Annotated in this window: 45 protein-coding genes and 1 tRNA gene; 20 read left to right on the top strand and 26 right to left on the bottom strand. The window is 41.2% G+C overall.

The features are described from left to right. Positions 1 to 108 precede the first annotated feature (108 nt). Positions 109 to 201, top strand: a tRNA-Ser gene (locus tag AN214_RS17730). 285 nt (positions 202 to 486) lie between these two features. Here AN214_RS17730 and rraA read toward each other — a convergent pair. From rraA to AN214_RS17710, 4 genes are all read right to left on the bottom strand, one after another. Beyond that, the gene (gene rraA / locus AN214_RS17725; protein WP_054980948.1) at positions 487 to 978 is read right to left on the bottom strand and encodes a ribonuclease E activity regulator RraA; all 492 of its coding nucleotides are present in this window, start codon (positions 976 to 978) and stop codon (positions 487 to 489) included. Positions 979 to 1,079: 101 nt separating this feature from the next. Further along, on the bottom strand, positions 1,080 to 1,397 hold the full coding sequence (locus AN214_RS17720; protein ID WP_010561391.1) for a YbjQ family protein: 318 nt from the start codon (positions 1,395 to 1,397) through the stop codon (positions 1,080 to 1,082). 144 nt (positions 1,398 to 1,541) lie between these two features. After that, positions 1,542 to 2,219, bottom strand: a complete 678-nt coding sequence (locus AN214_RS17715) for a LipL32 family surface lipoprotein (RefSeq protein WP_010561392.1) — start codon at positions 2,217 to 2,219, stop codon at positions 1,542 to 1,544. 98 nt (positions 2,220 to 2,317) lie between these two features. Further along, positions 2,318 to 3,196: a helix-turn-helix domain-containing protein gene (locus tag AN214_RS17710; RefSeq protein ID WP_054980946.1), complete on the bottom strand. Its 879-nt coding sequence runs from the start codon at positions 3,194 to 3,196 to the stop codon at positions 2,318 to 2,320. 167 nt (positions 3,197 to 3,363) lie between these two features. Between AN214_RS17710 and AN214_RS17705 the strand changes: the two genes are divergently transcribed. After that, a complete protein-coding gene (locus tag AN214_RS17705; protein ID WP_054980945.1) occupies positions 3,364 to 4,884 on the top strand; it encodes an aldehyde dehydrogenase family protein in 1,521 nt (506 codons plus the stop codon). A 209-nt stretch (positions 4,885 to 5,093) separates the two neighbouring features. Next, on the top strand, positions 5,094 to 6,023 hold the full coding sequence (locus AN214_RS17700) for a tetratricopeptide repeat protein (protein WP_054980944.1): 930 nt from the start codon (positions 5,094 to 5,096) through the stop codon (positions 6,021 to 6,023). A 12-nt stretch (positions 6,024 to 6,035) separates the two neighbouring features. On the opposite strand, the gene AN214_RS17695 is transcribed toward AN214_RS17700, so the two are convergent. The 5 genes from AN214_RS17695 to AN214_RS17670 form a co-directional block, all read right to left on the bottom strand. Further along, entirely contained in the window at positions 6,036 to 6,521 is a 486-nt protein-coding gene (locus AN214_RS17695; protein ID WP_054980943.1) for a hypothetical protein, read from the bottom strand. Between the two features lie 185 nt (positions 6,522 to 6,706). Further along, positions 6,707 to 8,881: a cation:dicarboxylate symporter family transporter gene (locus tag AN214_RS17685; RefSeq protein WP_054980941.1), complete on the bottom strand. Its 2,175-nt coding sequence runs from the start codon at positions 8,879 to 8,881 to the stop codon at positions 6,707 to 6,709. A 58-nt stretch (positions 8,882 to 8,939) separates the two neighbouring features. Beyond that, complete coding sequence (gene deoD / locus AN214_RS17680; protein ID WP_054980940.1) at positions 8,940 to 9,677, bottom strand: purine-nucleoside phosphorylase; 738 nt, start codon at positions 9,675 to 9,677, stop codon at positions 8,940 to 8,942. Beyond that, positions 9,677 to 10,456 carry a deoxyribose-phosphate aldolase gene (gene deoC, locus AN214_RS17675; protein WP_054980939.1) on the bottom strand — a complete coding sequence of 260 codons (780 nt, stop codon included), beginning with the start codon at positions 10,454 to 10,456 and terminating at the stop codon, positions 9,677 to 9,679. The genes deoD and deoC overlap by 1 nt, the downstream gene beginning before the upstream one ends. A 407-nt stretch (positions 10,457 to 10,863) precedes the next feature. Next, positions 10,864 to 11,772 (bottom strand): DUF808 domain-containing protein, encoded by a 909-nt coding sequence (locus tag AN214_RS17670; protein WP_054980938.1) that lies wholly within the window; start codon positions 11,770 to 11,772, stop codon positions 10,864 to 10,866. Between the two features lie 225 nt (positions 11,773 to 11,997). Between AN214_RS17670 and AN214_RS17665 the strand changes: the two genes are divergently transcribed. Then, on the top strand, positions 11,998 to 12,543 hold the full coding sequence (locus AN214_RS17665) for an MliC family protein (RefSeq protein ID WP_054980937.1): 546 nt from the start codon (positions 11,998 to 12,000) through the stop codon (positions 12,541 to 12,543). Here AN214_RS17665 and AN214_RS17660 read toward each other — a convergent pair. Beyond that, positions 12,540 to 12,887, bottom strand: coding sequence for a thiol-disulfide oxidoreductase DCC family protein (locus AN214_RS17660; RefSeq protein WP_054980936.1), 348 nt, complete (start codon positions 12,885 to 12,887; stop codon positions 12,540 to 12,542). The two genes, AN214_RS17665 and AN214_RS17660, sit on opposite strands and share 4 nt — an antisense overlap. 105 nt (positions 12,888 to 12,992) lie before the next feature. Here AN214_RS17660 and AN214_RS17655 point away from each other — a divergent pair, with 105 nt between their 5' ends. Then, complete coding sequence (locus AN214_RS17655) at positions 12,993 to 13,292, top strand: DUF6482 family protein (protein ID WP_054980935.1); 300 nt, start codon at positions 12,993 to 12,995, stop codon at positions 13,290 to 13,292. Here the strand turns inward: AN214_RS17655 and AN214_RS17650 are convergent. After that, positions 13,273 to 13,869 (bottom strand): ACP phosphodiesterase, encoded by a 597-nt coding sequence (locus AN214_RS17650; RefSeq protein WP_054980934.1) that lies wholly within the window; start codon positions 13,867 to 13,869, stop codon positions 13,273 to 13,275. The genes AN214_RS17655 and AN214_RS17650 overlap by 20 nt on opposite strands. Before the next feature lie 66 nt (positions 13,870 to 13,935). On the opposite strand from AN214_RS17650, the gene AN214_RS17645 reads away from it, so the two are divergent. Then, on the top strand, positions 13,936 to 14,481 hold the full coding sequence (locus AN214_RS17645; protein WP_054980933.1) for a glutathione peroxidase: 546 nt from the start codon (positions 13,936 to 13,938) through the stop codon (positions 14,479 to 14,481). 179 nt (positions 14,482 to 14,660) lie between these two features. Beyond that, positions 14,661 to 17,420, top strand: coding sequence for a PKD domain-containing protein (locus AN214_RS17640; protein ID WP_054980932.1), 2,760 nt, complete (start codon positions 14,661 to 14,663; stop codon positions 17,418 to 17,420). Positions 17,421 to 17,472: 52 nt separating this feature from the next. On the opposite strand, the gene AN214_RS17635 is transcribed toward AN214_RS17640, so the two are convergent. From AN214_RS17635 to AN214_RS17620, 4 genes are all read right to left on the bottom strand, one after another. Then, positions 17,473 to 20,289, bottom strand: coding sequence for a hypothetical protein (locus AN214_RS17635; RefSeq protein WP_054980931.1), 2,817 nt, complete (start codon positions 20,287 to 20,289; stop codon positions 17,473 to 17,475). Positions 20,290 to 20,385: 96 nt separating this feature from the next. Further along, positions 20,386 to 21,900 (bottom strand): PH domain-containing protein, encoded by a 1,515-nt coding sequence (locus AN214_RS17630; RefSeq protein ID WP_235576774.1) that lies wholly within the window; start codon positions 21,898 to 21,900, stop codon positions 20,386 to 20,388. Next, positions 21,887 to 22,411, bottom strand: a complete 525-nt coding sequence (locus tag AN214_RS17625) for a PH domain-containing protein (RefSeq protein ID WP_054980930.1) — start codon at positions 22,409 to 22,411, stop codon at positions 21,887 to 21,889. Before AN214_RS17625 ends, AN214_RS17630 begins: the two co-directional genes overlap by 14 nt. A gap of 91 nt (positions 22,412 to 22,502) precedes the next feature. After that, on the bottom strand, positions 22,503 to 23,354 hold the full coding sequence (locus AN214_RS17620; protein WP_054980929.1) for a D-hexose-6-phosphate mutarotase: 852 nt from the start codon (positions 23,352 to 23,354) through the stop codon (positions 22,503 to 22,505). Positions 23,355 to 23,540: 186 nt separating this feature from the next. Between AN214_RS17620 and AN214_RS17615 the strand changes: the two genes are divergently transcribed. The 4 genes from AN214_RS17615 to AN214_RS17600 all read left to right on the top strand — a co-directional run bounded on the left by AN214_RS17615 (position 23,541) and on the right by AN214_RS17600 (position 28,416). After that, positions 23,541 to 24,467 carry an endonuclease/exonuclease/phosphatase family protein gene (locus tag AN214_RS17615; RefSeq protein ID WP_054980928.1) on the top strand — a complete coding sequence of 309 codons (927 nt, stop codon included), beginning with the start codon at positions 23,541 to 23,543 and terminating at the stop codon, positions 24,465 to 24,467. Positions 24,468 to 24,638: 171 nt separating this feature from the next. Then, a complete protein-coding gene (locus AN214_RS17610; RefSeq protein WP_054980927.1) occupies positions 24,639 to 25,718 on the top strand; it encodes a DUF2157 domain-containing protein in 1,080 nt (359 codons plus the stop codon). Next, positions 25,715 to 26,509, top strand: coding sequence for a DUF4824 family protein (locus AN214_RS17605; RefSeq protein WP_054980926.1), 795 nt, complete (start codon positions 25,715 to 25,717; stop codon positions 26,507 to 26,509). The genes AN214_RS17610 and AN214_RS17605 overlap by 4 nt, the downstream gene beginning before the upstream one ends. 209 nt (positions 26,510 to 26,718) lie before the next feature. Further along, the gene (locus AN214_RS17600) at positions 26,719 to 28,416 is read left to right on the top strand and encodes an alkaline phosphatase D family protein (RefSeq protein ID WP_054980925.1); all 1,698 of its coding nucleotides are present in this window, start codon (positions 26,719 to 26,721) and stop codon (positions 28,414 to 28,416) included. Positions 28,417 to 28,475: 59 nt separating this feature from the next. Here AN214_RS17600 and glmS read toward each other — a convergent pair whose 3' ends face one another. Beyond that, positions 28,476 to 30,299: a glutamine--fructose-6-phosphate transaminase (isomerizing) gene (gene glmS / locus AN214_RS17595; RefSeq protein WP_054980924.1), complete on the bottom strand. Its 1,824-nt coding sequence runs from the start codon at positions 30,297 to 30,299 to the stop codon at positions 28,476 to 28,478. A 74-nt stretch (positions 30,300 to 30,373) separates the two neighbouring features. After that, positions 30,374 to 31,138 carry a DeoR/GlpR family DNA-binding transcription regulator gene (locus AN214_RS17590; RefSeq protein WP_054980923.1) on the bottom strand — a complete coding sequence of 255 codons (765 nt, stop codon included), beginning with the start codon at positions 31,136 to 31,138 and terminating at the stop codon, positions 30,374 to 30,376. Between the two features lie 201 nt (positions 31,139 to 31,339). Between AN214_RS17590 and AN214_RS17585 the strand changes: the two genes are divergently transcribed. Continuing rightward, positions 31,340 to 32,023 (top strand): hypothetical protein, encoded by a 684-nt coding sequence (locus AN214_RS17585; protein ID WP_054980922.1) that lies wholly within the window; start codon positions 31,340 to 31,342, stop codon positions 32,021 to 32,023. A 23-nt stretch (positions 32,024 to 32,046) separates the two neighbouring features. Here the strand turns inward: AN214_RS17585 and glmU are convergent, their stop codons facing one another. Beyond that, positions 32,047 to 33,408: a bifunctional UDP-N-acetylglucosamine diphosphorylase/glucosamine-1-phosphate N-acetyltransferase GlmU gene (gene glmU / locus AN214_RS17580; RefSeq protein ID WP_054980921.1), complete on the bottom strand. Its 1,362-nt coding sequence runs from the start codon at positions 33,406 to 33,408 to the stop codon at positions 32,047 to 32,049. Positions 33,409 to 33,772: 364 nt separating this feature from the next. Between glmU and AN214_RS17575 the strand changes: the two genes are divergently transcribed. After that, positions 33,773 to 36,019 carry a TonB-dependent receptor domain-containing protein gene (locus AN214_RS17575; RefSeq protein ID WP_054980920.1) on the top strand — a complete coding sequence of 749 codons (2,247 nt, stop codon included), beginning with the start codon at positions 33,773 to 33,775 and terminating at the stop codon, positions 36,017 to 36,019. Positions 36,020 to 36,066: 47 nt separating this feature from the next. Here AN214_RS17575 and AN214_RS17570 read toward each other — a convergent pair whose 3' ends face one another. Continuing rightward, positions 36,067 to 36,879, bottom strand: coding sequence for a class I SAM-dependent methyltransferase (locus AN214_RS17570; RefSeq protein ID WP_054980919.1), 813 nt, complete (start codon positions 36,877 to 36,879; stop codon positions 36,067 to 36,069). Positions 36,880 to 37,099: 220 nt separating this feature from the next. Here AN214_RS17570 and AN214_RS17565 point away from each other — a divergent pair, with 220 nt between their 5' ends. Together AN214_RS17565 and AN214_RS17560 are read left to right on the top strand one after the other, a co-directional pair. Next, positions 37,100 to 40,288, top strand: coding sequence for an amidohydrolase family protein (locus tag AN214_RS17565; RefSeq protein ID WP_054980918.1), 3,189 nt, complete (start codon positions 37,100 to 37,102; stop codon positions 40,286 to 40,288). A 247-nt stretch (positions 40,289 to 40,535) separates the two neighbouring features. Beyond that, positions 40,536 to 41,609 (top strand): ABC transporter substrate-binding protein, encoded by a 1,074-nt coding sequence (locus AN214_RS17560; RefSeq protein WP_054980917.1) that lies wholly within the window; start codon positions 40,536 to 40,538, stop codon positions 41,607 to 41,609. Between the two features lie 74 nt (positions 41,610 to 41,683). Here AN214_RS17560 and sodX read toward each other — a convergent pair whose 3' ends face one another. From sodX to AN214_RS17540, 4 genes are all read right to left on the bottom strand, one after another. After that, complete coding sequence (gene sodX / locus AN214_RS17555; protein ID WP_010561425.1) at positions 41,684 to 41,974, bottom strand: nickel-type superoxide dismutase maturation protease; 291 nt, start codon at positions 41,972 to 41,974, stop codon at positions 41,684 to 41,686. A gap of 317 nt (positions 41,975 to 42,291) precedes the next feature. Continuing rightward, positions 42,292 to 42,735, bottom strand: a complete 444-nt coding sequence (locus AN214_RS17550) for a hypothetical protein (RefSeq protein WP_152960801.1) — start codon at positions 42,733 to 42,735, stop codon at positions 42,292 to 42,294. A 130-nt stretch (positions 42,736 to 42,865) separates the two neighbouring features. Continuing rightward, positions 42,866 to 44,248, bottom strand: a complete 1,383-nt coding sequence (gene ccoG, locus AN214_RS17545) for a cytochrome c oxidase accessory protein CcoG (protein WP_054980915.1) — start codon at positions 44,246 to 44,248, stop codon at positions 42,866 to 42,868. A 203-nt stretch (positions 44,249 to 44,451) separates the two neighbouring features. Then, a complete protein-coding gene (locus AN214_RS17540) occupies positions 44,452 to 45,873 on the bottom strand; it encodes a sigma-54-dependent Fis family transcriptional regulator (RefSeq protein WP_054980914.1) in 1,422 nt (473 codons plus the stop codon). A gap of 174 nt (positions 45,874 to 46,047) precedes the next feature. Here AN214_RS17540 and AN214_RS17535 point away from each other — a divergent pair, with 174 nt between their 5' ends. The 3 genes from AN214_RS17535 (at position 46,048) to AN214_RS17525 (ending at position 48,610) form a co-directional block, all read left to right on the top strand. Further along, the gene (locus tag AN214_RS17535; RefSeq protein WP_054980913.1) at positions 46,048 to 47,004 is read left to right on the top strand and encodes an ABC transporter ATP-binding protein; all 957 of its coding nucleotides are present in this window, start codon (positions 46,048 to 46,050) and stop codon (positions 47,002 to 47,004) included. Continuing rightward, the gene (locus AN214_RS17530) at positions 46,997 to 48,181 is read left to right on the top strand and encodes an ABC transporter permease (RefSeq protein WP_054980912.1); all 1,185 of its coding nucleotides are present in this window, start codon (positions 46,997 to 46,999) and stop codon (positions 48,179 to 48,181) included. The genes AN214_RS17535 and AN214_RS17530 overlap by 8 nt, the downstream gene beginning before the upstream one ends. A 219-nt stretch (positions 48,182 to 48,400) precedes the next feature. Beyond that, positions 48,401 to 48,610: a hypothetical protein gene (locus AN214_RS17525; protein ID WP_054980911.1), complete on the top strand. Its 210-nt coding sequence runs from the start codon at positions 48,401 to 48,403 to the stop codon at positions 48,608 to 48,610. Between the two features lie 83 nt (positions 48,611 to 48,693). On the opposite strand, the gene AN214_RS17520 is transcribed toward AN214_RS17525, so the two are convergent. From AN214_RS17520 to AN214_RS17510, 3 genes are all read right to left on the bottom strand, one after another. Continuing rightward, positions 48,694 to 49,167, bottom strand: coding sequence for a Dps family protein (locus tag AN214_RS17520; protein WP_010561434.1), 474 nt, complete (start codon positions 49,165 to 49,167; stop codon positions 48,694 to 48,696). An 82-nt stretch (positions 49,168 to 49,249) separates the two neighbouring features. After that, positions 49,250 to 49,879 carry an alpha/beta hydrolase gene (locus AN214_RS17515; protein ID WP_054980910.1) on the bottom strand — a complete coding sequence of 210 codons (630 nt, stop codon included), beginning with the start codon at positions 49,877 to 49,879 and terminating at the stop codon, positions 49,250 to 49,252. Between the two features lie 11 nt (positions 49,880 to 49,890). Next, the gene (locus AN214_RS17510) at positions 49,891 to 50,427 is read right to left on the bottom strand and encodes a YaeQ family protein (RefSeq protein WP_054980909.1); all 537 of its coding nucleotides are present in this window, start codon (positions 50,425 to 50,427) and stop codon (positions 49,891 to 49,893) included. 85 nt (positions 50,428 to 50,512) lie between these two features. Here AN214_RS17510 and ylqF point away from each other — a divergent pair, with 85 nt between their 5' ends. Then, a complete protein-coding gene (ylqF, locus tag AN214_RS17505) occupies positions 50,513 to 51,457 on the top strand; it encodes a ribosome biogenesis GTPase YlqF (protein WP_010561437.1) in 945 nt (314 codons plus the stop codon). Between the two features lie 62 nt (positions 51,458 to 51,519). Then, entirely contained in the window at positions 51,520 to 52,323 is an 804-nt protein-coding gene (locus AN214_RS17500) for an ABC transporter substrate-binding protein (protein ID WP_152960800.1), read from the top strand. Positions 52,324 to 52,418 lie beyond the last annotated feature (95 nt).

The raw sequence follows: 52,418 nt of genomic DNA, 5'->3' as shown, positions 1-52,418 counted from the left end.
AGAGATGGCTGAGTGGTTGAAAGCACCGGTCTTGAAAACCGGCATAGGTTAATAGCCTATCTAGGGTTCAAATCCCTATCTCTCCGCCATTTTAAATGTATTTGCGCTGGAGAGGTGGCCGAGTGGCCGAAGGCGCTCCCCTGCTAAGGGAGTATAGGGTTTGTAGCCCTATCGAGGGTTCGAATCCCTCCTTCTCCGCCATGTATAAAGCAAAAAACCCTGCAACTTGTTGCGGGGTTTTTTGCTTTATGGCTTGTGAAGCGAGGCTGTGGTTCGGACCCTTAGTTCGACACTCTTTCTCTACGAGAAAGGTCAGGAACACTTTTGAACACACGTAGTGTGCCCGCAGGGCAAGATATAGGGATACAATTTGTAATCCCGACTAACTCCGTTATACAAATTAAAACCTCACATAATTTGTTGCGGTTTTTTTTGCTTTATGGCTTGTGAAGCGAGGCTTTGATTCGGACTCTTAGTTCGAAGTGCTTACCCCAATTCAATCAGTTGTGATTTACTTACTAATAATCCATTGCGATCGCCATAAATCCAATCGCCATTATGGATAGTGATGTCTAAAAAGCTGACGGCTCTTACTTGCTCGCCTAAACCTTGTTTTTGCGTCTTTCGAGGTACACAGCCTCTAGCCATAATTGCTAAAGACATCTGTTCTAAAATTTCAACATCACGCACACAGCCGTTTACAATAATGCCTTGCCAATTATTTTCGATGGCGAACTTGGCAAGATTATCGCCTAAAAAAGCGAACTTCTGAGCGTTATTGGCGTCGACGACTAATACCTTACCGTCACCGTTACTTTTGAGTAACTCACCAACCTTGGAGTTATCATTTGGACATTGGATGGTGATTGCTTGGCCTGCAAACTTAGTAACTTTGCCAAAGTGAAGTAACCCTGCGCTAGCCACTTGAAGTTGGTCAGAATATTCGTCGTATAGGTCGGGAGTGGTGAAGTGTGTCATAAGCAGTGCCATTTATTTTGTAGTAAATAAATTAAAGCACTGCTTGGCATGTGTAAAAATTTATCTCGCCAATAACTGACATTTCTAGCTGAAATAATTCATTATCTAGAGATTTTTACAGCTGTGCCATAAGCGAGGATCTCCGACATGCCTGCGGCAACGGCGCTTGTGGTAAAGCGTACATTAATCACGGCGTCTGCACCTAAGCGCTGCGCTTCTTCTGTCATTCGTGCTTGAGCGACTGAGCGCGCGTCTGTCATCATTTCCGTGTAGCCTCTAATCTCGCCACCAACAATAGTTTTAAGACTTGCCATAATGTCACGGCCTACGTGTTTAGAGCGTACAACATTACCTGTTACTAAGCCTAGAGATTGCGTAATTTGATAGTTAGCGACTTGTTCGGTATTGGTAATAATCATTTTCTTACTCCTGTTTTGCTTGTAGCTAGAGTAAGGGTAATACGGAATTAAGAAAGCGGAAGAATGATAAAAGGGTGACAAACAGGATAAAAGGAAAGTGAGCTCGACTTATACCGATTGGTATAGGGTCGAGCTCGAAACTAATTAACCTTCGTTTACTAGGTTATGTAGTTCATCTAAAGAAGCTGCAATTTTAACGCCTGGTACGTTTGTACCAACAGTAGCTTCAAAAGAACCTTCAATCGCTGAGCGGAATGAAGTGAAAGAGATGCGATATACACCACGAACAAGTGCTTTTGTTGGGTTATTGATATCTGAAGTTTGACGAAGTAGCGAGTTGTAGCTCTGACCACCTGGATTCTGAGGTAGTTCGCTGCTGTCGTCATTGTAAGTCAGAGTTTGTAGTGACTTACCACCGTTTTTGATTTTCGCTGGGTCAATAATGTCCATGCGATCTAACACAATGTAAGTATCAAAATATGTTTTAGAATCATTTTCGAAGTTATTTGTGTAGTTTACGTTTACGAAGTCGCTATCAGAAGGCGTTGATGTTGCTGGTGAAACCATAGATACACCAATTTCATCTACTGCTGCTGGTACCCAAGCGTATAGGTAGTAAGCGTCTTTGTTTTTGTATTTACCTTCTGGTTTTACAGATGCGTCAACATAACCAAAGTAGTTAGTGTAGTTAGCATATGGTAGACGTGCTTCAACACCCGCAACACCCTGTGTTACAGAACTTTTAAGAGCAGGACCAGTACCAGACATACATGCAGTTAGAGCTAGAGCTGAAGAAGCAGCAAGAAGTGCTTTTTTTAACATTGAAATTTCCTTTTCATTCCGTGTTATAAAATCGCGGGCTATAATACAGAGCTGCGGTGTTTTTTCAATCTATTTAAGTAATTAATAGATGAAAAAATTTAAACTGTTTGGTTTTGGTAGGTTCTTGGGCTGCATCCAAATGTTTTTTTAAATCGGCGGCTAAAGTAGCTTAATTCACTAAATCCGTAGTCATAGCATACCTGAGTAACAGTAGTTCCTTGTTTAAGTTTTGCTGCAGCCGCTGTTAGCTTTTGTTCAACAATAAAGGCTTGTGGTGTGCAGCCTAATTGGCGCTTAAATTCTAAAAATAATTTACTGCGCCCCATACCTGCGCTTTTACATAGCATTTCAATTGAGATTGGCTTAGTTAAATTTTGTTTTATAAAGCTAATGGCTGATTGCAATCCGTTATGGCCAATTTTGAGATTGCAATGCTGCAACACCAATTCGCGCGAGCGATCTTGCAGCATGCGTACGAGCAACTCACTAATACCAAGGTCGATCAGCACTTCTCGGTCTTGCTTGTTTTCGCTAAAGGTGTCAACTAATCGTTGATAAAGCTGTTGAGTAAACGGGTTATTGCTCAACTGCAGAGTGGCGCTTTGCTCATTGTAATAGGCTTGCTCTAGGCGCATTCTCTCCGCTACTTCCTGCACTTTTTTACTGTCAACTTCAATGGTTAGGCATGAAGTTGGGGCGTTTAAATGTGCCTCAGGAAAATCAATTTCAACGTGTTCACCTCCAGCAATAATAAAGCTTTGTCCCGGTAAAAACTCTTGTCCTCGTTGCAGGCTGTGATGATGCATTACTTTTTTACCGGTATGCATAGCGCAAAACATTAACTGTTCAGCATGAAATGGAATGCGCTCACAAGCTTGATAGGTATCGTAAACACACAGTTGTACATGGTCGCTATTAAATGCAGCTCGATTATCAATTAAGGTGCTAACTTTACTGCGTTTTTCCTGTAATAACATACCTGTTCCTCCAAACTTGTAGAGATTCATAATGGCTAAATTGTGCACTCTCAGTCAAGTTATTTGGATGCAGAGTCAAGCAACAATTATTTTGAAGTACTAGTCTGAGGGAGCACATATTTAAGTTGAAGAAAGCTTCTAATAACAACACACATAAAGGAAACAAAATGATTTACGCAAATCCAGGGCATGCAGATGCCAAAGTACAGTTTAATGAGCAGTATGAAAACTATATTGGTGGTGAGTGGGTTGCCCCTGTTGACGGTAAGTATTTTGATAATACAACACCGGTAACAGGAGAAGTCATTTGTCGTATACCTCGCTCTAACGGTAAAGATATTGAATTAGCCCTAGACGCAGCGAATAAGGCAAAAGATGCATGGGCACAAACATCGGTAACAGAACGTAGTAACTTACTACTAAAAATAGCCGACCGTATTGAGCAGAATCTTGAAATGTTGGCGGTTGCAGAAACATGGGATAATGGTAAAGCAGTGCGCGAAACACTTGCTGCTGACCTACCACTGTGTGTTGATCACTTCCGCTACTATGCTGGCTGTATTCGCGCACAAGAAGGTTCAATTGGTGAAATAGATAATGGTACGGTGGCGTATCACTTTCATGAGCCTTTAGGCGTTATTGGTCAAATTATCCCATGGAACTTTCCATTATTAATGGCTGCTTGGAAATTAGCGCCTGCACTTGTGGCAGGTAACTGCGTTATCTTAAAACCAGCGGAGCAAACTCCTGTATCAATTCTTAAACTGATGGAAGTCATCGGTGATCTACTGCCTGCAGGTGTATTGAATGTGGTTAATGGTTTTGGCGCGGAAGCAGGCCAAGCACTTGCAACCAGTACACGTATTGCAAAAATTGCGTTCACGGGATCGACGCCAGTTGGTGCGCATATTTTAAAATGCGCCGCAGAAAACATCATTCCATCCACTGTTGAACTTGGCGGTAAGTCACCGAATATATACTTTTCGGACATAATGCAGCAAGATGAAGAATATATTAGCAAGTGTGTTGAAGGGGCTGTATTGGCGTTTTTCAACCAAGGTGAAGTGTGTACATGCCCATCTCGCCTCTTGGTGCAGGAAGACATTTATGATGAGTTTATTGCGCGTGTAATTGATCGCACTAAACAAATTAAGCGCGGTAATCCGCTTGATACAGATACGATGGTTGGTGCGCAAGCATCGCAAGAGCAGTTTGATAAAATACTTAGTTACCTAGCGATTGGAAAAAACGAAGGCGCAGAGCTCTTAACCGGTGGTGGTGTTGAGCAAGTATCTGAAGAGCTAGGCGGCGGTTATTATATTCAACCCACCTTGTTTAAAGGTAACAACCAAATGCGCATTTTCCGTGATGAGATTTTTGGTCCTGTTGTCAGTGTTGCAACCTTTAAAGATGAAGCTGAGGCGCTAGCAATTGCTAACGATACTGAGTTTGGTTTAGGCGCAGGGCTTTGGACTAAAAATATGAACCTTGCGTATCGCATGGGGCGTGGAATTGAAGCAGGGCGTGTTTGGACTAACTGCTATCATCATTACCCAGCGCATGCGGCATTTGGTGGTTACAAAAAATCAGGTGTAGGTCGTGAAACTCATAAAATGATGCTTGAACACTATCAAAATACTAAAAACTTGTTAGTAAGCTATAGCGATAGTCCTTTAGGTTTCTTTTAACCCCCTTTAATTATTCCTAAGCAATAAGGGTTCTCATTTGAGAGCCTTTTTTATTTTATTAGCCAAAGAGTATTAAGCATCGCTGTTAAAATTTTGTAAATACATGTTCTTTATACAGTTGTTAGTTGTAAGAAAATATTTTATTGGTTGTTTTGTTTGCCTAGTTACAGTAAAACAGAACGTAAATTAACCAAAAAAACGGACTGTACATGCTCTTTTTTAATATAAAAAACCAAGCATTTGAACACCCGCAATATATTCAATGTAGCCAATGTCACCAGGTCGCGGTTACAGCACATACACAATTAAAATTTGTTTGTTTTGGTTTAATTCCCTTATTTCCATTTGCGTTAGAGCGCGCTTCATATTGCGCCAATTGCAGCGCTAAAAATATGCCTGAAAATAGTCAATATTCGAAAGTGCCGATATTTCACGTGTTAACCAAATTTATTGGTACTGTATTAATCATTTTAATGCTGAGTTGGCTTTGGCAGCAACATAATCAGGCACAGAATATTGAAATAAACATTGTTAACCAGCCACAGGTGAATGATTTCTTTTTTATTGATTACAGTAAGTTTTTAAAAGAGGATTATTATCAAAAGCGAGTTGTCGCAGCTAAGGTAGTTGCAACTGAAAATAATACGATCACCTTAAAACTAAGTCGCTATAACTACAGTCGTGAGCGCGACCTTAAACTGTCGGCGCGCAGTGATAATTTTGTGCAAAAGGGTTACTTTTTTAATGACAGTCAGACTTTTAGCCAGCAGCAGATAAAAGATTTTTACGACAATAACACCATCTATGCAGCTTACCGACCTAAAGATCTAAAATTGTTCGGTGGTTTTGTTGTAATGCCTAGCAGTCCAAAGCCCTTATATGCCGGCTTTAAATTGAATAAAGCAAATCAAGAAGGCATTGCTGCCTATCAGGAGAGGGATTTTTCGACAGCGTTTGAATATTTTAGTGAAGCAGCAAAGCAAGGCGATAGTTGGGGACAGTATAATCTGGCGAAAATGTATTTAGCTGGTGAAGGAACAGATAAAGACACGGTACAAGCTGGGCACTGGTTAACGTTGTCGGCTAAGCAAGGGCATAGCAAAGCGCAGCAGCTGTGTGATAAGCGAGACTTGTGTTAATAATTGTGTAAGTTAGCTAGCGCGCTCTAAATCTTCAATACACGCCTTACACAAATCGAGATAGCTGTGAATATTGTTTTTCGTCCAAAACTGTCTGATCTGTGTGTCTTGTTGCAAAATAAAACTATTAAACTCTTCAAAAGCAACAGGGGTGTAATTGGCTACATAATGTTTGAAGGCTTGTTGCACCGACTTGTGGCCTAATGCTGAATCGCTAATCACACTTTCAGATGCTTCGACAAGTAATCCACTAAAGCGTAACAGTTCAACTTTAGGCGAGCCTAAACGCTGCACTTTAATAAAGCGTTCACGCAGTAGTTTTTGTTCTTCTTTCGCCAGCTCAATAACGATTTCACTTAGGTATTTTGTTTCGCGGTTAGCTCCATCAAGTGAGCTCGATAGCTGCCTCGCTTGGCGCTTAAAGTTCTCACCCCGCACATAGAGAAAAATCATGGCGAATACTGCAAGGGCAATGCTACCCATAATGGTAATATTCATGGCTATCCTAAACGCGTTTTATTGTTGTTATACCAATTCTACTTATTATGCGATTGCTCTAAGAGCTAAATGGCGCGTTAACTCTGTTAACAATACTTTTGTAGATTACCTACATGTTACCTTAGTTAAAAGGCATTTATTTGCCGTAATAATTGCTCATAAAATCAGTGCAATTGATATATAAACTAGTCTTTAATATCTGATTTTTCAAGAATTATATCATCAAGAACAGACCAGCGACGCACATAGGGTTTGCTGCCTTTACCTAAAATCCAATAGTCGTAGACCTCTTGCACTCTGCCACTAGCACGGCGAATATCGAGCCACGAGTTAAGGTAATTTGCCAAGTCATCGTGACGTTTAGCAACCGCAAATCCTGTGGGATATTTCGCTTTTGAACCCTCGGGAACGACAACGCCAAAGTCAGGATAGAACATGGTCCAAGCAAAGCCTGCTTCAGCGCTAATTAACAAGGCATCGTACTTATCTGGGTTGGTAAAAAAATCACGATAGCTAGCAATATTGGTAAGCGTATAATGTTTGTTTCGTTCAAATTCTTTACCGAGTAACGCTTGGTATTCTATGGTAGCGAAGTTAAGGGATTCATGAGCTTGTAGCGCTTCTAAGGTTTGAAACTCTTTACTGCGATGGTCAAGGGTCACTAAGGCAAGCTTGAGCTCAAGCACCGGATCGGTAAATAAGACCTTTTCGATATCATCTAGGTTAATTTCCAGCCCCGACATGGCAATATCAAAGTACCCTTTATTGAGGTATTCCACCAGTTGTGGCTTTTTAAATGGAATAAACTCCACTTGCACACCCAAGTCTTCAGCAAGTTTATGTGCCAAGCTAATATCAAAGCCAACGAGTTCATCATTGTGATTAAAGTAGCTAAACGGTACGTTGTCGGCAATGTAACCAACGCGCAGTAAATTACGTTTTTTAATTACACTTATATTGGTAAGCGATAACTTGCCATCTTCATATGCCTTTGGCACATGATTTAGTACATGCTCAGGCACTTTGTCACTTACCACCATGTTGGCAATAATATCATCCGCGGCATGTGAGCTTTTCAATAGTTGTGAGTTTACAGTGTAGGCCGCGAGCATGCAGGCGGGTAATAACCCACCAATTAATGAAAAATATAAAATGCTTTTTGCACGCTTATAACTCAGTTGCTTGCGCACATAGAAAATACTTAATAAAGTGACGGCTACGATATAGACCACAGTAGTTGGAGATACAAATTTGGCGCTGATCACTGACATTGCCAAATACAGCTGATAGGTGTCAGCTGGCACGCGCACGGTTTCCAACATGTATGGAATTGCGATATGTACATTGGCAAAGTAGCTGAACAATGCGCTGATGGTAATATTTGGTACATCAGCGAGGGTTGCTTCATGGCCGGTAAGCCATGCCGCAAATAATACAAAAATGAGCGTGGTAAGTTTACCTAAGCTCGGGAACGTGAAGGCAATTGGCACCAGCACTTCGGCAATGTGATCTGAATTGGCATCGGCAATATTGTTTTTATGCATATAGCTTTTAATGCCTTCGGTGATCACGGGTAAGGTAATAAATACATTACCTGTGGTAAATGCAGCAATTAACGCATTGCGTGCAACATCAATTAGCTCATGATATTTCACCGGTGTCAGCGCCGCGACCAGCATAGGTAGCAAAACAAACATCAGAAACAGGCCAAGTAAAATTACCAACACAAGATACACTTGCAACGTACTAAGCTGGTCAACACTCATCGTGCCTGCTGAACTTGCGGTAATAGCAAAAATACCAATCGGAAAAATCTTAACGATTTTCTTTGAAATAACAGAAAGCCCTTCACCAACAACATCTAATATATTGAGTAAACTACTTTTACGTACATTGCCCATTAACGCCATGCCCAGAGCAATACAAAAAATTACTAACGCGGGCACATTGCCTTCAGCCATTGATGCAAAAGGGTTAGAGGGGATATAACGAGCTACAAAATCGATTTCTTGTTTGGCGGAAATGAGCGCGGTAGAAAAGAAGGTACCGGCATCGTGCTTAGGTAATGTAAACGCAAAGCACCAAATAACAAATAAGCCAATCCCCCATAACGACAGCATGACTGTTGCCGCTTTAAGTAAAATAGAGCGTACTTGATCGGGTTCGAACTTACCAAGACCAACAACCAGCGAAACCACAATATACGGGAAAATTGTGATTTGCATTAGCTTAATAAAGCCATTGCCAACTGGCTGTAAAAACGCCAGCCGTTCACCAAAAATAAGACCGAAAATGACACCGCCAATCAGTGCCCACAGCATGAGGTTTTTAGTCGCAAAAAAGTCGATAAGTTTCTTCATTGATCCACAAATAAGTAAGGGCCTAGGGTCATTTGACCCTTGTAAGCCCTGTATTTAATCATAAATTGGCGGTTGTTTGTAACGCCAAGGTAATCATTTCAGCGAAGGAAGTTTGTCTTTCTTCACTACTAAGGTGAGTATCGTGCGTAATATGATCTGAAACCGTTAAAATGGTTAATGCATTTGCCCCGAACTCTGCGGCAACACCGTAAAGGCCCGCGGCTTCCATTTCGACACCTAAAATGCCCATTTTATCCATTAGCTCGAACATTTCTGGTTGCGGTGTATAGAATAGGTCAGATGAAAACACATTGCCTACTTTTACTGGCAACTGTGTTTTATTCGCTTGTGCTAAACAAACGTTCAGCAAGTTAAAATCAGCAATTGCGGCAAAGTCGTGGCCTTTAAAGCGCATGCGATTAACTTTTGAGTCAGTACAGGCACCCATAGCAATAACGATGTCTCGTAGTGCTACTTGATTCGATACTGCGCCACAACTGCCTACGCGGATCAGATTTTTTACACCATATTCTGTGATCAGTTCTTTTGCATAAATTGAGCAGCTTGGTATGCCCATGCCAGAGCCCATAACCGAAATTCGCTTACCTTGAAAATAGCCGGTGTAGCCGAGCATATTACGTACATCGTTGACTAACGTAGCATCATCTAGAAAATGCTCGGCAATATATCTGGCACGCAGCGGATCGCCCGGTAGTAAAATGGTTTCGGCAAAGTCATTTTGTTTTGCATTGAGGTGCGGCGTAGCTGCAAATTCAATTTGATCAAATGAGACCATTAATAGTCTCCTTGTGTTGAATCTGTTGAGGTATTGATTTGCAAGGCGGCTTTTACATCACCTAATAAGCCTGATGCGCCAAAACGGAAGTTGGCAGGGTTAACCCAATCAAGATCAAAAATACTGGCGGCAAGTTCAATGTATTGTTTTGCATCCGCAACTGTGCGTACACCGCCTGCTGCTTTAAAACCGGCCTGTTTACCATTTGCTTTAATGGTTTCTAACATGATTCTTGCGGCATTTAATGTGGCATTTTCGGGCACTTTCCCCGTGCTTGTTTTAATAAAGTCGGCGCCTGCCTCGATTGCAATGCGAGATGCGCTCGCAATAAGCTCATCGCTTTTTAGCTCGCCAGATTCAATGATTACTTTTAATAAAACAGTGTCACCACAGGCAGCTTTGCATTGTTTTACAAGTTCAAAACCAACTGTTTCATCGCCTGAGACAAGTGCGCGGTAAGGAAATACAACATCCACCTCATCGGCACCTAAGCTTACAGCTTGCTTGGTCTCTGATACGGCTTTATCAATGTTTATGTCGCCATGTGGAAAGTTGGTTACAGTTGCAATTTTTACATCTGAATTGAGCTGTGTTTTAGCAAATTCAATGTATTGCGGGTAAATGCAAATGGCTGCGGTATGGCCAGCGTTATTGTTTGCTTGCTGGCAAAGGGCGCTGATTTCGTCATCGCTTTCCGAGCCAGTTAAGCTGGTTAAGTCCATGCACTGTAGGGTAATTTTTGCCGCGGCTGTTAAATCTAATTGGGTGTTTAAGGTCATACTTTTCTCCAAATATAATACCAATTCCGTTAAGTATGTGATCAGGGGTAGCGCTGGATAAATGAAATGGTAACAAGGCGGAATTTTTCTTATGCAGTCGTACTACATTGATAAATTTTAACGCAGTTAGCATGATATTTAGTCCGCTAGGATGATCAGCAACTTAAGTGAATTGGTATAAAAGTAATCCCAGAACAATTGAGGAGGGAGAGTTACACTCTCGATCAATAAGCTCACTCATATGCTCTAAGAACATGAGTGGACTTGGTTCCTTGAAGACTTATGGTTGTAACGATCTCCTGATCTTAGCACCATAATTTAAATCCATTTATACCAAGCGCTATTGTCAGCTATTTTGTTGCTAACAGCTAGCGCTAATTAAGTGTTAAATGATCTAGTTCATCTTTTTATGTGCTACGAAGTTGCTTCTTCGCTTTACTAAACAAAATTGTGGCGGCCACTACAATTGTACCGGCGACAAAACCAATAATGGCATTAAATAATGTAGGTAATAAAAAATTTAGGTCGGTATTAAGTAACTGATTGATTGCTAAAGTGAGATCACCTACAAGATGATGTAAAAAGTCACTGCCATGAACAAGAATACCGCCACCAACTAAAAACATTGCAAGTGTGCCGACAATTGCCAGTAATTTCATCAAATACGGGGCGAAAGAGAGCAGCCTTCTGCCAATGGTCTGTTGCCAAACATGAGGTTGCTCTATTAATAGCAGTCCTGCGTCGTCAATTTTCACAATTAGCGCCACTAAGCCGTACACACCTATGGTCATGAGTATTGCGATAACGCTCAATACCGATAGCTGCGAGGTAAAGCTTTCGCTTGCAACCGTGCCTAATGAAATAACAATAATCTCGGCAGAGAGAATAAAATCGGTGCGAATTGCGCCTTTGATTTTTTGTTGCTCGTAATGTTTGTCGTTAATATCTATTTGCTGCTCTTTTTGCTCGGCATGTTTACCATGAAGCCAAGGAGCAAGTACTTTTTCACAGCCTTCATAACACAAAAATAAGCCGCCAAGCATTAATAGCGGCGTTATTAAAAACGGTGCAAAAGCTGAGATAAGCAACGCTAATGGCACTAATATTAACTTATTTACAAAGGAACCTTTTGCAACCGCCCACACTACGGGTAACTCACGATCGGCTTTTACGCCAGAAACCTGTTGTGCATTTAAGGCAAGGTCGTCACCTAATACACCTGCGGTTTTTTTTGCTGCTACCTTGCTCATTACCGCAATATCGTCGAGCAAAGTCGCGATATCATCTATGAGGGTGAGTAAGCTTGCTCCTGCCATTTTTTATTCCTTCAATTATAATTCACGCAGAGTTAATCCAACTTCTGTTAAATATATTGGTATAACTATTTTACAACTATAGTGTTTTTCCCTGTAAAAGGAATCAAGATGTTAAGACATGTTTTTTTGCTTTTAAGCCTAATGATACTCTATGCATGTAATTCAGTTGGGTCCGTTTCTAAGGGGGAAAGTGCACAAACTGAATCATCAATAAAGGCTGTCACCATGATGTTTGAGTGCGAAAATGATTTGAGCTTTGTCGCACGATTAGAGGGGCAAGCGTTATGGGCGTTTTTTCCTCAGCAAACGCTTGCACTTGAGCCAACCAGAACGGCATCGGGTGCGAAATACCAAAAAGCAGCGGATTACGTTTGGTTGAAGGGTGACAATGCGATGGTGAATTACCAGCAAACACTTTATAAAAACTGTGTTAACAACCGCCAAGAGGCTATTTGGCAAGACGCAAAGTTTCGTGGTGTTAGTTTTCGTGCAGTTGGCAATGAGCCGGGTTGGTTAATTGAAATAACACCAAATGTTCACGTTAAATATCTTACTAACTACGGCCAGTTTGAGACTGTTTTACCATATAAAGAACCGATTGAAACCGAACAAAGCAGCTTGTTTGAATTAACTAAAAACCAAAACACGTTATTATTTGAAATTATTAATAAGCCATGTACCGATTCCATGTCTGGTCAAAAATTTGCTTCCAGCGTTCGTGGTCAGTTTAACGGTAAAGCGTTCTCAGGTTGCGGTCGAGCGTTGTTTTAAAGTTGGCACTGTTCACAGCCATAACGTTTTTCATAACGACGCTCAGCCCAAACATTATAAAAATGATTCACCAGCCAATAAATAACGGGAATTGAAAAGCAATAACTGACCCATCCAATCGGGTGTGAGCGCCACAGTTTAAAGTTTGCGTTTAACCCGATATGCCAGGCGCCTTTTTCGTCTCGCAAATGTAATAACTTCAGCATATTCGTTCGTTGTTGCCGAGGAAAGTTTTGCGAATGGACATCTTTAAATTCAAAGCGCTCGCCAGATAGCTTGCGCCAAAGAGCAATTTCTTTGCTGCAAAGCGGGCATTGTGCATCGTAGTAAACAGTATTCTTCATATTTTTAACTCCTCTTTTAGTAATACGTAGTGACTTTGAAAAAGTTTGAACGAATGTTGCAGTTTTTCCGTATTGCTTAAAAAGTCACCCAACAAGGTAATTGTTATGCGTAAAGATGAGTTTAAAAATCAAATAGAAAGACATTTACTTACCCCAACCATTTTTGGTTATGCAGATGCCAATCATTATTTAGTTGGCGCAGAAGATGAAGACGGAAACTTTTATTCCCTTTCTGATGAGCAAGATAAAATTATGGTTTTTAACTCGATGTTTGAAGCTGAAACGTGTTTAAAGTCGCTAGGGTTTACTCGTGCAAGTCTGCATTTTCAAACAGCGTATGATGAGATGATTGGCAACGATAAAAGCAGCGATACTCGTATTACAATCAGTTTAGGCGAGCAATAAGCTCGTCGCGTTTGCCTAGAGCAAACAAAGTGGTGTCGTGGTAAAGCAGTTGAAAATTTGACTCTACGCGACCAGGGTTAACATCGTACCAATCCATTAATATTTCGAGTGGAACAGCGTTTCTAAATCGTTTTCCTGTGTTATGCAGGGCGAGTCTAATGCCTTGCTGATGACTGTAACTCGCAAACCAGTTTTCGTTAATGATACGCGACGTTTTGAGTTGGTATTTTTCGGGTAAAGTCGCACCGTACAGAGTAAGCTCAGTTTGCAGAGTTTGATAGAAGGAGGTGCACAAATTTTGATATTTAGCATTTAGTTGTTTTGCCAGCAAATGGTCAAATAAAATATCCAGCCCAACTCCGGCGTAACGACGCATCTCTGTAAACTCACTTTTAAATTGTTGGCACACAGGGTGGGCGTCGGTAAAGCTATCGATGCCACGATGTAAACGTATTCCTAATTCCAACTCAACCGGCAGAAAACTAAGTTGACTGCCTTTTACAAAATCGCCAAGTAAGTTGCCAGTCAAACTAGTCGATGTTAAGTGAGCCAAATGTAAATGTGCAAAATAATTCAAATTTTGTTCGATCTTAAAAGTAAAAATAACCGTATACTGGTTATATTAAAATAACTGGAATCACTTATGAAACGTTTAAAAAATATTGTGTTAGCTTCGTTGCTCGCACCATCACTGTTTACATTTTCAGTTTCGGCTGCCGAGTGTAACGACTTTACCAACCAAGATGTACGTAAGCTACGCTCAAAAGAAAGCATCAATTTATGCCAGTTTAAAGATAAGCCATTACTGATTGTAAATACTGCAAGTAACTGCGGTTTTACACCTCAATTTGAGCAACTTGAAGCGCTTCATAAAGAATATAAAGAACAGGGTTTAGTTGTGTTGGGGTTTCCATCAGATAGCTTCTTTCAAGAAGAAAATGATGAGAAAGACACCGCCGAAATGTGTTTTATCAATTACGGTGTGACGTTTAATATGATGGCAACGAGCGATGTAAAGGGCAGTGATGCTAATCCCATATTTAAACATTTAGCAGATAAAACGCGCTCGCCAAGTTGGAACTTTAATAAGTACTTAGTAAGTAAAGACCGCCAAACAGTCACGCATTTTGGCTCTCGTGTTAAACCGCAAAGTGATGAATTAAAGCAAGCAATAGAAAAAGCGCTTTGATTACGTTTTTAAACAATTGATGCTGTGTATATGGTTTTAGTCTGACACTATATTTGGTACAGTTTTAATGCGTTGCGCCACATGTTGGCGCAGTGAAAATACCTTTAAACATGTAAAAGGAATTACATGCAGGCCATAAACATTGGGTGTTTGTGATTCCTCAGCAATAAGGATATTCAATGAAGTTAACAGCCCCCTCTTTTCGTTTTCTAGCCTGCAGTACAGCTCTATCTATATTTTTATCTGGCTGTGGCAGTTCTTCCAATGATGATACATCGCCCAACCCCGATAAAGGCAATCGTGTCCCGTCTGTAACTATTAATGGTGACAACAGCGCGCAGGAGGCGAGTATTGTTACACTTAATGCTGCGGCTAGCGATAGCGATGGCTCGATCAGCAAATATGCGTGGTCTATTACATCGGGTGAGAACGTTACTTTAAACAATAGTGATCAAGCCTCAGTCGATCTCACGTTGCCAGACGTAGATAGTGATACCCCAATCACCATTAGCGTTACAGTAACCGATAATGATGGCGCCACCGCGCGCGATGAACACACACTTACAATTGTTGATAACGCAAATAACCAAGCGCCGAATGTGGTAATTAATGGGGTTGTTGAGGTTGATGAGCAGAGCGAGATTAACCTTACCGCCAACGCCAGCGATAATGATGGCGAAATTATCAGTTATTTCTGGCAACTAGTAAGTGGTGAAGGAGTCACGTTAAGTGATACCGATAAAGCACAAGTAAAAGTCACCACAACAGATACCGATGAAGATCAGCAAGTTACTATTGCAGTTACGGTAACTGACGATGATGGTGCAGTTGCGACTGCACAGCATCAGCTGCTAGTAAAAGCCAGTGCGCAAACTCAAGTATTTACTTTGAAAGGCCGCGTTAATAACGCTGCTAACTCAGCTGTAAATTTAACGGTTGGCGATCAAACATTAACAGCAACAACAAATAGTAATGGTGAATTTAGCTTACCGGTTGAACTCGATGAAAGCTATGACTCGCATTTGGTTAAGTTGTCAGCGCCGAGTAATTCGGTATTTTTCCCTGAGTTTAATCTTGTTGCTCAGTTAGTTACTTTAGGCGACCTTAAACAACTTGCTGGCAGCGATAATGTGTTAACGGATGACGAGTATTTTGCGGTTAACGTGAGTAGCTTCTCTACAGCCCTGTTTTATATGTTTGATAGTAAAGATAGTTTAACAACATCTGAACATGTAACGGCTAACTATGAAAATATCAGTTTTGAAATTGTCACATTGCGAGCCACTATGATTGACATGCTGTTAGGAGGAAATTCAGGGTCAGCTTTTGCCTTACCAACAGGTATTACTACGATGGAGCAGTTACTAACAAATGAAAATATTGTGCGAGAATTTGAAACGCGTATGCATGATGTATATGCGCTTGAGGCATCTGAAAGTGCGCAGGCAATTTTTACTACTGATATTGCGAAATTCCCCCAAATAGATAGCACTAAGCAGTTGGTATTTTCGCCGACTATTATTACACGTAGTGTCGGACGCCACCTAACACTTAATCCAAATGGTACAGGCAGTATTGTTCTGGAGAATGGTAATAGTACAGGGCTTACGTGGCAGATAAATGAACTCGGTAATCTTAAACTTGTTTATAACACTCCGATTACACTAAGGAATGACTTATATGCTGTAGATGGCCGACCAGAAGTAGTTGATGAGCAAATTCTTACCTCTGAATTTTATAATGTGTTTTCGCGAGATAAAACGAAACATGGCATGATGAACGAAGAACTCCGCCGTGTTGATGGTAATGGCAATGTGGTAACCGAGTACTATCAGCAATCAGAATTTGGTGGACTAACAGATAAACAAGACGCAGATAAATTAATTGCTGCGGATATTCCAGGTGTTTGGGTGATTGACGATGTATTTACTCCTCCGAATGCTGTTTACTCAGAGCCCGCGATTGCAACGTTAATGGTTGATGGCTCAGCGACAATAGAGGTACCTAGTTCCGACTTTTATAGTGATACAGTGAAATGGCAGCTAAGTAATGGAAACTTAGAGCTGATTTCGGGAAGTGGTGACAGCGAAATACGTTTCACTTATTACATTGTTTACAAAAACAATTTTGGCTATGCATTTGTTGCTGATGTAACAAATAGCAGTCAACAATTTGCCCGTAATGGCATGATGTTTAAGCAGCAAACTAATTCGGGGTTTAATTTAAACGACGTCTATGGCCATTACAAACTTACATATGCTGATAGAGTATCCGTTACGAATGAATTAATTATTTATCAAGATAACATTGCCCGTAACGGCGTTGATATGGACAGTCATATCGCGCGAGTGGACGAAAATGGAGTTCTACACCTAGAAACCTATCTTGATAACGAAACGCTTGAATTATGTCGCTCTACCGATGGTGGTCGTTGTCGATTAAATCGTCAAGAATCTTATCGTTTGTTTGCAGCAAACGATAACTCTTATCATGTTATGCAAACAGTTTCTGGGTTTACTAACACAGGCTCGCGTGCATATGGTGTAAGTGCGTTGCTTAAATTAGAGAAGAAAGAAACGTTGGGGTATGACAAATTTGAGTATGGTTTGTTGCAAAACTTGTATTTGGTTGAGCATCTCAATAGTGGCTCTGTTAACGAATACCACTTTGATCAAACACAGTTAAGCGAAGACGCCAGCACATATAACAATGCGTTAAGTATAAATTACGCTAATGGTGATTATGAAGAAACTGCCTACTATCTTGATAATGGTATTGCTTATTTCACGTTAGCGGGTAAATCAATGCAAATGTCGCTTGAGCAGTTTGAGCGAGATACACTTACTGTTTGTTTGCATGAAGCGGGCGGCACATGTACCGACGCAGATAAAAAGCAGTTAGATATACGTTGGGGATTGGCAGAAATGCCGGCACAATAATTAAAAAAGAGAGGCTTAGCTGGCCTCTCTTTTTTACTTTTCTAATCGGCTGTTACAGGCTATACCATAGACCAATCCAGCCCCGTACCTCATCTTGAATGGTATCACCTTCAATTTTGGCAATACCAAAATCAATATTAATATCATTTAATACAGAAGGTGCAACGGCAAAGTCGAATTGACTATTTAACTTAATTCCGTAGCTAGTGGCGAGTTCGCTGTTATTGAGTTCATGCTGCGATACATAAAGCCATGGTGTATTTTGCTTAAACGCAAACCCAGCTCCAAAGCGCTGATAATCATCACTTAATGCGCTATAAAACGGTAGTTCATTAATGAGTGAGCGCTCAGCTTGTGCTTCTGGCTTAATTAAACTGGACGCGAAGCCACCAATATTCATTAGCATGTCATCACGTTGTTTTGTTTGGTAATCAACGTAAAGTGGCATATTCCAAGCTTTACCGAATAGCGCTACGTTTGCATCAAAGCCTTGCCAACTGCCCTGTGAGCTGTCACCACTGTAGACACGTGCAGATGCAGTTTGACCAATCGCAAATGTTTGCCAATCACGTTGCCAAATTTGATTCGCGCCAAGAGCAAGCCATTGGTTATGGCTATCACCAATATCTTTGTAGCTATACGCAAGATGACTATTTAATTTAAATGCTCCGTTGCGATAAGGGTAACTGGCCTGCAGATAGGCGCCTGTAGCGTCTTCCTCAGCAGCTAAGACATCAGGGTGTTGATATTGATTTGCGGCTTTAAGTTTATAATCAAATGCGTGTGCTAAAAATTGCCATTTATCGAGTTGATATTTCACGTCTAAATAAGCACCGTTTAAAGCATTTTTATTGTCGATTGCGCCACCAAATTGCCAACTCAACTTATTGAGCAGATCTTTACCTTTTACACCCACGTGTAACAGTGCAGTACTGGCACTATTGTATTGCTCAGCAAGTGTAAACGACATTGTTTGATTTGATGGCGAATAATCGCGCTGTGCGCCAGCCGTTTGCTGATAAATTTTCGCTGGCGGTAAGCTTGGCTGCTCTGCTTTATTGGTTGCGGCTTTTGGTGATAATGCGCGCTCTGTTACTTCAGTTACACTTGCATTGTCACTTAGTTGGTAGATATCAGGGCCTTCAGAATTAACCGCTAAATACAGTAAACCATGCTGTTTGCTTGGCATTGGGTATTGCATAACTTGCTGCCCAGCGCTGAGCTGTTCTAACTTATCTGATGCAAAGGTATAGCGATAAAGATTAGTTTGACCGTTTACCCCTGCAACATAGTAAATGCTTTCGCCATTTTCGCTCCATTTAGGATATGACAAAAATTGGTAGCCCTTTGGCATTGGTACACTTACATCGTTATTTGATGTTAAATCTTTTACCCATAGCGCCCAATTTTGGTTGAGCTTAGTTTTAAGATAAGCCAGCTTGTTATTTTGGTATTGCGGGAAGTCGTAAACTGTTTGCAGTGATGGCTGGGTTAAATCGCTCATTTCACCCGACGTTAAATCAATTTTTACCAGCTGTGAGTAGCCATATTCAACGCGCTCGGCATAAGCAGTATTGTTATCGGCTAAGCTAAAGCGGCGCACATTAGCAAACTGAGTAAGTTGTTTTGTTTCACTAGTTTCGCTATTCCAGCTGAAGAGATCTTGGTGCAGTGTATTCATTTCGTTGTTAGCAACGCTAAATGCACCGTATACAAGCGTGCTATTATCACGCCAAACTGGGTTTAAAATACCTTTGCGATTAATTGAGTTAAGGGTTTCTTTTGTTTCTTTTTTGAAGCTGGTGGGTTTGCTGTTTGCAATATCTTTTGCGTCGTCTTCTAGCAGCTCTTTTTGCGCTTCTTCAAACTCTTTAATAGCGTCAGCATTTTCTTCTGTTGCATAAATGGTGAGCTTGGTATTGCCGTCTTTGTCTTTGCTAACAATGGCAATTTTATCTTCATCTGGTGACAGGCTAGGTGCTGTTTGAATGTAATTGAGATCGAACCAGCGTTTTGTTTCAAGTGCGGTTTGATTCGCTTCTTGTGTTAGTGCTTTATGGGTATATTCCGCAACAAAGCGACGATATAGTTTACTTGGCTTTTCAAGAAATACGCCGGTAAACGCGCTATCGAAGTCACGTTTTTTAACCGCTTGCATACGTGTCCACACAGCATCTAATTGCTCTTTGCTGTAGTTATGCTCAAGCCATTGTAAAAAACGCACACCAACGAGATATGCCATAGAACCTGCCATATAGCCACCGTCTTCTTCGCTTAGCTGGCTATAACTTGGCAAACTTCCTTCTTTAGCAAATTGTATGATTAGCGATTCAACATAGTTATCGTGTAAACGGCCGCGGCCAGTCATTTGCGATTCAAGCAGCGTTGCATAGCCTTCAGCAGCCCAGCGTGGTGTCGGGTTGTGAGCAATATCATAGGCGCTAGAGAAATTACGTAGCTTTTGACGCCACTCACTGCGTGTTGGCTGTGCTAAATGCACTAAGTGCACATATTCATGTAATACGAGTAGTTGCTGCCAGCCCGAACTATTTGAAATCACGGTATCTGACTGAGGTGGTGTGGCAAAAAATGCCATCATCGGGTCTACACTGCTCGGAATAGCAAAACCGTTTGACTGGTTATAAGGGTCGAAAACAATCACATCAACTTGTTTCTCTAATACACGATTTTGCTGCTCTTTTACTTTTTCGCGAACAACCTCAAGTTCGTTAGCAGCTGATGTAGCCCAACTTTGGTAAGCTTTCGGAAAGTGAACTTTAAAGTTCTCAGTTTCAATGGTTTGCCAGTTATCGTTGGCTGAGGTTGCAAAGCTTGCGGCAACCATCAATGAGAGTAGCGACTTTTTCATATTATTTGTTCCTTTAATTTTATGCGGGCTAGCTTACTGCATGCATAAAACTAAAAAAAATAATAGTGATAAGCGGTTAATCTTAATTATTGATGGTTACATCCAGCGTTTTTTCGATGTCTCAGCCAGCAGCACTAGCCTGTTCATAACGTCATTTACGTCACTTTGTGGTAAATAGGGCACGCTAATGCCACCACTCGCTAACTGAAAGCGTAATGAGCTAAGGTGCTGTTTGCGCATTGGCGGTGTTTGTGTGGTAGCTATTTGTTGAATTTTAAAGCCTTTAAATACTTTATAGCTTACGCCAATCAGCCCTTTTCGAGTGAATACCTGCTCTCCGTCAAAGTAAAATCCAAAGCGTTTGTAGCGCAAAAAACTTAAAACCACACCCAGTAATAGCGGTGCAATTAATACTGGCCACGCACCATCAAGTAGCGGTTTAAACACAAAAGCACTAATGATAGAAATAGGCAGCAACCAAAAAAGTACGAAAGTCTTGTAAAAATAGTTAATGGCGATTGGCTGAAATGGCACATTGGTAATGTCTAACGGTTTATCCCAGCATAAATTCATTACATCGTTCACTTGGCTTTTTGTCAGTACAGGCACAATTAATGACTGTCCTTTTTTTACCGTATTTGCATGGCTGTTATTAATTTGTTTGCAGTTAATGGTGTACCGTTTTAGCAGTTTTGCGATCCAGTTTTGTTTGACTTCAATAGACTGAATTTTACTCACGCTTAGCGACATTTGATGGCGCTCAAATAACCCTGAAATACGCTTTATTTTTTTGTTTTCTAAGCTAAGTTCATAGTTATAAAAGCGAATAACTGCGCCCAGTACCGATGCGAATACAAACAAAACAATGCCGGCTAATATAATGGTGGCACCAGCGGCCATCTCGGCATATTCATTATTGGTCACAAGATTATTAAAAAACTGTGTAAGCGGTGCGGCAAAGTCTTGTTTAATATAGTCAGTAATGTGCTCGGTGAAAGGCGCAAGTGCTGCCAATACTAAAAACATCATGCCAGACATTAAGCCAAATTTTGCTACTTCAAAATTCGCTAATGTTAAATCGGGCGACTGCGCAGCTTGTGGCGATTCGCTTTGTTGCTCGGCTTGTTGTGGCTTGGCACGGTAATTAAATATTTGGTCGCGCAATGTATTTGCGTAGTGATCCGATACCCCCGGTAATACAACCTCTTGCTGGGCCGAACCCGCAGCATCAAAGTGACAGTTCACCGCTGAAAATGGTGAAAAGTAAAATGGTATTGCTAAATTAACGTTTTGTACTTTGGCAAAGTTAAGTGTGACGCGCTCTTTTTTAAATACACCTTTACGCAAAATAATTTCGTGCTCGGTCACTTTGTAGCGAAAATTAAAGTAATAAAGGGTCGCGTAAGTCACTAAAATCAATGCTAATACGCTGGCACCTGAAGCAAACCAAAATAGTTTATTCTCAACTTGGGTGACCCAAATAGCAAAGGCTGGCGCAATATTAATGAGTCCGTCTTTTACAAAGCGCACGATAAAGTGCAGTACAAAATAAATTATCGCAATTGGCGACAATTTTTGCCAAGCGGCTGTATTGCTATTACTCATCGTCATGACGCTCGCTTGCGGTGTTTGCCAAGATAAATTGTCTTAGTTTGCTGGCGCGTTCTTGGCTTAGACCATGAATTTCGAGATCAGCGCCAGCACCGCCAGCGGTAAACAATTTTAAGGTGGCGAGTTTGAGTTTACGTTCAATAGGATTACGGTGGGATTCAATATGTTGAACACGATTAAAAGGAATGGCGATGGTGCGTTGCCAAATAACCCCTCGTTTTAATAATAAATCGTGCTCTCTTAGTGCGATTGATGTCATTGACACGCTGCGTTTGGTAAACCAAGCGACGTATAAGTTTAGCAATACTAATGCACCTGCAACCAATGCGGTTATGATATTTTCAACTGGCGATAAAAAATAAAGAAAGATCACAACAGCGATACTTGCGGGTAATACAAATACAAAGGTGCCAATCAGTGCTTCTTTGGTTGCCAGTTTATCCAGCGGTTTAAAGTCAGCTTGGGTGAAATCTGGTAGTGTTTGTTCGGATATTTGATGGTTGCTAAACACGAGATGTCTCTTTGTTTTTATAATGTGTGCCTATTAAAGCAAAAAACTCAGCAAATGCTGAGTTTTTATGATTTTCGGCAATATAGCGTGATTAAAGCCAGCGCACAGTATGAATTAACGAATGGCTTTCGCCAGGTTGCAGTGTCACTTTGTCATCCATCACATTAGCGGCTTCTAAGCACAGCATGGTATGGAACTCGTCATCGCGAAAGTTACTTAGGCGCTTTGATTTTTCAATCCACGGATTCCACAGCACACACGAACTTGAATTTTCACGGCCAACTTCAATAATACCGTCTGGTGTATTAATGGTTTGAACCAAAGGTGTGCTTTGATAAACCATATCGGTTTCGCGGGCAAAATTCACGATGTCGTTTTGTGCAAATGGACCTTCACCAAACTCAATATAGTTAGCACCTTGCAGGCCATCGACAGTGGTGTTTTCAATTTCGGGGGTAGGGAAATAGGTATGCAGTGCTTGAGTTAACTCAAATGCCGCATTGCCAGTATTCGTGTTTACCAGTGCAATGTGCAAACTATCGCTCAGCGTGAATACGACTTTTAAGCTTGATTGATGTGGCCAGTATTCTGGATTAACTTGGCCCATTGGCAATGAAAAACTCACAACAATATTATTGTCGTTTTCTATCACTTCTTCCGCGCGCCAAAGCATAGTGCGGGCAAATCCGTGTTGCGGCCAACTGTCATTGGCACTCATGCCAAACCAAGGCCAACAAATAGGAATACCACCGCGAACGCCTTTGCCGACTTGATAGTCTTCATCTTGCGATACCCAAATTAAAGGCTTCTTGCCTTTTGGCGTAAATTCGGTAAGTTGCGCGCCTTGGAGAAAAATTTTAGCGCTGCAAAAGTTTGATTCAACTGATAGGTATTCTAGTCCTGAGTCAGTATGCTTAACGGTAACAGAAGGAGATAAATTCATAAGGCATCCTTGTAAAAGGGAACTCAATTTAATGCAGAAAACAAGATAACCAATGCGTGATCATTTAGCAAATCAGTAAATTTCATATGGTTCTAAGCAAACTAACCTCATCTTATCGCAAACTTCATGTGATTTAGTTATTTGCCTTGATATACTGAAATTCTTTTTCACAATATGAACACACACATGAAAAAATCTCTTATTGCACTTGCAGCAGTGGCAGCATTACTGGGCTGTCAGCAACAAGAACAGGTGTCATCGCCGAGTGTTGTAGCAAATGATATTGCTAATTTAAAATTAGTGAGCTGGAATATTGAGCATTTAGCTGACGAGGTTGGTAAAGGCTGTAAGCCACGTAGCCAAGCTGATTACCAAGCGCTTGCAAGTTATGCCGCCACATTAAATGCTGACATAGTAGCACTGCAAGAAGTGCAGTCAGAAAAAGCGCTTAAACGCGTGTTTCCTGAATCACAGTGGCAGTATGTGGTTTCAAGTCGTGCCGATAACGAGGCGTATGAGTGCCGTGGTCATGATGGTTTATTTTCAACACCACAGCGTACCGCATTTGTTGTTAAAAAAGGTATTAATTTCACCTCTCAAGATGACTTTAAAGCACTTGCTCTTGATAACCCAGGCTTGCGCTACGGTACCTCAATTAGTCTCAACAATGGTCAGCTTGAAGTGCTAAATGTGCATATGAAAAGCGGTTGTTTTGTTAGTGACTATCGCAAAGATACTAAAAAAGCCTGTACTACTTATCAGCAACAAGGACCTATTTTAGAAAAGTGGGTTAACCAGCGTGTTGAAAACAAGCAAGCGTTTGTAGTACTGGGTGATTTTAACCACCGTTTAGTTGATCAAAACAATCGTTTTTGGCAAGAGCTAAGCAAAGAAGACGGCGAGCGCATTTTGCTAAGCAGCATGCAAAACTTAAAAAGCTGCCATCCTAAATACAAAGCACCAATCGATCATATTATTACCGGCCCAATTTCAACTCAGTGGATTGTTGATGGCTCTCAAAAAGTAGATGCCTTTGGTAAGCAAGGTGAGCTAGATTACAAAGATATGTTAAGTGATCACTGCCCAATAAGTTTAACGCTATCAATTAAATAGTCGAAAGAAAGCGCACGATAGTGCGCTTTCTTTTCTTTCAAACCTTTCTCTATTCTTCGCATTTAAATAAACCTGTACTCCCAAGCTAATATCAAACTGGTGTTATATTGCTTGTTTTTTAGTTACTAGTTGAGCCAATATATTAGGTACATAGAGTGATTGGGTTTTTACATGGATGAATCTCAACTAAATCAAGCGGATGCTCAGCAGAGGGTGGATCAGATACACGCCTTTGAATCTGAACTGGCGCAATTACAAGATGCTGGTGTGATCACCTTGTCAGTTGATCAGCAACAGACAGTTTCTCAGTATCATCAGCAGCTTCTTACCCAGTTAGCCAAGCAATTTGACGTTGATACGACAGCTCAGTCTAAGCACCTAACATTAGGTATGAAAATCGCTTCGCTATTTGGCGCCTTGGCGATGGCGGTGAGTTTATTCTTTTTGTTTTATCAATTTTGGGGTTATTTAAGCACAAGTGTTCAAGTAGGCATCTTGGTCACTACGCCCATTGCATTGTTCTGTGGTGCGATAAAGTTAGCTGAAAATGAATCTCACGGTTATTTTGCCAAAATAGCGGGTTTGGTTGCGTATGCGGGGTTCGTACTTAACGTAATGCTGCTTGGGCAGATTTTTAATTTAACCCCATCGCCCAACGCGTTTTTGATTTGGTCAGGACTCGCCTTTATTTTGGCGTATGCTGTTAACGCGCGAGTATTGCTGTTTTTTGCAATTGTGAATGTGTGCAGCTTTATTGCAATGAAGGTGGGCGCATGGAGTGGCATGTATTGGATCAGTTTTGGTGAGCGCCCTGAAAACTTTATTGTGCCGAGTATATTACTGTTTTTAGTACCGCATTTTATTAATCAGCGTGCATTTAGCGGCTTTGCTGCTATGTACCGCATTTTGTCTCTGATCATACTGTTTTTAGTTGTGCTTATTTTGTCAAACTGGGGTGGCGTAAGTTATCTCGATTATGATGATGACCTTGTTGAAGGCGTGTATCAAGTTGCTGGGTTTGCGTTAAGTGCAGCGGCGATTTGGCTTGGCATTCGTAAAGAGTGGTCGGGCGTTGTGCAAACTGGCAATGTATTTTTTGTACTGTTTCTTTACACCAAGTTCTTTGATTGGTGGTGGGATTGGATGCCCAAGTATCTATTTTTCTTTGTACTTGGGTTATGTGCGCTGCTTGCATTATTGGTATTTAAGCGAATTCGTAAGTTAGCTAAACATACGAGGGCAAGTGCATGAAAAAGTACTTAATTTGTGGTATTGCGTTAATTGTTTTTACCAATATTTTTATTTTAGGTGGTGTTTTTTATAATCGCTCTGGTGAGCCAACGGCTCAGCTAGTTTTATCTGAACGAGAAGCACGCTTGCCATACTTATCTGGTTTTGAAAAAGAAAACTCGGGCGTCGGGCTTTCAATTTCTTGGCGTGCATTGGCAAACGAAAAAGGCGAGCTTGCTTATTACAACAACCGCAGTATAAACCTAACCAAAGAGCAGTTAAGAGCGCTAGGGTTTACTGAACTTGAAGTATCTGAAGATGGCTGGGCGCAGGAACGTACGTTATTTTTTGCCCTTGAATACAATGGCGAGCAATATCAAAAGTCATTAGCAAATGCGCAGAGTTATTATGAAAAAGCGCTTGCTCGTTTTGAGTTGGATACTAATGATGAACAGCTCAAATATGCCAAAGAGCGAGCCTCTGAGGCATATCAACAAGAGTTGCATCGCAATAGTCGTTTGTTCTTTTTAGAAGCGGCACAAGACTATAAAACACTTGCAACTAAATATGCAGCGCAAAGCAATATCGTTATCGTTAAAGGAAATGCGAAGCCCTACTTTAATGATTACAGCAAAGATCACTCTTTGCATTTGCGTGCGCTATTGGTGAACAGAATTAATGTACCTGCTCATTTCGTAGAAACCTTGGCAAGCTTAAAAACATCACGAGGACAAACAAAGCCAGACTATAGCGTGACGGTTAATTGGGGCAAACGTTTGGAACCTTGGATTGTAGATATACAGATGAACTAATACACAGTTTTAAAGCGTATATCTAATAGCTTGATCAAAGCGCAAAATACAATGCGGCTGCAAAGTTACGGCAGCCGCATGTTTATTGTCATTTTCTTGCCGCAAATGTGACACTTAACTGTAGTCAGTTCTCAATATCGGAACGGTATATTTTCTCAAGGGACTATTACGCATCGGATGCGCCAATTCACAACTGAGAAAATATAACAATGAAAAGAACAATTCTATTAAGCTTATTGCTGCCTAGCGCACTATTTGCAGCACCCGAAGTTCATTATCAAGAATGTAAAACTGCCTTTGACTATGCGCTGGCAAAATACCAAGGTACAACCGACAAAAATAATAGCGGTAGCCAGTGGTGCTATTTAAAAACACCGAAAGACGGTGAAAGTTGGGGCAATGTGCGTACTGAGTCTATTCCTGAGTTTAAAACAGTTTCTGGTAAAACGTGTTTAGCGCCGTCTAGTTATCAAGGTGAAAAGTTCTATGGCTGTACCACTCGCAATCATTCAACGCCATGGTGTTATGTTGCCGATGGTGCGTGGGAAGAATGTGACGCGCCAGCGCCTGAACCGCTGTTAACTCATACACAACCACAGCAAAGCAAACGTTTAGACAGAGTTGCATTAGGTAGCTGCTTTAAAACCAAAGGGGATATGCCAGCAGCGTTAGCGCGTTTGATAGGTCATCAACCTGACCTATTTTTATGGTTAGGCGATAACATTTATGCCGATACCACAAACATGGCCTTAATGCGTCAGAAATACGATGATAAAAAGCGCAACCCTGATTATCAGCTGTTTTTAAAGGCCAACATCCCAGTTATGGCAACATGGGATGATCATGATTTTGGGCGCAACAATGATGGCAAATATTATCAAAAACGTGCAGAGAGCCAGCAAGAATATTTACGTCACTTTGATGTTGAAGCATCGGATCCGAGGCTTAATGGTCAGGCGGGTATTTACGAAGCTAAATTGCTCGGGCCAAGTGGTGAGCAAACTCATGTGATCACACTTGATGCACGATACTTCCGTTCACCTACTTTTAGTAACTATGGCACCTGCGAAGGTGATAACAGCACTATCCTGGGCGAACAACAATGGCAGTGGCTTGAAGCAGAGCTTAATAAGCCGAGCGAAATTAAAATCATTGCTAGCGGTATACAAGTATTACCTCCGCTTCACAAAGGAAGAAGCTTAAATAGCTATTGTGCTTACGGAAATGGCAACCAGTTTAATCAAGCGATTGCTAATTTGGATGAAGAAGCGATGTCTGGCACCAGTTACGAATCATGGGCAGAAATGCCCGCTCAGCGAGAAAGACTCTTACGACTTGTGCAAAAGTCGGTAAATGCAGGCAAGACGAAAGCGGTGATTTTCTTATCGGGCGATCAGCACTGGGGTGAATTGTTACAAAAAGAGATACCAGCCAGTACAGAATTTGGAGCCCCCGTCACCGTATACGAAGTGACGGCATCAGGCTTTGGTCAAAATTGGCCCTATCATATTGAAAACCCGCTGCGCTTGCCCATTTATGCCGATTCGCAAGGTAACGGTGATTACTCAAAACAATGCAAATTACCTTACAAATATGCGCTGGTTGAATACCAAGGGTGTATTACACGTGATCACGATAAACCTTGGTGCTATACCGAAGTGGATGAAAACGGCAAAGGCATTGAAGGCGCTTGGGGTAACTGCGCACCAAGCGGCGCTGTAATTCCAACCGGTAAAGTCGGTGTTGTGAGCAGTAATATTAGTTCACTAACAACGGGTAATCGTCATTTGATTAATAAGTCGGGCAGCAACTACGGCATGCTTGATATCGATTGGCAAAACCGAGAAATAAAACTGTCAATTCAAACAGCCAAAGAAGAAGCCGTTTCTACAATTGTGACGTTTTAATACTGTGTAAAAGGGTTATAAAAAAGGCGCTAATGCGCCTTTTTTAAATGTAAAAATATTTACTCAACCGTAACCGATTTTGCCAGGTTACGTGGTTGGTCAACATCGGTCCCTTTAATTACCGCTACGTAGTAAGACAGCAATTGAAGTGGAATGGTGTACACAATTGGTGCTAATACATCGTCAACTTGATTGACGTTAATAACACGCATTGTGTCATCTGAGACAAATTCAGACGCCTTATCAGCGAATACATAAATAATACCGCCGCGTGCACGTACTTCTTCAACGTTTGATTTCAGCTTTTCCAGTAGCTCGTTATTTGGTGCAACAACAATGATTGGCATATCGGCATCAATCAGTGCTAATGGACCGTGTTTAAGCTCACCTGCTGCATACGCTTCTGCGTGAATATACGAGATTTCTTTTAGCTTAAGTGCGCCTTCCATTGCGATTGGATATTGATCGCCACGGCCTAAGAAAAGTGCGTGATGTTTATCTGCAAACTCTTCTGCTAGGTCTTCAATGCCTTCTGCAAGAGACAGTGATTCTTCCAGCTTGTTTGGTAACGTTTTAATAGCGTTAACAATTTCAGCATGCTCAAGGCCTTTTTCTTGGGCAATTGAAGCTACTAACATTAATAAACCAACAAGCTGAGTAGTAAAGGCTTTTGTTGACGCAACGCCAATTTCAGCACCCGCTTTCGTCATAAACACAATATCTGATTCGCGCACTAGCGAGCTGCCAGGCACGTTACAAATCGTCATTGAGCTCATGTAACCTTGCTCTTTAGCTAGGCGCAGTGCAGCTAAAGTGTCGGCAGTTTCACCTGATTGTGAAATGGTTACAAGTAGGCTGTTTTCATGAACAAATGATTTGCGATAGCGGAACTCAGAGGCAATTTCAACGTTACAGCTAACACCTGCATATTGTTCTAACCAATAGCGTGCGACCATACCTGAGTGGTATGAGGTACCGCAGGCAATAATCTGCACATGCTTAACTTGCTTGAAAATATCCGATGCTGTATCGCCAAATGCGTCAACTGCAACTTTATCGCCATCAATACGCGCTTCTAGCGTATTGCGAACCGCAACAGGCTGCTCGTAGATTTCTTTGAGCATATAGTGACGGTACTCACCTTTGCCTGAGGCATCTTGGGTAATGTTAGATTCAACTACATCGCGTTCAACAGCGTTACCATCGATATCGAAGATTTCAACTGAATCACGAGTAATACGGGCCACGTCGCCTTCTTCTAAAAAGATAAAGCTGCGTGTTACAGGTAGTAACGCTAATTGGTCAGAAGCAATAAAGTTTTCACCTAAGCCTAAGCCAATCACAAGTGGGCTGCCTGAACGTGCTACAACGATTTCATTTGGGTTTTCTTTGTCAAAAACCACTGTGCCGTAAGCACCTTCAAACTCTTTAACTGCCGCTTGCACTGACGCAAGTAACGAATCATGACTTTGACGAAGCTGGTGGATTTTATGCACCATTACTTCGGTGTCAGTATCTGATAAAAATTCGTAGCCATCACCGCGCAGTTGTGTGCGCAATTTATCGTGGTTTTCAATAATACCGTTGTGCACAAGCGCTAGCTGCTGACTTGAAATGTGTGGGTGAGCATTGGCTTCAGTCACGCTACCATGGGTTGCCCAGCGAGTATGCGCAATTCCTGTTGTGCCTTTTACATCTGCATCAGTAAGTGCTGCATCGAGATTAGCAACTTTGCCAACTGCTTTTACAGTGTTAAGTGTTTTGTCGTTGTTGCCTAATGCTACACCTGCAGAGTCGTAGCCACGGTATTCAAGGCGCTTTAGGCCTTCAATTAAAATTCGGTTAACTGGGCGTTCTGCCACAGCGCCAACAATGCCACACATAATAATCTCCTTAAATTGCACGGTATGTGAGCGTTAAATGGGTTACAGGTTTGTTGTCTGAACCTGCAAATGCGTTACTTGGCGCAAATAACAGTAACGTGATGTTGTTCAATTGCCTGCTTAGTGTTGTCGTCTAAGCCATCATCCGTTACTAAATAATTTACTTGCTGCCACGGTATTTCTAAATTTGGGATCTTCTTACCAATCTTGTTTGATTCAACAAGCACAATTACTTCCCTTGCTGAATCTGCCATAACGCGACTCAAACCGATCAATTCATTGAATGTAGTAGTACCTCTATCAATATCAATGCCATCGGCACCAATAAACAGTTGATCGAAGTCGTAAGAGCGCACAACTTGCTCGGCAACTTGCCCCTGAAAAGATTCCGAGTGTGGATCCCAGGTGCCGCCAGGCATTAATAAAGTTGGCTCATTTTCTAATGAAAGCAATCGGTTAGCCACATTGATGGCGTTGGTCATTACAACTAAACCACGCTTGTGTGAAAGCTCAGGGATCATTGCAGCTGTGGTGCGACCGCTATCAATAATAATGCGGTTATGATCTTTAATGAGATCAGCTGCGGCTTTTGCTATTTGCATTTTGCGAATTGGATCGAGCTTTTCGTCGCTATTTGCAACGATCTCTTGCGGTAATGCCATTGCACCACCATAACGGCGCAACAGCAGGCCGCTTTGTTCAAGTGCGGTAAGATCTTTTCGAATCGTAACTTCTGACGTTGCAAATTGTTCAGCAAGTTGTTCAACGCTAACCTCACCAAGCTCGTTCACTTGCTGCAAAATAGTATGGCGCCTTTGTTGGGTGTTACGTTTCGTCATTTTATCAATAAGTTTCGTTTCGAAATTTATTGATATTTTAATCGAAACTTATTAGATCGCAAGCGCTTATTTTATGGCCGTTATGTGGTTCGTTGAAGATTATTGCTGAACATCTAGTAACAATTGCCAATATGGCTTTGTTGTAGTTGCTTAATGATTTATTTATAGTGCTTAAAGCGTTAATAAAAACAACAAGATGCTATGAAGGAAAAAAAGCAATCCAAACTTCACTTTTCGCAAGATAAGGTGAATCTATTTTTGGCGCTATGCGCCATTATTATTTCAGCAGCCTCATTTTATGCCACTTTTTTACAAGCCAATGCGGCAGAAAAGCAGGTAAAAGCGGCAACTTGGCCTTGGATGCAGTTTGTGTCTGGTAATGCGAATATGGAAAAACGCAGCCAAGAGATTACCTTTACGTTAAAAAACTCAGGTGCAGGGCCAGCCCTTGTTAAATATTTGAAGTACACCTACCAAGGTAAAGAGTATTACGATGTTTATGACTTTATCACTGCATGTTGTTTTGACATTAAGGCCTATGAAACGGCGTTGCAAGAACTGCAAAAGAAGTCACCGAAGGTTAATTTCTTTAGAGAATTTGGCTGGATCACCACCTCATTTGCGCAAAATGCACTTGTGCCACCGGGAGGCTCAATTAGTCTTTTAGCGCTTGAAAAAACCAAGTACAACGAGAAATTTTGGCAGATACTTAATAAAAAGCGTTTTAAAGTAAAAGTTGAGGTGTGTTACTGCTCTTTACTCGAAAACTGTTACATCAGTAATGGCAAAGGTGATACGCAAGAAGTTGAAATGTGCCCAGCAATTGTTGAATCAAAACCTATTGTAAAAACCACACCCGTAGAAACAAAAAAAGCCGCTAAATAGCGGCTTTTTCAATAGCCTTGTTGTTAGCTTTTCTTAACAGGGCGCTGCCAACCATCAATATTACGTTGCTTAGCACGTGATACCGCAAGTTGCTGCTCTGCAACATTAGCTGTAACAACTGAGCCTGCGCCAATCGTGGCGGTTTGACCAATTTCAACAGGCGCTACCAGCGAGCTGTTTGAGCCAATAAACGCGTTATCGCCAATAATGGTTTTAGACTTATTTACACCATCGTAGTTACAGGTAATGGTGCCGGCGCCAATATTCACTTTCTCGCCTACTTCTGTATCGCCAAGGTATGTTAAATGATTCGCTTTAGAGCCTTTGCCTAAGCGGGTCTTTTTCATTTCGACAAAGTTACCAATGTGCGAGTCTTCTTCCATAATGGCACCTGGACGAAGGCGTGCAAATGGGCCAATTGTACATTTAGCAGCAACTTTTGCCTCTTCAACAATAGAGTTAGCTTTAATCACCACGCCATCGCCGATTTCGCAGTCTTTTAGCACGCAGTTCGGGCCAATAACAACATCGTCACCAAGTACTACTTTGCCTTCAAATACTACGTTAACATCAATTTGTACGTCTTGACCTGTGGTGACTTCACCGCGCACATCAATACGCGCAGGGTCAGCTAAGCTCGCGCCATTTAGCATTAAATCTTCAGCTTGCCACGCTTGATAAGCGCGCTCTAATGCAGCTAGTTGCACGCGATTGTTTGCACCTTCAACTTCCATTAAATCGCTTGGTTGGGCAGAGGTAATTTCAACGCCATCAGCGTGCGCCATAGCAACAATATCCGTTAGGTAATATTCGCCTTGCGCATTGTTATTTGATAAGCGGCCGAGCCAATCACGTAACAAACCGCCGTTAACCGCCATAATACCTGAGTTAATTTCGGTGATTTTTAGTTGCTCTGGGTTGGCATCTTTTTGCTCAACAATACCCACAATATTGCCATTTTTACGCTCAATGCGACCATAGCCCGACGGATCATCTAAGTTGACGGTTAAAATAGCGAGGCCTTTACTTGGTGTTACATCAAGCAGTGCTTCTAATGTTGATTTTTTAGTTAGTGGTACGTCGCCGTAAAGAATTAATACGGTATCGTCATTCGCGATATGCTCTTTTGTCTGTGCCACCGCGTGGCCAGTGCCAAGTTGCTCCGCTTGTAATACCCAGTTCACATCGTTATGCGCTAGGTGCTCTTTTAATAACTCGCCGCCATGACCGTATACTAAGTTAGTGGTGTTAGCGCCAAGCGATAATGCATTATCAATAACGTGTTGCACCATAGGCTTGTTGGCAACAGGGTGCAGTACTTTCGGCAGTTTTGAACGCATACGAGTGCCTTTACCCGCAGCGAGAATAACAGTGGTTAATGCCATTAAATTAATTTCCTTTTTTTACATCGATAACAATCCAACATGGTTAGCGTTAAATAAACCCACTCCCTGTGCCGATTAAACTCACGTTTTAAGATGAGTACCTAAATCATATTGAATTGTAAAAACGGCGGATATTTTAACCTGCATTGCAATTAGTTAAAACAGTGTAAGCGCAATAATAAAACTCAGTATAAAATCGTATTATTGTCTTAATTTCACCAGTTCTTTTTTATTTAAATACTTATTAATCGTTTGTTAAATACTGATTTTAAATGTTTTTTTAGTAATCTTAGATATTGAAAGCCTAGAGCAGATACTTTAACCTTAATGCGAGTGCGAATAATTATCGTTAAGGAAAATGTAAATGAACTTCTCTCGTACGCTAGTTTCAACAGCCATTATTTTAGGTTTATCTACCACAGCGTTTAATGCACAATCCCAAAATAACAATGAAAAATCAGCAGGTGAGCAAGATATTGAAACGATTTCAGTATTTGGTCACAAGCTAACAGTGGCAAAGCATGATGCCGCGGCATCAATCTCACAAGTTAACGACGAACACATTAAGCGTAACCAAGAAGCTGAACTAAGCAATATTTTGAAAGAGTTACCGGGTGTTGATATGACAGGCAGTGTAACGCCACTTTCAGGTCAACCAGCGATTCGTGGTTTATATGGCGAACGTATTTTTGTATCAATTGATAATGTGAAACGTAAAACAGAATCAGATGGCGGCAGCAATATTGCAACTATTAATAGCTTAGGTATAGATCCAGCCCAATTAAAGCAAGTTCAGGTACTGCGTGGCGCAGATTCGTTAACCGTAGGCTCTGGCGCGGTAGGTGGTAGCATTCGTTTGGTTACTAAAGATGCAAGCGATTACTTAAATGGTGAAGAAGGCTTTGGCGCTCGCGCCCAGGTAATGCACCAATCTGTGTCTGACTCGAATAGTTTTAGCGGTTCTTTATTTGCATTAACTGCGAAAACAGACACGGTTTTGCATGCCTCTTATGTTGAATTTTCAGATATTGATGTTGTTCCAAGCGACGATAAAGGCGACGAAGTTGGTGAGTTAGCCAAGTTGGAAAAAATCAGTAACGACTCAGCTAGAACCAACGCAACAATTAAAAGCACGTGGTATTTAGCACCAGATCATAGCTTACAAACCAAATTAGATTGGAGTGAAACCGAATCGCTTAATCAGCCTTATGGGCAGCGTTTAGATTTAGCACTGCGTTATCCTACTTTGTCTGAAGACTATAAAAATGACTATATTGAATTAATGAGTAGTTATACCTACCAGCCTATCTCACAACTTATCGATTTAGATGTACAGGCGGTGTTCTCAAAGAAAAGTTACGATGAAGTAACCATGGGGTACATTGTAAATCGTGGTAATAAAATAGCGTTCGATAAATTGAGCGATGGCAGCAATACACGTACAGGTTTAAGGGTTGCTAACTTATCTGAATTCGAAGGCGTGATTAATCACAAATTAGCGCTTGAGTTCAATTTTGAATACGAAGAATTTGAACAAAATGAGCTTGAAGAAGGTGTTAGCTCAACGTTTTACGGTAAAAGTGATTCAACTAATTTTTCAATTGCGGCAATTGATCAAGCCAGCTTTTTAAACGATACATTACTGACCACAGCAGGCTTGCGCTATGATGTCTTCGATCGTAGTAGTAACTCATTTGATGATTACGATAATAGCGATAGCGGCGAGCTATCCAATGAATTAGGCGTAACTTATAAAGCGACTGACTTCCTTAACTTTTATGCCAAATATGCAGAGGCATTTCGCGCACCTTCAGTACAAGAGCTGTATAAAAAAGATGAGTGGCGCTGCCACATCGGCGGTAAAATTTGCTATCAAGAGCCGCAGCCTGATTTAAAACCAGAGCTATCAGAAAATATTGAAGTAGGCTTTGGCTTAGATTGGTCTAACGTTGTGTTTGCCGATGTGTTCACTGTTAAAGCGATGTATTTCAATAACGATATCGAAAACTTTATCGATAACGTGCCGTTTATGTATTACGTAGACGAAAATGGCAATAAGCAGTTGGGTTCACCAGGCCCTAACCCTAGCAATGGTGTGCCGGTAGCCACACACCGTGATTACAGCGCGAAAAACATCGGCAAACTTGAAAGCAGCGGTGTTGAATTAGAGCTGCATTACTCGCTTAGTAAATTTGATGCGTATTTAGGATATTCAACAATTGAAATGGATGCATACGGCGTACCTAATTTCTTTTTAGGTACCATTGAAAATGACAAACAAGCCTACACAGAAGCGCCTGCAGATAAACTAACGCTTAATCTAAATTACCAAGTGTTTGATAGCCTTAATGTTGGCGTGCAGATGCTCGCATATGCTGAGCAAAAACGCTTGCCAGAAGCTTATTTAGACCGAGGTTGGGGCACTGATTCATACCAACTCTACAATGTTAATGTGAGCTATCAAGGCGAAGGTATGCTTTCGGGTTTAGGCGTTGTTGTGGGGGTGGATAATATTACTAACGAACGCTACTTACGTGCGCCAGCGAGTAATGCAACAGATGCGGGTGAACTAGGACGTAATTACAAAATTACGTTAAGTTATCAATTCTAATATAAAAAGCAGGCACATTGTGCCTGCTTCACTAACTAATTTTCTCTTTATAGCTTAGGTTTTACAAACTTAAGCGTGAAACGATTACTTTCACCAATGGCAAGGTATTTGGCTTTGTCTTTATCACCTAGTGCAAGTGTTGGTGGTAATGTCCATACGCCTTTTTCGTACTGTGCTTGATCAAGCGGATTGGCATTCACGCCTGAACTGGCAACCAATTTAAAGCCTGCTTTTTTAGCGGCAGCTTCAACTACACTTTGTTTAATGTAACCCGATTGGCGAAAGGCTTCTGTGTCTAGGTTCTCAGGTAATTTATGATCGACCACACCTAAAACACCGCCAGGCTTAAGCGCTTTAAATGCAGCATCAAGTGTTGATTGCATCATCTCGTCGCTAGTCATATAAAAATTATGTAAATTACGGAAAGTTAGCACCATGTCGGCACTGCCAGCAGGGGCCATTTCTGGGCTAAATTTAGGGTGAAATTCGGTGATTTCAGTTTTGCTGAGTGCCGGTGTGTTTTTAATTTTTGCCTGATACTTTGGTAAATGTTTATTGAAGTAACCAATATCTGTACCCGACGGAAAATGTGCTGCAACAAACTTACCTTTTTCAGCCACCATAGGTGCGATAATTTCAGTGTACCAACCGCCGCCAGGCCAAATTTCTACCACATTCATATCTTTGCTTAAACCAAAGAAATTTAGCGTTTGTTGTGGGTTACGAAATTCATCACGTGCTTTATTTTTGTCGCTGCGCACTTCGCTTTTTACTGTTTCTTGTAGCGTTGTTGCATGTGCGACAGTGATAGATGCGGTCGCAATTGCTGCACTAATCGCTAGGTTAAGTAAGGTTTTCATGTTTAGTCCCTAAAGGTAATTTATCGGTACAAGCTAAACATAAAACTGTTGATTGTTTAAGCATTTTGCGTCGTAACTTGTTGCAAAATATTTCTATTTAGACTATTGCTAAATTTTTAATCGATTTTTTAGGTGGTTTTAACTCAAGCAAACTAGCTAATTAATCACGATTTTGTTTCAATTCGTTACAGAATAAACGTGACAACTAGAAGACTCCGAGATGAAGCAAATATTAAAGACCTCACTTGCGATGGCAGTGAGCTTAGCGTTGTGCTCACAAGCCGGCGCAGAAGAAGCAAAAAAAGAAGAGAAAAAAGAATGGCAAGTTGAAGCGCCACAAGGTGAATTTTTAGATGCCAACATCAAAGTGCAACAAGGTACTTGGATGAACGTAGATGTAAGCCCAGATGGAGAAACACTGGCGTTTGATCTACTTGGTGATATTTACACAATGCCAATTTCAGGCGGTAAAGCAACTAAGCTGACGTCTGATATTCCTTGGCAAATGCAGCCGCGCTTTAGCCCAGATGGCAAAAAAATCGCGTTTACGTCAGACCAAGGCGGTGGCGATAATATTTGGCTAATGAACATTGATGGTTCAAACCAAGTTGCGGTAACCAACGAAACATTCCGTTTATTAAATAGCCCAGTGTGGAGTCCTGATGGCGACTTTATCGCTGCGCGTAAACACTTTACGGGCACGCGTTCACTTGGCGCTGGTGAAGTATGGCTTTACCATAAAGCAGGCGGCAAAGGTGTACAGCTAACTAAGCGTGCAAACGATCAAAAAGATTTAGGTGAACCAGCATTTTCACCTGATGGTCGCTATGTTTATTTCTCACAAGATGCGACACCAGGTAAAACTTTCCACTACTCAAAAGATTCTGTTGCGGGCATTTATAAAATTAAACGTTACGACCGCGAAACTGGTGAAATTGAAACCATTATTGAAGGCATGGGTGGCGCAATTCGTCCAACGCCATCACCAGATGGTAAAAAGCTTGCTTACGTAAAACGTGACGATTTCCAATCAAGCCTGTATGTATATGACTTTGCAACGGGTGAGCATACAAAACTGTACGGTGCGCTTGAACGTGATATGCAAGAAACATGGGCAATTCACGGTGTTTATACGACCATCGCTTGGACCCCTGATAATGAAGAGCTGATCTTCTGGGCTGGCGGTAAACTTCATAAGTTGGATGTTGAAAGTAAGAAAGTAAGCGACATTCCATTTGAAGTGGAAACTAGCAAGAAATTACAAACGGCATTACGTGTTGTACAAAACCTTGATACCAAAGAATTTGACGTAAAAATGCTACGCAATGTGCAAGTTTCGCCAGATGGTGAAACTGCGATTTTTGAAGCTATGGGTCATATTTATAAGCGTGATTTAGAATCGGGCAAAGTAAGACGCTTAACTAAGCAAAGCGATCACTTTGAGTTCTTCCCGTCGTTTTCTCGCGATGGTAAGAAGATAGTGTACGTTACTTGGGATGATAACGAGCAGGGCACTATTCGTGTTGTTTCGGCACGTTCAGGTCGCGGTAAAAATGTTGTTGAAACTAAAGGTAAATACGTAGAACCCACCTTTAGTCCAGATGGTGATACTGTGGTGTACCGTAAAATTAAAGGTGGTGCGATTCTTGACCCAAGTTACTCGGTAAAACCGGGTATCTATGCTGTAAGCAGCCGGGGCGGTGACGAAGAATTTATTACCAAGCACGGTATTCAACCGCAATTTGGCGCTGAGAACGACCGTATTTACGTAATGCAAGCATGGCCAAAACCATCGCTTTCTGTGGTTGAACTAGCCAGCAAAAAAGAACGCAAACTATACGAAGCAAAACATGCGACCGAATTCCGTGTATCGCCGGATGGTAAGTACTTAGCGTTTGCTGAGCGTTTTAAAGTATTTGTAACGCCATTCGTGGAGCGCGGGAAAACCATTAATATCGGTCCAAAAGATAGCCAGTTCCCAGTTGATCAGCTATCAGTTCGCGCCGGTGAAAACATTAGTTGGAATACGTCAGCAGATAAACTTTACTGGTCGCTAGGTCCTGAGCTTTACCATGCTGATTTAAACGGTGTGTTTGATATTGCCAAAGACGAGTCAAAGTCGTTTAAAGTTGAAAACGGCCAAAGCATTGGTTTTAAACAAAAAATGGATGCACCAAAAGGTGTAATTGCACTGACTGGCGCACGCATCATTACCATGAAAGGTGATGAGGTAATTGAAAATGGCGTAATCGTAACGGACGGTAAGCATATTAAAGCGGTTGGCACTGTGGCAGATGTGAGCGTACCAAGTGATGCATTAATTATTGAGATGAATGGCAAAACCATTATGCCGGGTCTTGTTGATGCACACGCGCACGGTTCGCAAGGTTCAAATGAAATTATTCCTCAGCAAAACTGGGAAAACCTAGCAGGCTTAGCATTTGGTGTAACGACAATTCACGATCCATCAAATGACACAACTGAAGTATTCGCTGCCAGCGAAATGCAAAAAGCCGGTAAAATTGTCGCGCCGCGCATTTTCTCAACCGGTACGATTTTATATGGTGCGAACATGCCGGGTTACACCAGCCATATTGATAGCCTAGACGACGCGAAATTCCATATTGAGCGTCTACAAAAAGTGGGTGCGATTAGTGTTAAATCGTACAACCAACCTCGTCGTAATCAGCGCCAACAAGTTGTACAAGCTGCACGTGAACTAGGCATGATGGTAGTGCCAGAAGGCGGCTCATTACTACAGCATAACTTAACCATGGTGGTGGATGGCCACACGGGTGTTGAGCACTCACTACCAGTAGCGAATATTTATGATGATGTTAAGCAGCTGTGGAGCCAAACTAAAGTAGGTTATACACCAACGTTAGGTGTAGCCTACGGTGGTATTTGGGGTGAAAACTACTGGTACGATAAAACAGATGTTTGGTCGCACCCAATTCTGTCGAAATACGTACCTAAGAACAAGCTACTACCGCGCTCAATGCGCCGCGTTAAAGCGCCAGATCATCATTATAATCACGTAAATAACGCCCGTGTTTCGAAAGAATTACAAGACTTAGATGTACTCGTAAACATTGGTGCACACGGTCAACGTGAAGGGTTAGCAGCACACTGGGAAATGTGGATGTTCGCGCAAGGCGGCATGGCACCACTTGAGGTGATCCGCACTGCAACCATCGACCCTGCTACGCACTTCGGTTTAGATAAACACATTGGTTCACTTGAAGTAGGTAAGCTTGCCGACTTAATGGTGATCGATGGCAACCCGTTAGAAAATATTCGCGATACTGATAAAGTAACGCACACAATGATTAACGGTCGTTTATTCGATACTGCAACGATGAATGAAGTAGGTAAGAAAAAACGCGAAAAGCTGTATTTTGAAAAATAAGCTTTACGTAATCTGATTTCAGGTTAAATAACGAAAGGCTGAACTTAGGTTCAGCCTTTTTTATGTTTTCTGGTCACCTTAAATCACCCAAATTCTACATATATTTAAAAGTATTCAAATGCTTACCCAATAGATTTACAGTTGCTAGCAATTAATTAATTGAGCTGCTCTGATTAGTTGAGAACATGCAGCTATATTTTTGTTTAAGTTATATACTTATAGCGATCTAGATGCAGTAAGGTGTTGTGTGAAAGTGAATAGTGTCGAGCGTGTTTGGTTGTTTTTAATGCTGCTGATGTGGTCAGTATTTGCTAGTGCCAATTCCCATATGAAAGTTGTTTTTATTAACCCGGGTTATGCCACAGATAATGATTCTGGCGACTTTTGGCCAAACGTGAATCACTTTATGGTTGCCGCAGCAAACGACCTCAACATAGATCTCGTATCATTGCATGCTGAACGCAATCATATTCTGATGAAAAAACTGGTTAGCGACGCGATAGCGCTAAAGCCCGATTACTTAATTCTGGTAAATGAAAAGCAAATGTTACCGCAAATGCTTGAGCAGCTTGTTGGCACCGATATTAAAGTGTTTTTGTTGCTCAATAAATTTAGTCGCTCACAGCAGGCATCTCTGCCAGACAACATCAAAAGCAAAGTGATAGGATGCTTATCGCCGAACAATAAAGAGGTAGGTGAACAACTTGCAGAGGCATTAATTAAACGCGCTGGTGAGCTTAAAAAAGAGCAGCTTACTATGTATGCACTGCTTGGTGATTATAATACACCGGCGGCAGAGGAGCGTCGCTTTGGTTTGCAGCGCGCTTTAAAAAAGCACCCTCATGTGAGTTTAATTGATTCAACGGTTGCTAATTGGTCTGAGTCGAAAGCTTACAAAAAAATCTATGGCGTATTGTCAAAGCACCCCGCAGATATTATTTGGTCGGCAAATGACGCAATGGCGTTTGGTGCAATTGCAGCGGTAAATAAGCTAAAGCAATCAGACAAGGTCATTATTGGCGGCATTAATTGGGATGTTCATGATAAAGGATATACGACCAACGTGTCTTTTGGTGGACATGTAACGTTAGGCGCAAAAGCATTATTGATGCTGCATGATAATCACCTTTATCCTGAAAAAGCGGGCGCTATGAGTCAGCAACTCGCAATTTTTGAGTCCTCGGACTCACTCGCTCGAGCGCCGTTTGGCAAACTATTACGTGAACAAGAGTTCGAACAAATCGATTTTTCGCGTTTTTCTGTATCGTCGCAGCAACCGCTAGAGTTTAACTTGCAAAACTTGGTTAATACTCTGCATTAAAGTCTGTTGAATATTGCCGCTCTTTTATTGTGAAAGAGAATTTTTGACGCGCTCGATGCGTAATCTCGAGCGACTTAGCGCAGGTTGCAAATCATTACACCGATGATTTGCTCGGCGCTAATCGGTCCTATTTGGCAGCAGGCTAAACTGTTAGGGTCGTCACCAGCTAACCAATAAAGACCATTTTTATCTTGATAGGCAATGCGTTGAATTATGGCGCCAAAAATAGGGTGTGCGACTTTAACTATTTGCCCTTTTTTTAAATGTTTCATGCTGCCAAAGCTATGTAATAGCACATAATTATTGGGCATTATTGCGGGCGACATGCTGTTGCCAGTTACTTTATTTATGCTTAATCCGAACATTTTTTGTGTTCTCTGTTTTAAGCGATGCGTCGCAATTTGCCGTAACAACTTCAAATTTAAACAGTTTATCGAGCTGAGTTAGAGCCCTATTCAAGCTTGCTGCTTTTTTCATATTCCCTCCTTAGCAAGGTTACGCATTTTTATCTTGTGACTGACAAAAACAAACAGTAATACCGTTGGTGTTATCCATGTTAAGTGAATGAACAGGTCAAACAATGGGCTATGATCATGCCCTGTATGTGCCGTAAGGCTGTGCGGAAGCAATAAACATACTGCTATGATTTTGATGTATAAATTAGACATACCAACTTCCCTAACTAGTGCACCAACGCAGATTTTAATTTTGCGTTTTTAATATCTGCGGGCGCAGCACACACATGGTCGAGCACATCCATACATCGAGCGTAATTTGCATGCTTTCCTTTAAATGCCGAAATGCTTTTAAATGTGACCGAAGACATCTGTAAGGCATGGCTTTGCGCATGCTCAGAGATAGCTTTATTGTTGGCTTGCTGTAATACGCGATAATGGGCGTGCAATAAACATTGCAGTGCACGTTCTAGTTGGCCTTGTTGTTCGTAGGTGGCAGCGAGGTTCTGATAACCGCATACCCAAGCTTGCATCGCTTCTAAGTTGCTAATTTTTTGTTGCCATAGCAAATCAACCAGTTCAATAGCGCGATTATAGTAGCGTTCCGCCTCTAGCCAATTATGTGAATCAAAGCACTCATTGCCTTTAATCATTGTGGATTGCCAGCTCATATTAAAATACCCAACCCACCAACTTAATGATAATGATTATTGATCGCGTTTAAGCTGTTGTAAAGAAAAAAGGCTCAATTAGATTGAGCCTTGCGTGCTAGGGAACTTAGCTATAAATTGATTTTACAGCTTAGGGTTTATAAAACTTAGACTGTTTAATGATTTGGATATCCGGTTGCTCAACAGCTTTAACTTTAAAGCGAACATCCGTTACTTTTTGTTTTAAATCATAGCCATCAGCCGTAATCGTGACTGGGAACTGGCTCATCTCACCAGCTGGAATAACAATGTTTTGTGGTGCGCTTAGCGCAAAACGTGAATCTTCGAGCAGTGTTAGTGTGTAATTCAGTGTATTTTGCGTTTTATTGGTAATTCTTAGCGTGTAGGTGTTCTCAGTTAACCCTTCGTAATTCACCCGATACAGCGCATTTCGGTCACGTAGAATACTGGTTTCAATAGGTACGCGTAAATTCATCCAAATCAGCATAGTGACGATTACTAAGCCGGTAAAAAATCCATAACCTACTAGCTTTAAACGGAATTTATTGGTCTTTTGGCCAGCTAGTTGGTGTTCACTGGTGTAACTAATTAAACCTTTTTGGTAATTAAACTTATCCATGGTTTCGTCACAAGCATCAATACATGCGCCACAGTTAATGCATTCGTATTGCATGCCGTTACGAATATCAATACCGGCAGGACACACTTCAACGCACAGGTTACAGTCAACACAATCACCTAAACCAAGTTGTTTCGGATCATCTTTACGTTTGCGGCGACCGCGTGATTCACCACGTTTTTCATCGTAGGCAACCACATACGTATCTTTGTCGAACATTACTGCTTGAAAGCGAGAATACGGGCACATGTAAATACACATTTTCTCTCTTAAGAAACCTGCGTTACCGTAAGTACATACGGCAAATAGACCTACCCAAAACCAAATCAAGCCAGACCAATCTAAGGTTACTAAATTGCTATATAACTCTTTAACAGGCACAAAATAGCTAAGAAAGGTGGTAGCAGTTAAAAATGAAATAGTCAGCCAAGCTAAATGCTTAAGGCCTTTTTTGCGAAATTTTTCAAATGACATGGGTGATTTATCAAGCTTAATGCGTTTATTGCGGTTGCCTTCCACTTTTTCTTCAACCCAAATAAACATCATCATCCACACCGTTTGCGGGCAGGTGTAACCACACCAAACTCGACCGAGCCAGGTGGTAACAAAAAATAGCGCAAATGCACCTGCCATAAATATCCATGCTAACAAGGTAAAATCTTGCGGGAATAAAGTGGTATTAAAAAAGCGAAACTGCTGCGCGCCGATATCGAGTAATATGGCTTGCTGACCTTGGTAAGGAATAAAAGGGATTAAAATAAATGCCAACATCAATGCCCAGCCAATATAGCGGCGTAACTTTTGGTATTTACCTTTTTGTGATCTGACGTAAATTGGCCCCTCAGTTTTGTAGGGCTTAATGATCAGATCTTCTTCTTTGATATCAAACTTCATAATATTTCTCGACAGTAGATAGAGCATTGCGCTTATCTAGTGCTTAACAAATACTATGCCAATAAAGGGTTATGATAACCTTTTGAAATATAAGGTTAATTATTGTTTTGTATTTTTATCTAAACCACGACATTTCGCGTGTTCGCGATATATCGTGGATTTTAGCTATTATTTTTATGTTAGAAGCAGCTAAAAACGTCATTTTATACTCGTGTAATACCAAGTTTTTTCATTTTTGAGCGCAAGGTGCTTTCTGGTAAATCGAGTAGTTTGGCTGCGCCATTGCTCCCGCCTATCTTACCTGAGCATTGTTCAAGCACTTGCTCTATGTAAGAGCGTTCCATTTCTGCTAGCGTAAGTTGTGCAAAGTTACTGGCATCTAAGTTGGCTTGAAAATCTTGCTTGATTTGAATTAGCGAACTTTGACTTAAGATGACTTCGCGTTCGAGTACGTTTTGTAGTTCACGAATATTGCCGGGCCAATGATAGGTTGCAAGGCGCTTTAAACTGGCCTTGCTGATGCCTTTGATTGGTTTACTCAATTTGCGAGCAAGCTCCGAAATAATGTTATGACAAAGCAAAGGCAAATCATCTAAGCGCTCTCTGAGGGCAGGCATGGTAAGGGGAAAAACGTTCAGGCGATAATATAAATCCATGCGAAACTCGCCTTGCTGAACCATTTTTAATAGGTCTTTGTTCGTTGCTGCGATAACGCGAATATCAACCTTAATTGTTTGGTTACCGCCAACACGTTCAAATTCTTGTTCTTGCAGCACACGCAGCAATTTGCTCTGTGCTTCAAGACTTAGCTCGCCAACTTCGTCTAAAAACAAGGTGCCTTTGTCTGCCAGTTCAAAGCGTCCTTTACGTCTTTCGGTAGCACCAGTAAATGCGCCTTTTTCATGGCCGAATAGCTCGCTTTCTAACAAGCTAGGTGTAAAGGCCGCGCAATTTACTTTAACCAAAGTATTGTGACAGCGTTTGCTTAAGCGATGAATGTTGCGAGCTATCAGCTCTTTACCTGTGCCGTTTTCACCTAAGATCAGCACAGTGCTGTCGGTTTTACTGACTAAACTTACTTGTTCAAGCAATTGCTTAAATCGCGGGCTTTGTCCTACTAAGCCTGAGTCGCTCCAGTTCTCGTCGATTTCACTTTGAAGATAAGTATTTTCTGCTTGCAATTGTTCAGATAAGGCTTGCACTTGGGCTAGTGCTTCACGCAGTGCGCGATCGCTTTCTTGCTGCTTAGTTACATCGCGGAAGATTGCAACAGCACCAACTATTTCGCCATTTTTATAAACGGGAGTTGAGGTGTATTCCACTGGAAAGCTTGAACCATCTTTGCGCCAAAATACTTCATGGCTAATACTGCGCTCTTGTCCGTCTTGCATGGTGGCATAAATATTACATTCATGCGCTGGGTATGGGCTGCCATCGGCGTGGCTATGATGATGATATTGATGAATTTTTTCGCCGAGTAACTCGCCGGCTTGCCAACCTGTCATGCGTTCTGCTGCAGGGTTTATAAATACTGCTTTTCCTTCTAAATCAAAACCATAAACCCCTTCACCAACGGCATTTAACAATAGCTCTGAGTCTGCTAGCAAGTTTTTAAGATTATCCATATATCACAACCCACGAAATATCGAGGGCCAATAATGCCAAGCTTAACATCAAATTACCAGCAACTAATCATCTGTATTTTAATGATAAGTGGCAATATAAAATGACGAGCGATCTGTTTATCCCTTTGTTTACCCGTAAAATATTGCAAACAATAAGAAAAAGCGGGAAAAACAATGACACAGGCAATGATCCGTGTGGAAGAGGTAAGTAAGCAGTACGCCTCAACTAAAGCGGTTAATCAGTTAAGCTTTGCGGTAAATAAAGGCGAAATTTTTGCCTTATTAGGGCCTAACGGCGCAGGTAAATCATCGCTCGTACGTATGTTAGTAGGTTTTACAAAACCTGATAGCGGAAAAGTATCAATTCAATTAGATGGCTGCTACTTTAGTGAAATTCCGGCGAATAAACTGGGCTACTTACCAGAAGACCGCGGACTGTACGGCGAAAAAACCTTACTGCAAAACCTTCATTACTTTGCTGCGCTGCATGGTGTAAGTAAACAACAAGCAAAACAAAATATTGATTACTGGCTAAAGCGATTTGATTTACTAGGCCGCGAAAATGAACCGCTTAAATCACTTTCAAAAGGTAACCAGCAAAAAGTACAGCTGATCACCGCAATTTTACACAGCCCTGAAATTGTTATTTTGGATGAGCCATTTTCTGGACTCGATCCGATTAACCAAGAAAAAGTTGTATTGTTTTTAGCAGAATTAAAGCAACAGGGAATGACGGTTATTTTAAGTGCCCACCAAATGGCGATGGTAGAAAAAATGGCCGACAGAATGATGTTGATGAACAAAGGCGAAGCTGTTTTATATGGTTCACTTAGTGCGATTCGAGAACAAATTGGTGGTGCATTAGAGCTAGAGGTGAGCTTTAGCGGTGAATTAAATGCCGAAGCGCTGCAAACGCATTTTGGCGACATTAACTACCGTCTAAATAAAGCGAATACCTTGGTTGTTACGTTAAACGATAAAGCACAGCTAAATGATGCGTTAGCGATCCTGCCTAAGTTAGGTCAAGTAGAGCATTTATCAAGCCGCACCATGGATTTACATCAAATGTATTTAAAAGCAATTGAATCGCACCAAAAGCATGCGTTAACTGAGGAGAGTAGTGATGAATAACCAAGTAACACAAGTTGCTAAATGGGAGTTTATGCACTTTTTCAAATGGAAGCAGGAGCTTATTAGCAAGTTAATTATGCTGGTAATCGCTGTGGTTGTGTTTTTTTGGCAAAGCGCGTCAAGTTTTACTAGCACTGATTATCGCATTGCCATTTCGGCTAATAGCCCTTTTGAAATGACCTTGGACGGTTATGCGTTCACGCAAACACAAGACGATAAAGAAAAGCTTATTTCTGCCCTTGAGACGCAAGAATTTGATGCTGTGTTACTCATTGATGAAGCCATGAGTCCTGTAAACATTGAGTTTATTAGCAAAGGAAAAATGGCGTGGCAACAGACGCTGCAAAATGCGCTAAAACAGCACTATGTTGAAAAAGTCAGTGATAAGCTTTCACTTTCGGCGCAGCAATTAGCATTGATTAATAACCCAATTTCAGTTTCAGCTGTGTATCTAGACCAGAATATCAAAAGTGAAGAAAGTCATTCAAGCGCTACAGCAATAGGTGTTTTAGTGTTGTTATCGGTTGGTATTTTTATGTCGTTTGCTCAGGTATTTGTCTCGATTACAGGCGAAAAGCAGCAGCGTGTAACAGAACAACTCTACGCCACAATGAGCGCACAAACTTGGGTCGACGGTAAAATTTTAGGGCAAGTGTTACTGGCATTAAAAGCCATGTTAAGTACTGTTATTTCAGTATTATTGGGCGTTGCATTTTTGCAGGTGATTATTCAAGGGCAAGCACTCGACTTGTCGTTTATTGATTGGGCTTTATTGCCTTGGGTATTGGCGTTTGCGTTGCTAGGGCTTTATTTCTCAACGGCATTTATGGCGGCAATTGCTGCTGCGATTGATGATCCAAACCACAGTGGCAAGTCGTCGTTTATGATGATCCCGCTTGTACCAATGATTTTAGCGTTTGTATTAATGGATAGTCCCAGTGGTTGGGTTATGACGTTTTTAAGTTACTTCCCACTTACGGCGTTTGCTGTAATGCCTGTTAAGATGGCGTTGGTTGACGTGGCAATTTGGCAACCTATTTTGTCACTGGTACTGACGCTGGCATTGTGCATTTATATGCGTGGTGTGGCTGGACGTTTATTTAAAATGGGCATGGTGATGTATGGTAAAGAGCCAAGCTTTAAACAAATGTTAGGGTGGGCGATTTCAGAACGCTAATATTAAAAAGAGGCATCGGCCTCTTTTTTAAGCATATTTACTGCCAATTATTTCTGATTCGGTTGAATTTTTGAGCTAAATCAAGTTTCTCATCGGCTGGTAATTGGTTAGGAAATAAACTTGATTTAAGTCAATTCTCAATCTTAAAACGGGCGCATACTTAATTCCAGAAACCGATTTATCACCGATAAGTTGGATAGTTTAAGAAGGAATTTCGTTATGAGAAATGTGCAAAAATCAGAAATTATCGTTACGGTTATCGCAGTATTAGCATTAGTTGTTACTGTTGTAGGTCACTTAGCTGGTGCAAGCATTGCTAACTCAAGTTCGTTTGGCATTATTGCAGCGCCTGTACCTTTGCTACTATTTATCATTGCATTTGCAGCGTATAAGTATGCTGCATCTCATGACGAAGATTCAGATCATTAAACTTGTCCCAATTAGTTTTACTTTACTTGCGACAAAGGCAGCGTTAGCTGCCTTTTTTCGTACTAATTTGAAAACAATTTAACTTAGTTTAAGTAAGCGTTTAGCATCCAAACTAGTTTCTCTTGCTCTTTTATATAATCACTCATTAGTGATGCTGTACCTTCATCCTCGGCATCACCGGCTAATGTTAGTAATGAGCGCTGTGTTGCAATTAACTCACTGAAACCAGTTAGTAGGTTGCTAATTGCTTCGCGCCCAGCACTAATGTTCTTTGCTTCAGTAATCTTGCTGTTGGCAAGGTAGTCTGAGAAACCGTGCAACGGTTCACCGCCTAACGTTAATATACGCTCGGCGATTTCATCGACTTTCAACAGTAAATCGTTGTATATTTCTTCAAATTTAGCATGCAGTTCAAAGAAGTTTTCGCCTTTAATATTCCAGTGAAAACCTCGTGCATTCATGTACTGAATTTGATAGCTGCTAAGTAAGGTATTTAGTTCAGCAACTAAGTTGTTTGTAATCGTTTTGTCTAATCCAATAATTGAAACGTTTTTCATAACCCACCTCATATTCAATGTATTTAATATGTTTAATTTGTTTCGATGGGGTTATTATCAGACAAGTTTGTAATTGAATAAATCACTTAAAGTCGATTGCTGCATTCTGTTTTTGTGATGACAAAATGGACTCAATGTAATCCATTACTTTGCGGGAATAAATGAGACTGGTATGGCTTAAATGAAAGACTTTGTGCTCTGCCATGCCTTTGAGTTTAGTTTCATCAAGCAATACAGTGCCGTCGGATTCGCTGTTTTTCTTAATCAGCGGCATTAAACCAAGTGGTAGATCACCTGCAATACTGTAAAGCTTGGCACTAAATGGCCAATCATGGTTTTCTGATAAAAGAAACTCAACACTATTTTTTAAAAATAAGTCAAAGCCCTTATCTTTCATGTGCTTAGCAAGTGTGGCGCCTTTGTGGGGGGTACCTAATGTGATGACTTTTTTAACACTTGCAGCATGGAGGCTATTAGCTTCAAGGTAGGCGCGTGCAATTAACCCGCCCATTGAGTGGCAAACAAACGCGGTATTTTCACCGTCAATAAAGCTATCGATTTGCTGAAATATAGTTTCAGTATTTGGCGATAAGCTTTGATAACTTAAATTCAGAGTATCAAAGCCCAGTTTTGTTATGCGTTTACTTAATGGCAGCATAACAAAGCCTGACATATACAGGCCGTGTAGAATAACTACTTTTTTTATCGCCATACTACTTTCACTTATAAAATGGTGATCGGCTCGATAAGTATTGAATCGGTATCGTTGCTGACCCAAACTTGACCATCTTGCACAGTAACAGACAACTGCATATGTCTTGCTGCTAATGGAATAAGTTGTTGAGACTGCTCAAATGGAAGGCTAAACACGCGTAGGTTGGTATGCTGGAAAAACTTACCTTGGTGCTTTTCAAGCCACACTTTTTGGTCGCCGTCGCCATAGGTATATAAAATGGCTTGTTTTGACTGGTTGCAGGCTTTTTTCAGGCGTTTTTCGTCAGGTAAACCAAGATCGATCCAAGTTTCGATTTCGTCGCTTAATGACTTTTGCCAAATTTCAGGCTCATCGTCAGCGCACAATCCTTTAGTAAAGCTCAACGTATCTGTAGCATTTAATGCAAATGCTAAAATGCGGATCATTAAACGGTGGTCGTTTTCAGATGGATGTTGAGCAATTGTTAGACTGTAATCACCGTAGTGGTGTCTATCCATGTCGCTTAGGTTAAGCGATAGCTTATGTACTTGTGACTTTAACGCCATAATTTCTATTAATGTAAGAAAGGTTACTGCTATTGTAACTGAATATAGTTAAAATACGCGTACTTTCATGCTTTGGAGAAAATAAATGGCGATTCAGTGGTTTCCTGGTCATATGAATAAGGCGCGCAATGAGATAAAAGAAATCATGCCGCAAATGGACGTGATTATTGAAGTGCTGGATGCGCGTATTCCTTACAGTAGTGAAAACCCTATGGTTGGCGACCTGCGTGGTGATAAACCCGTGATTAAAATCTTAAATAAAGCTGACCTTGCCGATCCTGAAATGACCAAAGCGTGGATGACGTATCTTGAGCGTGAAGCGGGTGTTAAAACCTTACCGCTTGATAACAATAAATCGAGTGAAGTGCATTTAATCAACGACCTCTGTAAAAAGCTAGTACCGCATAAAGTAGGTGCTGATAAGCAAATTAAAGCCATGATTATGGGCATTCCAAATGTGGGAAAATCAACACTTATCAATACATTAGCGGGCCGCATTGTAGCTAAAACAGGTAATGAACCAGCGGTAACTAAGGCGCAGCAAAAGATCCGTTTAGAAGACGGCATTATGCTGTACGACACGCCAGGAATGTTATGGCCAAAAGTTGAAAACGAAAATTCAGGTTACCGTTTAGCGGCAACCGGTGCGATTCGTGATACCGCGATTAACTATGAAGAAGTGGCGAGTTACACTGCTGAGTATTTATTATCAGCCTACCCAGCGTTATTAAAATCACGTTATAAAATGGATGAATTACCAGAGCAAGACTGGGAGTTTATTGAACAAGCAGGGCGTAAACGTGGCTGTATTCGTTCAGGCAACCAAGTTGATACCCACAAAATGTCTGAAATTCTGATCAATGAACTGCGTGATGCTGTGATTGGTCGCATTTCGATGGAAACACCAGAGATGCGTGAAGAAGAAGAGGTTATGGTAGCTGAATTACGCGCCAAAGCCGAAGCTAAAAAGCAGGCACGTGAAGAAGAGAAAAAACAACGTCGTGCTCGCGCCCGTAAAAATCGCCGTTAAGCTTGGATTTAGAGTAATTATTCACTACAGTTAAAACAGTGTTTAACTGTAGTGAATATGTAGTGCGTTGCTTATCTAATTGTTTATCCATTCTTTTTTTAATCAGTTTTTTTTGCTCAGCGAAACAAGAAATTTATTTTGCCACTGACTTATTGCCAGAAAAAGGTACACGCAAAGCAGACCTTGTATCACAGCTAGTTTATTACGTTACCGATGAGCTTAAAAACGACTACCGAGTGACGTTTCAGCAAACCAGTCGCGAGCGAGAGTGGCGACTAATTAAAAAACAAAGCAACATTTGTGTTTATAACAAAACCTACACACCCAAAAGAGCAAAACTTGCAGTATTTGCAAGCCAGCCATTAATTGTTTATGCGCCTAATCGCTTAATTTTAAATCGCGATATTGGTACGGCTACATCGCTATCGTTAACAACTGCATTATCGCTTGGTCTTAATATCGGCGTTGTAAAAGGGCGCAACTATGGCGAAAAGCTCGATGAATTAATTACGCAAAATTCTGAGCTGTTGTATGTTGGTGCGGGTAGTTATAAAGCTGAACGTTTAGAGGTGATGCTCAAACAGGGCAAACTCGATGGCATTATTGAATACTCATCGGTATTTAAAAGCCGTCAGCCCGATGCCAAAATTGGTAAAGACTATTTTATTTATGCGTTAACGGAAGCTCAGCACGCAGTAAAAGGTTACTTAGCGTGTGCAAAGTCAGATGTTGGTGAAAAGTTTGTTGCCGATTTTGAAAGCGTTATGAACAGTGCTGGATATCGTGCATTTGCCATAAGTAAATTGAACGAGGCAGGCGATTTAATTGAGACTGACTTCATTATTGAGCATTTGGGATACAAATAAAAAAGACCTCGTTCTGAGGCCTTTTGGTTTCATATCTACCGTCACCGATATGAGCAATGTAGCAAGTAATTCGTATAAATTGGCTACTAGCAACT

It is taken from the genome of Pseudoalteromonas sp. P1-9 (genome assembly GCF_001399975.1).
GTDB lineage: Bacteria > Pseudomonadota > Gammaproteobacteria > Enterobacterales > Alteromonadaceae > Pseudoalteromonas.
The sequence above is the reverse complement of the archived record's forward strand: the minus strand, read 5'-3'. Positions and strand labels throughout refer to the sequence as shown.

Excerpts from the sequence above, each read along its gene's own strand:
- rraA (WP_054980948.1), bottom strand. The coding sequence starts at position 978 with ATGACACACTTCACCACTCCCGACCTATACGACGAATATTCTGACCAA.
- AN214_RS17720 (WP_010561391.1), bottom strand. The coding sequence starts at position 1,397 with ATGATTATTACCAATACCGAACAAGTCGCTAACTATCAAATTACGCAA.
- AN214_RS17715 (WP_010561392.1), bottom strand. The coding sequence starts at position 2,219 with ATGTTAAAAAAAGCACTTCTTGCTGCTTCTTCAGCTCTAGCTCTAACT.
- AN214_RS17710 (WP_054980946.1), bottom strand. The coding sequence starts at position 3,196 with ATGTTATTACAGGAAAAACGCAGTAAAGTTAGCACCTTAATTGATAAT.
- AN214_RS17705 (WP_054980945.1), top strand. The coding sequence starts at position 3,364 with ATGATTTACGCAAATCCAGGGCATGCAGATGCCAAAGTACAGTTTAAT.
- AN214_RS17700 (WP_054980944.1), top strand. The coding sequence starts at position 5,094 with ATGCTCTTTTTTAATATAAAAAACCAAGCATTTGAACACCCGCAATAT.
- AN214_RS17695 (WP_054980943.1), bottom strand. The coding sequence starts at position 6,521 with ATGAATATTACCATTATGGGTAGCATTGCCCTTGCAGTATTCGCCATG.
- AN214_RS17685 (WP_054980941.1), bottom strand. The coding sequence starts at position 8,881 with ATGAAGAAACTTATCGACTTTTTTGCGACTAAAAACCTCATGCTGTGG.
- deoD (WP_054980940.1), bottom strand. The coding sequence starts at position 9,677 with ATGGTCTCATTTGATCAAATTGAATTTGCAGCTACGCCGCACCTCAAT.
- deoC (WP_054980939.1), bottom strand. The coding sequence starts at position 10,456 with ATGACCTTAAACACCCAATTAGATTTAACAGCCGCGGCAAAAATTACC.
- AN214_RS17670 (WP_054980938.1), bottom strand. The coding sequence starts at position 11,772 with ATGGCAGGAGCAAGCTTACTCACCCTCATAGATGATATCGCGACTTTG.
- AN214_RS17665 (WP_054980937.1), top strand. The coding sequence starts at position 11,998 with ATGATGTTTGAGTGCGAAAATGATTTGAGCTTTGTCGCACGATTAGAG.
- AN214_RS17660 (WP_054980936.1), bottom strand. The coding sequence starts at position 12,887 with ATGAAGAATACTGTTTACTACGATGCACAATGCCCGCTTTGCAGCAAA.
- AN214_RS17655 (WP_054980935.1), top strand. The coding sequence starts at position 12,993 with ATGCGTAAAGATGAGTTTAAAAATCAAATAGAAAGACATTTACTTACC.
- AN214_RS17645 (WP_054980933.1), top strand. The coding sequence starts at position 13,936 with ATGAAACGTTTAAAAAATATTGTGTTAGCTTCGTTGCTCGCACCATCA.
- AN214_RS17640 (WP_054980932.1), top strand. The coding sequence starts at position 14,661 with ATGAAGTTAACAGCCCCCTCTTTTCGTTTTCTAGCCTGCAGTACAGCT.
- AN214_RS17635 (WP_054980931.1), bottom strand. The coding sequence starts at position 20,289 with ATGAAAAAGTCGCTACTCTCATTGATGGTTGCCGCAAGCTTTGCAACC.
- AN214_RS17630 (WP_235576774.1), bottom strand. The coding sequence starts at position 21,900 with ATGACGATGAGTAATAGCAATACAGCCGCTTGGCAAAAATTGTCGCCA.
- AN214_RS17620 (WP_054980929.1), bottom strand. The coding sequence starts at position 23,354 with ATGAATTTATCTCCTTCTGTTACCGTTAAGCATACTGACTCAGGACTA.
- AN214_RS17615 (WP_054980928.1), top strand. The coding sequence starts at position 23,541 with ATGAAAAAATCTCTTATTGCACTTGCAGCAGTGGCAGCATTACTGGGC.
- AN214_RS17610 (WP_054980927.1), top strand. The coding sequence starts at position 24,639 with ATGGATGAATCTCAACTAAATCAAGCGGATGCTCAGCAGAGGGTGGAT.
- AN214_RS17605 (WP_054980926.1), top strand. The coding sequence starts at position 25,715 with ATGAAAAAGTACTTAATTTGTGGTATTGCGTTAATTGTTTTTACCAAT.
- AN214_RS17600 (WP_054980925.1), top strand. The coding sequence starts at position 26,719 with ATGAAAAGAACAATTCTATTAAGCTTATTGCTGCCTAGCGCACTATTT.
- glmS (WP_054980924.1), bottom strand. The coding sequence starts at position 30,299 with ATGTGTGGCATTGTTGGCGCTGTGGCAGAACGCCCAGTTAACCGAATT.
- AN214_RS17590 (WP_054980923.1), bottom strand. The coding sequence starts at position 31,138 with ATGACGAAACGTAACACCCAACAAAGGCGCCATACTATTTTGCAGCAA.
- AN214_RS17585 (WP_054980922.1), top strand. The coding sequence starts at position 31,340 with ATGAAGGAAAAAAAGCAATCCAAACTTCACTTTTCGCAAGATAAGGTG.
- glmU (WP_054980921.1), bottom strand. The coding sequence starts at position 33,408 with ATGGCATTAACCACTGTTATTCTCGCTGCGGGTAAAGGCACTCGTATG.
- AN214_RS17575 (WP_054980920.1), top strand. The coding sequence starts at position 33,773 with ATGAACTTCTCTCGTACGCTAGTTTCAACAGCCATTATTTTAGGTTTA.
- AN214_RS17570 (WP_054980919.1), bottom strand. The coding sequence starts at position 36,879 with ATGAAAACCTTACTTAACCTAGCGATTAGTGCAGCAATTGCGACCGCA.
- AN214_RS17565 (WP_054980918.1), top strand. The coding sequence starts at position 37,100 with ATGAAGCAAATATTAAAGACCTCACTTGCGATGGCAGTGAGCTTAGCG.
- sodX (WP_010561425.1), bottom strand. The coding sequence starts at position 41,974 with ATGTTCGGATTAAGCATAAATAAAGTAACTGGCAACAGCATGTCGCCC.
- AN214_RS17550 (WP_152960801.1), bottom strand. The coding sequence starts at position 42,735 with ATGAGCTGGCAATCCACAATGATTAAAGGCAATGAGTGCTTTGATTCA.
- ccoG (WP_054980915.1), bottom strand. The coding sequence starts at position 44,248 with ATGAAGTTTGATATCAAAGAAGAAGATCTGATCATTAAGCCCTACAAA.
- AN214_RS17540 (WP_054980914.1), bottom strand. The coding sequence starts at position 45,873 with ATGGATAATCTTAAAAACTTGCTAGCAGACTCAGAGCTATTGTTAAAT.
- AN214_RS17535 (WP_054980913.1), top strand. The coding sequence starts at position 46,048 with ATGACACAGGCAATGATCCGTGTGGAAGAGGTAAGTAAGCAGTACGCC.
- AN214_RS17530 (WP_054980912.1), top strand. The coding sequence starts at position 46,997 with ATGAATAACCAAGTAACACAAGTTGCTAAATGGGAGTTTATGCACTTT.
- AN214_RS17525 (WP_054980911.1), top strand. The coding sequence starts at position 48,401 with ATGAGAAATGTGCAAAAATCAGAAATTATCGTTACGGTTATCGCAGTA.
- AN214_RS17520 (WP_010561434.1), bottom strand. The coding sequence starts at position 49,167 with ATGAAAAACGTTTCAATTATTGGATTAGACAAAACGATTACAAACAAC.
- AN214_RS17515 (WP_054980910.1), bottom strand. The coding sequence starts at position 49,879 with ATGGCGATAAAAAAAGTAGTTATTCTACACGGCCTGTATATGTCAGGC.
- AN214_RS17510 (WP_054980909.1), bottom strand. The coding sequence starts at position 50,427 with ATGGCGTTAAAGTCACAAGTACATAAGCTATCGCTTAACCTAAGCGAC.
- ylqF (WP_010561437.1), top strand. The coding sequence starts at position 50,513 with ATGGCGATTCAGTGGTTTCCTGGTCATATGAATAAGGCGCGCAATGAG.